Below are 57,671 nucleotides of genomic sequence, written 5' to 3'. Positions count from 1 at the left end.
ACGGTGCCCCAGGCGCCCTCGGTGATGAATTCCTGAAACGGCGCGTCGAAGGCGGTCATGCGGCCGGAGGCGCGGTCGACATGGGCGTCGCCGAGCACGGCCCGTCTCGTGGCCATGCCGGTGCGGTATCGTTCGCTGTGGTCGGGCACTGGCTTCTCCCTCGAAAGCAGTGTCTCGACCTCGCCGATGACGGCCGAGGGCGGCACCTTTTCGCCATCGCTATAAATGCGGCTGGAAGTTATGCCAATTGAGGATTTGTCATGCATATATGAGTTATAGGTTATGCGATGATCGATTCGCGCATCCGTCTCCGGCATCTGGCCGCTTTTCTGGAGGTGGTGCAGCTCGGCAGCGTCGCAGCCGCGGCGAACGTGCTGGCCGTGACCCAGCCAGCCGTCTCGAAGACGCTGCGGGAACTCGAGGAGGTGCTGGGCGTACGCCTCTTCGACCGCAGCGCGCGCAGCCTCGTGCTTTCGGCGGCGGGCGAGGTGTTCCTGCGGCATGCCGAGGCCAGCATGTCCGCCCTGCGCCGCGGGATCGCCAGCGTCCGCTTGGGCGAGAGCCGGCCGGTGCTGCGGATCGGCGTCCTGCCGACGGCCTCCGCCCGGACCATGCCCGAGGCGATGATGCTGTTGAAATCCCTGGAGTTCAAACCGGTCCTGCGCATCGTGACCGGAGACAACCACGTCCTGCTCGGCCAGCTGCGGGGCGGCGAACTCGATCTCGTCGTCGGCCGCTTCGCCGGGCCGGAGCCCATGATCGGGCTGTCCTTCGAGCAGCTCTATTCGGAGCCGCTGGCCTTCGTCGTGCGACCGGACCACCCCGCCATGGACGGAGCCTTCGACCCGCGGCGCTTGTCCGATTTCACGGTGCTGATGCCGCCGCCGCGCTCGGTGATCCGCCCGACCGTCGATGCCTTCCTCACCGCCAAGGGCGTCGCCGAGATACGCGACCAGATCGAGACGGTGTCGATGGCGTTCGGGCGCCGCTATGTGCGGATATCCGACGCGATCTGGATCATCTCGACAGGCGTCGTGGCCGAAGACCTTTCGCTCGGCCTCCTCAACCTCCTGGATGTCGACATGCGCGACACCCAGGGACCGGTCGGCATCACGACCCGGGCCGGTGAGATCGATGCCGATCCATCGCTTGCCGTCGTCGCGCAGGCGCTGCGGGCAGCGTCTGCGCCCTATCGGCCGGGCGGGGCGGGCTGAGCATGGTCCTGCGATGATCGCGGCGGTCGAGAAGCACCTTGTCCGCAGACAAGGCGTAGGCGAGAGTGGCGCGCGTCGCTGGGGCAGGCATTGCTGACCGTCGTATATCGATCACGGCATCTCCTGGTGAAGGTTGCGCATCGGGCGAGCGCCGCCTGCATCGTGACCTTCGATTCCTTTGCCGATACGCCCGATCTCGACCGCCTTGCGTTCGGCGAGACGTTCTTTGGCCAGCAGGGCATCGCCGCCGTCCATGTCGTGAACGGGCGCAACAGCTGGTTTCACGAGCCGGATTGGCGCGAGGCGGTCGTCGCGATTCGGCAAGCGGTCCAAGGCTATCGCCGTGTCGTCACCTATGGCTCGAGCATGGGGGGCTATGCGGCGCTGCGCTTCGCCGATCATGTCGGTGCTTCCGCTGCCCTGGCCTTGTCTCCCCAGTACAGCCGCGACCCGCGCAAGGTCCCTTTCGAACGGCGTTGGCCCCGGCATGCGCGCGAGAAATGGCTGCCGGAGCTTTCCGGCCCGCTTCCGGCGAGCGTGCCTGCCATCATCGCCTATGACCCCGCGATGCTCCCCGAACGACTGCATGCGGAGTCCATCGCCGGCGAAATGGAGGTGCAGCTGCTGAAGCTGCCTCACGCGGGACATGCCGTTGCGTCCTATCTGGCGGAATGCGGGCTTCTCTCGGAACTCGTGCTGGCCGTCGTGAACGACGCGAGCGACATCGCGAGCATCGCCGCTCGCTCGAGGGCGAGGCGCAAGCGTTCGCCGCATTACCTGATGTATCTTTCCCAGGCCGCACTTGCGTCGCAACGGAATGAACTCGCCCTCGCGCTTGCGCGCAAAGCCGCCGAGATCGCTCCCGACGGCGAGATCGGGTGGCACAATCTCGGTCATCTGCTTTCGAAGATGGGCAGGCATGACGAGGCGCTTGCGGCGCATCGCCGATCGGCGGAACTCGCCCCGGAGATCGGGGCGATCCAACTGCGCTTTGCCCAGGCGCAGCGAGCCGCCGGGGACTATGAAGGAGCTTTGCAGACGCTGCGCGCCTTGTCCGCCAAGCCCATGACGCGGGAGGCAAGGCGGCGCGTCGCGACGATGACGCTTCAGCTCGGCCTGTTGTGCGGCGCCGGGCGCCTGCGCTTGCTGTTTCGCCCCTCTGCCGCCTGAACGACAGGTCTTGCGGCCCGGGGCAATCGGCCGCCGGAGCGGTGTCGCTTCTCCTTGCGGATCGGCCGCGCATCGTGTCTTAACGTGAGGTCGCGTGCTTTCGAGCATCGGCTTCGTCACTGCCAGGCTTTCATGGTCGACCGCTTTTTCAGAACCGGCTCCCCCGATGAGCCTCAATCGGCAGGCGGCCCGAAACAGGCCGGGTTCCGGAACAGGATCGGCTCATGGCTTTACCGGCCGGCGCCGATCATCGAGCGTCGCGGCGCCGACGAGTTCGTTCCGTGCCATCCGGAGCCGTTGAAGCAGGACCCCAACATCCTTCAGATCGTGCTGGGCGCGCGCCACAATCTGATCGGCGGTTGGACGTCAAAGTACTACCGCGCGGGGATCGACAGTTTCCGCATCGCGCGCCGGCAGATCGTCTTCGTCAACACGCCCGAACACGTCAAATACGTCCTCGTCACCCGGCACGCCAATTTTGAGCGAAAGAGCCCCCAGATGCGGCGGGCGCTCGAGGCGCTGCTCGGCGACGGGCTGTTCATCAGCGACGGCGAGACCTGGAAGAGGCGCCGGCCGCTCGTGGCGGATATCGTCCATAAGCGCCGCCTGCCGGAATTCGGCCAGACGATGGAGGATGCCGCAGGCGCCCTCGCCGAGGAATGGGAGCGTCTGCCGGGCGGGGCCGAGGTCGAGCTGACCGAGGAGATGGGGCGCCTCACGGCTGCGATCATCTCCCGCGCGGTCTTCGGCAAGAGCATTGCGCGGGAGGCGGCACAACAGGTCATCGACGGCTTCAGCTCCTTTCAGCGCCATGCCGATTCCTTCAATCTCGGCTATTTCCTCGGGGCGGACGAGGGTTGGCGGGCCTTTGGGGGCAAGGGCAGGCGCCGGGCCATCGCGATGGTCCATGAGGTGGTTGAGAACGTCATCAACGCCCACCTTGCCGGCGAGGGCGATGCGGGCTCGATGGTCGACCTGCTGATCCGCCGCAACCAGCGCAGCGGCGGAGCCCCCTTGGACGTTACCGCGCTCCGCAACGAAGCGGCGACGATCTTCATGGCGGGGCACGAGACGACCGCGACGACGCTGAGCTGGGTCTGGTATCTCCTGGCCAATGCGCCCTGGGTGCAGCGGAAGGTTCATGACGAGCTCGCGGAGGTCTGCGGCGGGCGTGCGCCGACGCTGGCGGATCTGCCGCGGCTGCGCTGGTGCCGCGCCGTCATCCAAGAGACGCTACGTCTCTATCCGCCCGTGCCGCTGCTGCCGCGGCAAGCGCTGGAAGCCGACATGATTGGCAGCGTCAGGGTCGAGAAGGCGGCGCTGGTGATGATCGCGCCCTGGCTGCTGCATCGGGCGAGCGATCTCTGGGACCGGCCGAACCATTTCCTGCCCGAGCGCTTCCTCGACGGCAGCCGGATCGATCCCTTCGCCTTCATCCCCTTCACCGTCGGCCCACGGATCTGCCCGGGTATGAATTTCGGCCTCGACGAGGCCACGCTGTGCCTCGCGATACTGGCCCAGCGCTTCGATGTCGTTCCGCGTGCGGGCTACAGGGTCGAGCCTGTCTGCCGCCTGACGCTGCGGCCCGGCGGCGGCCTGCCGGCGCGCGTGCTGCGGCGCTCTTCCGGTCGTCAGAGCTAAGGCGGAAGCGGCAGGCATGGTCTCCTGGGAACGAATCCTACACCGGCTGATGCGCCGCCTGCCCGTCGGGCCGGCGTCGGCCCTCGGCGGGCAGCTCGCCAGGCTGAAGATCAGGTTCGTTACTCCCGATGTCGCCGAGAAGGCCCGCTCGAACCTCAGGCGGCACCTGCCGGCCGCTCCGGATGCGGAGCTGGAGCGGATGGTCTGGCGCTTCGCCGACAATATCGGCCGGCTGATGGCGGAGTTCGCGATCTCGCATCGCTTCGCGGAAACGGGCCGGATCGAGATGCTAGGCGTCGAGGAGGCGGGAGCGAGGGTCGGGCAGATGCCGACGATCGCGCTTTGCCTGCATGTCGGAAACTGGGAGGTGGTCGCATCGGCGCTGCAGGTGATCGGCGTCCCGATCGCCTCGATCTCCGAGGTGCCCGGCGACCCGCTGCATCGCGAGATCGCGGACAAGACACGGAAAGAATTCGGCGTGAAGGTGCTGGCGCCGGACCGCAATGGCGCGCGGCATGCGCTCTCTCTGCTCAGGAACAACGGCACCGTCGCGATTTTCCCCGACGAGGTGCGAGACGGCCGGATGATGGCGCCTCTCTTCGGGCGCCCGCCGCATCTCAAGGGCAATCTGGCCGTCGCTGCAAAGCTAGCCCGGCGCACGGGTGCCCAGATCGTGCTGGGATATTGCGAACGCGTCGGCGGCGCGCGGTTTCGCGTGCGCTTCCTGCCGCCCTACACCCTTCCGCCGGGAGACGGTGACCCGCTTGCCGATGTCGCCCTGCTGAACGACCTGATCGAGCCGATCGTCCTGAAGCATCTGGACCAGTGGTATTACCTGGACGATTCCCTTGCGCCGATCGATTGATCCAATGCCGGCGCTGCCGGTGTCGTTGCGCCCGGAGGAGCGCTGATGCCGAGCGCCGCAGCGGCGAAGGTCGCCGTCATATCGGGAGGTTCTAGCGGAATCGGCCTGGCCTGCGCCCGCTACCTGCTGGAGCGCGGCTATCGCGTGGTGCTGCTCGCCCGCGACATGACCCGGCTTCGCGCCGTCGAGGCCGAGCTCGCAGGCAGTGCTGCGGGCGCGGTCGACATCGCGTCCGTCGATGTCGACGATCCGATCGCCTGCCAAGCCGCCATCGACGAGGTCTTTCGCCGGCACGGCCGCATCGACTGGTTGATCACCTCGGCGGGGACCGCCGAGCCCGGCATGTTCCTCGATCTCGATCTCGCCATCCATCGTACGCAGATGACGACGAACTATTTCGGGACGCTCCATCTGGTGCGAGCGGCGGTTCCCGCGCTGCAGGAAGCCCGCGGGCGGATCACGCTGATTTCGTCGGCTGCGGCCTTTCTCGGCATCGTCGGCTATAGCGCCTATGCGCCGGGCAAGTTTGCGCTGCGGGCCCTGGCGGAGATCCTGCGGCTGGAGCTGGAGCCGCAGGGTATCGCGGTCGGCATCGCCTTCCCGCCCGATACCGAGACACCGCAGCTGGAGCGCGAGCGGCAGAACCGCCCCCTCGTCACGCGCCTGGTCTCGGAACAGGGGGGGAGCATGACGGCGGCCGAGGTGGCCCGGCGCATCCTTCGCCAGGCGGAGGCCGGCCGCTTCATCCTGGCACCCTCCATGCTGGTTTCACTGCTGGCCTGGTTCAACAGCCTCTACGGGCCGGTCTTCGCCTGGTGGCAGCGGCGGTTGCTCAGGCGCTTTACGACGCAAGGGTCCCGGGCCGGGCAAGCGTCGTCAGGGCCGGGCCCCCGCGATCGGCCGCGGGCAAGCCGCTGACCATCCTGGGAAACAGGCGATGATCTACATATCCTACGGGGTCACGAAGTCGGCCAGCACCTTTCTCTACCAGCTGACCGAGGAGACCTTCCGGACCGCGGGCCGGAAGGTCGCAAGACTCGGGCATCCTTTCCGGCCGATCGATTCGGTCGAGAACTATTTCAACTTCATCGAGACCGAGCTGCTCGACGAGATCGAGACAGCGATCGGCGGGCAGGATATCGTCCTCAAGACGCATGGGACGCCGCCGCGGGATCTCGCGCAGCTCGTGGCTTCGGGGCGCGTCATGGGCAGCGCCTCGATACGCGACCCCCGCGAAATCGCCCTGTCGATGCTGGATCACGGGACCCGTTCCAGACGGTGGCGCAGCAGTCGATTCTCCGAATTCGTAACCGTGGCGGACACGCTGCATGCGCTGGATCTCCAGATCGCCTGCTTCCTGAACTGGGCGGGCACGCCGGGCGTCGCGGTGTTCAACTACAACGACATCTGCTTCGACAGCGCCGCGGTCGTGCGCAGCATCGCGGCCCAGATCGGCGCCGAGGTCGATGCCGAGGCAGTGGTCGGAACCTTCGGCAGCAAGACGACGATCGGCCAGTTCAGCAAGGGCAAGGCATTGCGCTACACCGAGATGGACAATCGCGACCAGACGCTCTTCCTCGAGCGTTTCAAGGCGCTGTACAGCGCCTATGAATTCGAAACGGAAGCGGCTCTGAAAATTGCGCAGATGCAGGCGAATCGTTCCTTCCGGCCGTCGGGGGAACTGCGTCAGAGCATCAGCACGCTGCGAAGGCTTTTCCGCGTCTGATGTCGCGATCCTCCGGACAGCGATGCGAAGGCGCCATCGGCTCCGACGTGGGCGGGCATTCCGTCACCGAAGGGCTGGCGGCCCCGCGCCCGCGAGGCTAGCTTCCGTACAGGCAAGGCAGACTGCGGCAGAATCGGGATTCGACCGTGACGCTATTCACCGAGTTCCTCATTCTGTTCGTCATGGTCGTGGCCGCGGTGCTCGCGGTCATGTTGCTGACAGGCCTGTTCTTCGAGGTGATGAATGCGCGCCATCCCGAGCGGCGCATCCAGAAGCACCGCGTGAACAAGCGCAAATGGGCCGAACTCAAGCAGGCGCCGGTCTCGATCCTGACCCTGTCGGCCTGCTTCGCCTTCGGGCTCTTCGCCCAGGGCAATGGCTGGACGATCGCTCCGCTTGCATTGTCGTGGTGGTCGGGGCCGCTGATGCTCCTCGTCTCCGTGGTGCTCTACGATGCCTGGTTCTACTGGGTGCACCGGCTGCTGCACTGGAAACCGTTCTATCGTTTCCATGCCCTGCATCATAAGAGCGTCGCGCCGACCGTGTGGAGCAACCATCACGAGAGCTTCGTCGAGGCGCTCCTCAACCAGGCCTATTATGCCCTTATCGTCTTCGTGCTGCCGATCCCGTGGCAGATGCTGGTGGTGCAGAAGGTCTATGATCAGATCAGCGGCATGCTCGGCCATGCCGGTCACGAGCATTTCGCGTCACCTGCCGGGCGCACGCCCTGGCCGCTGGCGAGTACGGTGTTCCACGACCAGCACCACGGCCATTTCCGTTTCAACTACGGCCACAGCTTCTCGCTCTGGGATCGCTGGATGGGCACCCTGCATCCCCGATACGACGCGACCCTCGAAGGCTTCGAGCCGGGAGGAGAGGCGGTCGTGGAAGGCCGGCCAGGCCCGGAGCGGTCGTGACGGCGGCGGAAGCACGAGCCCGACGACGCGATGCTCCTGACGTCCGCGCCGTTAGGGCTCGCGACTGCCGCATCATGCCGCGGCACGAGGCGGGTTGCGGGCTGCCAAAATGGATTGCGCGATCCGGACGAAAGATGCAAGACGGGTTTGCTATGATGGCAGAAGGTGCTGAATCCGCGATGGAAATCCGTGCCATGGCGAGATTTCGATGCGCGATGTCCTGAGCCCCCGCCGGCTGCGCCGCCTGCTGCCCGGCAGCCGCCGGGAGGGAATGCCGCCGGCCCTGCGCTCGGCGCCTACCGCGCCGAGCAGCTTCGCCCCACTTACCGAGCTGCGCCGTTCGGCCGGCGGCCACGACGTCTACGACTCCGTGGGGCTGCGCCACCGGCGCTGGTTCGATCTCGACCGCTGGTTCGGGGCGCTGTTGCTGGTGGGCCTGCCGACATTGGTCGCGGTGATCTATTACGGCCTGATCGCGGCGGACCGGTTCGTGTCGCAAAGCGAGATCGTCCTGCGCAGCGTCGGGTCGGCCGACACATCCGGCGTTTCGGCGATGATCGCGTCGCAGGGTGGTGCCGCGGTTGCGGGCGGCCTTTCGGTCGGCGGCGACCGCGACGCCCAGGCGGTCGCGACCTTTATCGCCTCGCATGATGGCATGGCCGCCGTCGATCAGGCGCTGGATCTGCGCAAGCTTTTCGCCCGCCCCGAAACGGACCGCTTCTCCGGCTATCCGGGCGTGATCCGCGGCGACACCAATTACGCCCTCTACCGCTATTACGAGGACAAGGTTTCGGTGTCCTACGATGCGACCACCGGCGTCATCAAGCTGTCGGCCGAGGCCTTCCGGCCGGAGGATGCAAAGGCGCTTGGCGAAGCGCTGATTACCCATGCCGAGGCGCTGGTCAACCGCATGGACCTGCGTGCCCGGCAGGACGCGATTCGGACCGCGCAGGCGCAGGTCGATACCGCGCGCGTGCAAGTCGTCGAGGCGCAGGAGAAGCTCACGGCGTTCCGCCTGCGCGAGCGGATGGTCGATCCGGTCAAGATGAGCGGGGTCGTCATCGAGGCGATCGCGCAGCTCCTCGCCAAGAGCGTGGAGTTGAAGGCACAGCTCTCCAACCTGCTCAGGAACACTCCGGCGAACCAGCAGGCCTCGGTTCTGCGAAACCAGATCGCCTCGATCGAGGAGCAGATCGCCACGCAGCAGCGGAAGCTGACGGGGCCGGACGGATCGATCTCGCCGATCCTGGCCGAATACGCGCAACTCAGCCTGCAGAGTGGCTTCGCAGACCGGATCTATACCGCCTCCCTCGACCAGCTCGAATCGGCACGCGCCGCCGCGGCGCGTCAGCACGCCTTTATCGAGCGCATCTCGGGCCCGACACTGTCCGACTACAGCACCGAGCCGAGGCGCACGCTGATGGTGCTGGGCGTGCTCGGCCTGTCGTTCTGCGCCTGGTGCGTGCTGCGCTTCGTGATGCGCGACTCGCGGGCGCATCACGGCCGATGAGCGGCGTGCTCGCCCGCCGTTCGGCAATGGACCGCGTGCCGGCGGGGCTGCGGCGGATCGCCGAGCGTTGGCGTGGCCGTCCTCAGGAGGCGGGCGCGCCCGAGGATGACGCCCGGTCGCTGCGCATTGACGAGGCGATCATCGCCGATGAGATCGTGAAGGATTTCGATACGGAGATCGGGCCGCGGCGCGTGATCGATTCGATTTCTTTCGAGGTCCGTATGGGCGAGCGCCTCGCCATCCTGGGCCGCAACGGTGCCGGAAAATCGACGCTGATCAGCCTGCTCTGCGGCCTGGAGCTGCCGACGGCCGGTCATATCCATCGCGGGCTCAGCATGTCCTGGCCGATCGCGATCGACGGCGCGGTGCAGGGTGAGATGACGGGCTACGATTATGCCCGCTTCCTCATGCGCATCTATGGCGCGCCTTTCGAGGAGAAGTTCGACTACGTCCAGGCCTTCGCGGATATCGGGCGCCAGATCCACATGCCGATGCGCTTCTATTCGACCGGGATGCGCGCCCGCCTCGCTTTCGCGCTGTCCTTTGCGATCGATTTCGACTGCATCCTGATCGACGAGGTCCTCGCCGTCGGCGACCGGCGCTTCCAGCAGCGCTGCCAGGACGAGCTGTTCGTGCGCCGCAAGCATTGCGCGATGATCGTCGCCATTCACGACGAGGACTTCGTCCGCGAGCATTGCACGGCGGCCTTGGTGCTGAAGCAGGGGCGCGGGCGCGTCTTCCATGATGTCCGCTTCGCCACCGAGATCTACCAGTCGCTCTGACCGCGATGAGGGCCGGGTTGTGTCGCAAACCATAGTCGATGAATGGTGATGCCATGGCTCACATGATCTCCGCACAGACCGACCGCGCCGTGCTCGAGGCGTCCGACGTCCGCCTCGGCCATCTGCGGGCGCGCCGTCGCTCGTTCCTGAAGCGCTACGGCTGGTCGTGGCTGGTCGTGGCCCTGCCGACTTTGCTGGCGCTGGTCTATTACGGGCTGATCGCGACCGACCGCTATGTTTCCGAGGGGCAGATCGTGGTGCGCCGGGCCAGCGACCAGGGCTCGACAGGGGGCTTCGCCTCGTTCCTGAAATCGGCGGGTATCAGCGGCGGCCCCGACGACATCAATATCGTGCAGGCCTATGTGCTGTCGCGCGACTCGCTGCGCTCTTTGCAGCAGAGGCTGCCGATCAAGGCGATGTTCGGCCCGCCCGGGGCGGATTTCATCGCTCGCTGGCCCTCCCTGATCTACGGAGCGACCGAAGAGGAGCTCTATCGCTACTACCGGACGATGGTGACCGCCGCGCCCAACCCGGAAACGGGCGTACTGACGATAACCGTCCAGGCCTTCGACCCCGCTCATGCCAGGGCGATCGCCGGGGCCCTGCTCGATCTGGCGGAAGCGATGGTCAACCGCACCAACGAGCGCGTGCAATCGGAGGGGATCAAATCCGCCAATGAGGAGGTCAGCCGCAGCGAGGAGGCGTTGGTCGCGAGCCAGGTTGCCCTGACCCAGTTCAGGAATCGCGAGCTGATCCTGGACCCGCAGCAGAACGCGGTGCTGCTGTCGGAGCTGATCGGCAAGCTCAACACGGAACTCGCCGCGACCCTCGCGCAGATCGAGCAACTGCGCCAGAACGCGCCGAACAATCCGCAATTCGGGCCGCTGAATGCCCATGCGAGTTCGCTCGGGCAGCAGATCGAGGCCCAGCGGAACAGCATCTCCTCGGCCGGCAGCGGGCTTGCCGACAAGGTCTCGGAATATGAGCGGCTCAACCTGCAGCAGGATTTCGCCACGCGCCGGCTGACGGCCGCCGTCGCGTCCCTCACCCTCGCGACGGTCCAGGCCCGGCGGCAGCAGATCTTCCTGGAACGGATCGTCGAACCCAATCTGAGCGACAAGTCGACCCGCCCGAAGCGGCTCGTCAACATCGTCACCGTGCTCGGCTGGTCGCTGCTGCTGTATCTGATCTACTGGCTCGTCGGAGCCGGCATTCGCGAGCACGCCGCGACGCGCGAGAGCTGATCAGCCCGGCTTCTGATAACGGCGCGCGACATAGACGACGCCGCCGCTCGCGAGTTCGCTGTAGAGGATCGAGCCCTTCATGCCGGCGAATTCGCTCATGAAGCGGCGCAGCAGCCACGCCTTCTCGATGCGCTCGCGCTTGCGGCGGTCTGCGGCATCAAGGGCGGCGACGACGCCGGGGGAGAGGTCGCTCTCCCGGCGCAACAGCAGGCCGGAGGCTGCGAGCTGGCGGTTGAGCTCCGGGAGGGATTCCCGCCCGCGCATATCGGCGAAGGTGAACCAGCCGCCCGGCGCGAGCACGCGCGCAACCTCGGCTGCGAAGGCGGCGACATCGCCATAGCAATGCGAGGATTCGATGTTGACGACAACGTCGATCGAGCCATTTGCGAATGGCAGTCGCTCGGCATCGCCGGCCTCGAATGACAGCCCCGAAACGTCGCGGTTGAGCCGCCGCGCCAGGCGCACCGTTGCAGGCGAATAGTCGAGGCCGGTGATCGTAGCGGGAGCGTGGTAGAGCGCGATGTAGCGGGCGCCGCCGCCGCGCCCGGAGCCGACCTCGAGCAGGCGCGCTCCGGCCATGGGGAGGCCCGACACCGCCTGCTGGTAGAGGCCGATGAAGGCGCGGTCGCGCTCGTCCTCGGGTTTCAGCGGGAACGGCTCTCCGGCCGGCAGGAAGCCATAGTTCATGAACCGCCAGTCGTCGTCGCGCCAGAACCGCGCCAGCATGTCGTAGAGGCGGCGCCAGAGCCATTTCCGGCTGCGCGGAAAGGCGCCGCGATCCATGGCCTCCAGCATGCCGGAAAACAGGCGGCTCGCCATGGCGGTTCGCTCAGACGGCCGGCGGCGCGGGGCGCCCGGGCGGCATGTCGTTGGCGAGCCAATCCCGGCCCTTGCGCATCAGCTCGGCGTCGTCGCTGTTGCGCGGGTCGAAGCCCGGCAGGTAGTAGCGCAGCACGCTGGGCATGCAGCGCCGCCAATAGCCGGGCGCCACCATCGTCACCCAGAAGAAGCGCAGCCAGAAGCGCAGGCCCGTCTTAACGCCGTCCGCCTTGGCGTAGATCGGGACATTTCTCAGGAACAGGACGAGGAAGGGGAAAAGCGTGGCGTTCATGCCGAGGCAGCGCACCATGTAGCGCTGCCAGCGCGACATCTTGGGCGTGGCGGCCTTGAGCACGTCGAGCGCCACGGATTTGTGCTCCAGCTCTTCCAGCGCGTGCCACATCCAGAGCCTGCGATAGGCTGGAGCGCCATTTTCCAGCAATTCCGGATGGCGCAGGGTCAGCGTCGAGAGCGTCGCGGTCATGTGCTCGATCGCACAGGTGATCGAGAGCCGGTGCAGCGGGTCCTTGACGACCTCGAAGCCCATGCGAATCGGCTTCTCCATCTTCTCGACGTCATAGCCGAGCGTCGTCATCGCCCGGTTGTACTCCTCGTGCTCGCGGGTATGGAACGCTTCCTGGACGGCGTAGCCGTTGATCTCGGCGGCAAGCTCCTTGTCGGCGATCTTCGGGCCGTAGTGCTTGAGCGAGCGGATGAAGAAGCGTTCGCCCTCAGGCAGGAACACCGACAGGCCGTCGATCAGCACCGTCTTGACGATGTCGTCGTCGAGCCAGTGCCGCTGCGCGTTCTCGAGAATGCCGAAGCGGAGGTCGCGCGGGATGATGTCATCCGGGTTGCCCATATGCGCCGAGGCCTGCCCGCCATTTGCCGCCATGTCGTTCGTCCATTCATCCGTTCGATGCGCCGGCCCAGCCTTTCCGACCGGCCGGTGGTGCAGCTTCGTTTCGTTGTCCTTGCGGAGCGGCGCCAGCGTCGCCGCTGCCCGCTCGCGATCAGGCGCTGCCGAGGCGCTGGCCGAGATAGGCGGCGAACTCCGCCACGGTCGGATAGTCGTGGGTGACGCCCGGATAGAGCTCGAGGCCTGTCCGCTGCTCCGCCTCGAGCACGAAATGAACGGCCGTGGCCGAGTCGAGGCCCAGGCTGGCGAAGCTCGTCGAGGGCAGGATCGCGCCTTCGTCTATATCGAGCAGCGCAGCAAGGCTGGACCTGCAGAGCTGCTCCGTTTCCACTTCCGATGGCATGTCGATCCTGCAAGTGTGTGGTGGCGGGTGCGCGGTCCGGCCCGATCAGCCGGCGCGAAAGGTCAATACGAAACCGCCTCGCGGTCGGCGGATGCCGGGGCGGCGTTCCAGGGTTCGAGTGCCCCGTCCAGCCAGCGCTGCCGGGTGAGGCTGCGCTGGATCTTGCCGCTGGTGGTCTTCGGCAGGGTGCCGGGCCGGATCAGCACGATCTGGTGCAGGGCGACATCATGATTGTTCACCACCGCGGCCCGGATCGCCGAGATCACCTCGGCTTCCGCGAATGCGTGGCGCTGCGTGCGCTCGACCTCCTGGACGGCGACGATTCTGTCCATGCCCTCGGCATCGGGGACGGCGAAGGCCGCGCCATGGTCGCGCCGCAGCGACGGATGGCTGGCGGCGATCGTCGCCTCGATGTCCTGCGGGTGGTGATTGACGCCGCGAATGATCATCACGTCCTTGAGCCGGCCGACGATGTAGAGCTCGCCATCGGCGTCGAGATGGCCGAGATCGCCGGTGCGCAGCCAGACGGCGTCCGGCTCGGCGGCTTCTGCCCGCGCCGGCTCGATGCGTGCGCGGAAGACCGCCTCGCTCTCCGCCGGTCGCTGCCAGTAGCCGCCGGCGACGCAGGAGGCCTGGATCCAGATCTCGCCGATCTGTCCGGGAGGGGAGCGGCGGCGCGTTTCCGGATCGACGATCGCGAGCGACAGGCCGTCCATGGCCGAGCCGCAGCTTGCGAGCGGCAGGACATCGCCCGCGTCCTTGGGGACAGCTATGACCGCCGTCTTCAAGGCGTCGGCACTGACCTCCCGGATACGCGGACGCTCGCCCCGCTTCGCGGCAGCGACCAGCAGCGTCGCCTCCGCGAGGCCATAGGCGGGCCGCATGGAGCCTGCGTCGAAACCATAGGGCGCGAAGGTCGCGGCGAAGCGCTCGAGCGTCGCGGCGCGCACCGGCTCGGCGCCGTTGAGGGCGATCTTCCAGCCGCCAAGGTCGATGCCGTCCATCTGCTCGGGGCGGAAACGGTCGACGCAGAGGTCGTAGGCGAAGTTCGGAGCGGCCGCGACCTCGGCGCGGTGCTCGTGGATGGCGCGCAACCAGTTCAGCGGCCGGTGCATGAAGCCCGACGGTGTCATCAGGACGCAGGATGCGCCGAGATAGATCGGCTGCAGCAGGTTCATGATCAGACCGAGGTCGTGATAGAGCGGGATCCAGCTCACATGCGCCGAGTCCGCATGGTTGCCGAGCCGCGCTCGCATCATCGCGAGATTGTCCAGCAGGTTGCGATGGCTGACCATCACGCCCTTGGGCGCCGAGGTGGAGCCCGAGGTGTATTGCAGGAAGGCGAGTTCGTTCGCGCCACGCACGGGGCTCCGCGACGCTTCCGGTTCAGCCGTCAATTCGACCGGGACCTGGCGAATGCCATCCGCGGCCAGGCGTTCGCGCAGCGTGCCACGCAGGGCGACCTCGGTGGCGGGCGTCAGCGCGAGGCGCGGCCTGCAATCGGCCATGATGGCCGCGCTGGCATCGTGATTGGCATTGCGGCGCGGCGGCATCATCGGCACGGCCACAACGCCGGCCATGAGGCAGGCGAAATAGGCGACGACGAATTCCAGCGAAGACGGAAAGATCAGCAGCGCCCGGTCTCCCGGCACTGCCTCCTCGGCCAGCCGCCCGGCGAGACTGGCGGCCTGTGCGTGCAGGGCCTGGAAGCTGAGCGATGGCCGCTCGCCGGGACGGTCGGAATAGATCGTGACCGCGGCCACATCCGGCCGACGAGCTGCCTGGAGCTCCAGCACCTCGACCAGCGACGAGACGTGTCGCATGTCAGGCGGCCTCGGGCGAGGCGTCGGCGCGCGCGCCGATCCCGGTCGGTGAGCGCTTCACGATTTGGGGTGTGGCAGGCATGAGCGGGTCGGGTCTCAAAGGCTCGGTCGTCGATATGGATAAGCTGCAATCATCCGCTGCATGCAATCGCGACCGATGTTAGACGAGATCTTCGGCAGATCAAACCCGGCGGGCGGGCGATGAGCGGTGCGGGGGCAGCGGAATTGACGCAGGGTTTGCGGACGGCGTTCCTTCCGGCTTCGGGAAAGCAGCTCCTGCCGCTCATGGAGGTCCGCGAGCCGGCGCTACGTCGCGCGGACGGCTCGGTGTCCGTGCTCTTCCTCATCCCGGCGCAGGCCTTCGTCTATGGCCCCTTTTTGCGACTGCCGCAGGGGCGCTATCGCCTGTCCTTCCGGTGCCGGGTGCGGCTGCCGCTGCAGGGCGAGCATCCGGTGATGGGTGTCGAGGTCATCGCGCAGAACCGGGTTCTGCGCGCGTGGCGTGATTACACCGCTGCCGATCTGCGCCGTGGCGAGCAATCCGTGACCTTCGACGTGCCGCCGGAACTAAGCATCGAAGGCGGGGCGGATGCGCCCTTCGAGTTCCGCTTCACCCATTTCGGCAATGCCTTCCTGACCATGGTCGAGGTCGCGCTCCATGACGAGCCGCCCGCCCACGCTTCCGACGAAGACGTCACAGCGATCGCACCGTGGCGCATGCTCGGGCGGCTGCGGACCTTGCCGCGGCCGGGCGGGGTGAGCTTGTCGCCCTTCTCGCTCAGCCGGCTGAAGCTCGCCCGCAATGCGGCCCGGCTGCGGCTGCCGGTCGGCAGCTATCGTCTCGAACTCTCCTGCGCCCTCGAGGGCGCGCGGCGGCTCTCGGATCCGGCTCTCGAGATCGCGGTCGGGACGCGCGACGGCATGCCGCTCGGCCTCGGGCGGTTCAGCGCCGCGGAATTGGCGGGCGGCCACGCCTCTTTCACCTTCGACGTTCCGATGGATGTCAGCCTCGATAGCGGCGTGCCGCGCACGATCGATCTGCGGTTCAGGCATTTCCGCAATGGTACGCTGCAGCTGAATTCGCTTGATCTGCGGCGGGTATCCGATCGGGCTGCGGAGGGTTCACCCGCCGCGCCCGGCCGGGCGGCCGCGCCCCGGCCTGCGCGCGGCGACAGGAAGCAGATCGTCATCTTCGGCAACTGCCAGGGCAATCTGCTCGCGGAGGCGCTGCGCTATCATTCCGGCTTTTCGCGGCATTTCTCAGTGAAACACCATTACATGGAGCTTCCCGCGAACCTGCATGAGCAGGGCAAGCGGGATCTCGACGAATGCGACATGCTGCTGATCCAGGACATCCGCGAATGGGAGCAGTATCCGCTGCGCCAGCATGTGCCGGAGCATTTGCCGACCTTGCGCTACCCGTGCATCCGGCTCGCCTCGCCCTGGCCCTTCGATGCCTTCAACGGGCCGGACGACAGGCTGGCGCGCAATCGCGACCTTCCCAATTTCGAGTTCACCTATTTCGACGGGCTGCTGTCGCGCCTGCGCAAGGAGATCCCGGATCACGAAAGCCGCTTCAGGGTTTACCAATCGCTCGAGGTCGAGCGGCTGATCGACTTCAACCGCCTCCACGGCTTCGAAGAGCGGCGCCTCGCCGAGATGGACCGCAAATTCCCCGCCGGGATCGGCGCCTATATCCTTGAGAATTTCAGGAGCCGGCAAACTTTCTACACGACGGCGCATCCGAACGGTCGGATCATGAAGATGCTGGTGAAGCAGATCTCCCGGGAGCTCGGGCTTTCCCTGCAGTTCTGGCTGCCGGGCTCGCTCGATTCCCTGCGCCGCCTTCAGGTCCCGGTACACCCGAAGGTCGCCGCGGAGCTGGGTATCCGCTGGGCTGGCACGGAGCGGAAATATCTCGTGCGCGGCGAATGGGTCACCTGGGAAAGCTATTTTCGCAAATATATCTCCTATTACGGATAGAATCCGAGGCGCAGAAACCTGCCCATCGTGGCTCCTGCGAAGTGACCGGGAGCGAGGAGGCAGGTTCCGGACGGGAGGTTCGCCGGTATCGCGACCTGGCTGCTTGACAGTGCTTTGGGAGTGAGCGCACGCTCAGGGTCCGACGAAGGAACGATGCAGGCACATCCGCCGCCTGGTTTCGTCCGCAGGGGGAGCCGCGCATGGGTGAATGCGAGGCCAGCCGATGCCTGCACCGTTTTCGAGCCAGGGCGCGCCGCCTTGCGCGCGCCCTTCCGACACTCGCCCTCGTTGTGCTCGCCAGCTCCTCGTTGCCGGCGCACGCGCAATCGGCGCCTCAGCCGGCGGCCGAGACCAAGACCCTCGGTATTCTGCTCCTGCGCGAGACGCTCGATCGACCGCCCCCGCTGTCGCTGCTCGACATCCCGCCCAACGATGAAGGGCTCGCGGGGGCGCGGCTCGCCATCACCGACAACAACAACACAGGGCGTTTTCTCGGTCAGGAGTTCCGCCTCGATGTGATCGAGAGCGCGAGCGCCGATGCGTTGCTTGCCGGGGCTGAAAAGGGGCTCGCAACGGGGCAGCATTTTCTGGTGCTCGCGATGGGGCCGCAGACGCTGCTCAAGCTTGCCGATGCCCTGAAGGGCAAGGATGCGCTCCTGTTCAACGCCGGGGCGCCGGACGAGACACTGCGCGAGGAGGATTGCCGGGCCAACGTCCTGCATACCGGTCCGTCACGCGCGATGCTGGCCGATGCGCTGGCGCAATATCTTGTCTGGAAGCAGTGGCGACGCTGGTTCCTGATCCGCGGGCAGCGGTCGGAGGACGAGGCCTACGCCGAAGCCCTGCGGCGCGCGGCCAAGCGCTTCGGCGCGCGCATCGTCGAGGAGCGCGCCTTCGAAGCCGAAGGCGGCTCCCGCCGCAGCGATGGTGGCCATGAGCAGATCCAGCAGCAGATTCCGCTTTTCACGCAGAATGCGCCTGCCCATGACGTCGTGGTCGTGGCCGATGAATCCGAGCTGTTCGGCGAATATCTGCCCTATCGCACCTGGGAACCGCGGCCGGTGGCAGGCACCCAGGGGCTGACGCCGACGAGTTGGCACCCCGCGCTCGAACAATGGGGGGCGACGCAATTCCAGAACCGCTTCAGGCGCGCCGCCAACCGCACGATGCGGCCGCTCGACTATGATGTCTGGCTCGCCGTCCGCAGCATCGGCGAGGCTGCGACGCGGACAAAATCGACCGCTTATCCCGACATCGCGGCCTATCTGCGTTCACCAGAGTTCGAGATCGCGGGTTTCAAGGGACAGAAGCTGACCTTCAGGGCCTGGAACGGCCAGCTGCGCCAGCCGATCCTGCTCGCCACGCCGAAGCTGCCGGTCTCGGTTTCGCCGCAGCCCGGCTTCCTGCACCAGAGTTCGGTGCTCGATACGCTGGGCAACGACCAGCCCGAGACGAAATGCAAGCTCGAGGGAGCACGGTAGGCCGAAGCGATGCCGATGGCCGTCCTGAATTGTCGAAACGATCACCAGGAGCAGAGCAAGATGCGGCTTAAATATCTTCTCTCGACGGGGTTGCTTCTTCTATCGGTGGCTGGCGCCGATGCCTACACAGTGTTCGTCTCGAACGAAAAGGACAACACCGTCAGCGTCATCGACAGCGAGACGCTGACCGTCACCCAGACCATCAAGGTCGGCCAGCGCCCGCGCGGGATCGCGCTTGCCAGGAATGGCGCGTGGCTCCTGGTCTGCGCCAGCGACGACAACATCGTGCAGGTCTTCGATGCGAAGACGCTGGAATTCGTCAAGACGCTGCCTTCGGGCCCCGATCCGGAGCTGTTCGTGCTCCACCCGAAGGGCAACCCGCTCTACATCGCCAACGAGGACGACAACATCGTCACCGTGGTCGATATCGAGAAGGGCACGGTCGTGACCGAGATTCCGGTCGGCGTCGAGCCGGAGGGTATGGGCATCAGCCCGGACGGGAGCGTGTTGGTCAACACCTCCGAGACGACCAACATGGCGCATTTCATCGACACCGCCAGCAACAAGACGATCGACAACGTGTTGGTCGACGCCCGTCCGCGCTATGCCGAGTTCACGCCGGACGGGGCGCAGGTCTGGGTCAGCTCGGAGATCGGCGGCACGGTGAGCGTCATCGACGCCAAGACGCGAAAAGTCCTCGGCAAGGTCTCGTTCCAGATTCCCGGCGTCAACGCCGACGCGATCCAGCCCGTGGGCGTGCGGATCGCCAGGGACGGCAAGAAGGCCTTCGTCGCGCTCGGCCCCGCCAACCGCGTCGCTGTGGTCGATGTCGCGAGCCGGAAGGTGGAGCGCTATCTCTTGGTCGGGCAGCGCGTCTGGCAGCTCGATTTCACGCCGGACGGCAAGCAGCTGTTCACGACGAACGGTACCTCCAACGACGTCTCGATCATCGATGTCGAGAAGCTGCGCGTGACCAAGTCCGTGAAGGTCGGGCGCTATCCCTGGGGTGTCGTGGTCGCCCCGTTCTGATTCGTATTCCAAAAGGCGCAAAGCCAGCAGAAACCGGGAGGAGAGCATGAAGGTCCATATCGTCGCCACGTCGCTCGCGGCCGTCCTGATCGCCGGGGCCGCGCAGGCGGAAGGCTATCTCGCGCAGAAGGTCGAGAGGCTTCCCGTGCTGGAAATCGGCCTCGGCAATGCCGGCTACGGCGTGTCGCAGAAGGACTACAACCTGCAGACCGGCAAGGGCTATGTGCTGAAGCTCAAATCGACCGGTGCGAAGGAATGCGCCTGGTCGGCGCCGGAATTCGCCAACTTCATCTGGCTTCGCAAGATCGAGGTAAACAAGGTCGAGATCAAGGCGAGCCATGTCTACGAGGTCGAGATGGAGCGCGAAGGCGAGGCCGAGCTGTTCTTCGTGCCGATCCGCCCGGGCGAATACGCCTGGGCCTGCAACGGGATGGCGGACAAGGGCATGGCCGGGCGGTTCATCGTCAAGTGAGTCCGGATGCCGAAGAGCCCCTGGCGCTCTCTGTTGCCGGGGTCAGCCATGCCTTTGGCGAAAGGCGCGCGCTGGCCGATGTCTCGCTCGCGGTTCCCGCCGGCTCGTTCACGGTGCTGCTGGGGCTGAATGGCGCCGGCAAATCGACCCTGTTTGCGCTGATCACGCGCCTCTACGACAATGTCAGCGGCGAGATCAGGGTCTGCGGCCATGATGTGCGCCGCGCCCCTTCCGCGGCGCTGCGGCAGATCGGCGTGGTGTTCCAGAGCCGCGCACTCGATGCCGACCTGAGCCTGCTGCAGAACCTCGCCTATCATGCGGCGCTACATGGTTTTGGCCACGCCGCGGCCAAGGCGCGCGCAATGGCCCTGCTCGCAACGGTCGGGCTCGGCGACAAGGCGCATGACAAGGTGCGCGCGCTCTCGGGAGGGCAGGCGAGGCGCGTCGAGATCGCCCGCGCTCTGCTGCACGGGCCGCGCTGCCTCCTGCTCGACGAGGCGACAGTCGGCCTCGATATCGGCGCGCGCGAGGGCGTCATCGCCCTGGTGCGCGACCTCGTCGCCCGGCGACGGCTCGGCGTGCTGTGGGCGACGCATCTGATCGACGAGATCGCGCCGAGCGATCGCGTGGTCGTTCTGCACAAGGGCCGAGTACTGTTCGCAGGCGGCCATGGCGAGTTGCTGGCGGCGACGAATGCGAAGACTGTCCGCGATGCCTTCAGCGCGTTGACGGCGGCCGCGGATGCGAGCGTCGCGGGGGCCGCGGCATGAAGCCGGTTCCGATGGAAAGCCTCTCGCCCGGCCTGGGTGAAGCCCGCGCAGGCCGAGGCCTCCTCGGCTATCTCGCCTGTTTCAACGGCATCGTCTGGCGCGAGACGCTGCGCTTCGTGCATCAGCGCGAGCGCTTCCTCTCGGCGCTGGTGCGGCCACTGGTCTGGCTGTTCATCTTCGCGGCGGGGTTCCGGCAGGTGCTCGGCGTCTCGATCATCGCGCCCTACGAGACCTATGTCCTCTACGAGGTCTTCGTGACGCCCGGCCTGATCGGCATGATCCTGCTGTTCAACGCGATGCAGTCCTCGCTCTCGATGGTCTATGACCGCGAGACCGGTGCGATGCGGACGCTTCTCGTCAGCCCGTTCCCGCGCTGGTTCCTGCTGACCTCGAAACTCGTCGGCAGCGGGGCGGTGTCCCTGCTGCAAGCCTATGCCTTCCTGCTGATCGCCTATTTCTGGGAGATCGAGCCGCCGCCGCTTGGCTATCTGACGGTGCTGCCGGCGCTGTTCCTGTCCAGCCTCATGCTCGGGGCGCTAGCGCTGCTGATCTCCTCGCTGATCCGGCAGCTGGAGAATTTCGCCGGCGTGATGAACTTCGTGATCTTCCCGATGTTCTTCGCCTCCTCGGCGCTCTACCCGCTGTGGCGGATCAGGGAATCGAGCCCGCTGCTCTACGAGATCTGCCGGCTCAACCCCTTCACCTATGCCGTGGAGCTGATCCGCTTCGCGCTCTATGTGCAGCTCGATTTGACCTCGCTCGTGGTGGTCCTGGCGCTGACCGCGGCCTTTCTCGGTGCGGCGATTTTCGCCTATAATCCCTCCAAGGGCTTGCTGGGCCGGCGAGGTGCTACCGGAGGCGTGGCATGATTTTCGCGAGAGCCTCATCTGCGGGCCGGCGGCCGTTTCGCGCGGCGTTGTCTGTTTCTTGCGCCGCCATGGTGCTGGGCACACTGTCGGCGCGGGCCCAGGAAACCGAATGGCCCTGCATCCAGCGCAAGGTCGTGACGCTCACCGCCGCGCAGATGTGGGACGGTCCGGATGTCGATGCGCTGACCGGCTGGCAGGACGATGCCGAGATGGGCCGCCTGATCAAGCTCCTGGTCAGCCGGGCCTACCCGATGGAAAAGGCGAGCGAGAGCCTGGAGCGCTGGCTCAAGGCGCAGCCGGAGCCTGAGCGGGACGAGAGGCTGAAACTGCTCTTCGCCGGCGTCCTGAAGACGATCAATGACGAACGGGCCCTGATCATGGCGGGGATCGAGCGGTTCCAGCGCCGTCAGCGGGAACTCTCCGCCAGGATCCAGGAGCAGGGCGCAGCGCTCGGCGCATTGCGTGAGACATCCGCATCGGACGAGAAGGCGAGGGCCGCGCTCGGCGCGGCGGAGGACCGCTACAAATGGGATGCGCGGTTCTTCGCCGAACGGCAGGACGCGATCCCCTATGCCTGCGAGATTCCCGTCCAGATCGAACAGCGCGCCTTCGATCTGGCGCGCGCGATCCGGGGGCTGATGAAGGATTGAGCGCTCAGGGCTCGGGTGCGACGTCCGCGAGGGGAAGCAACGCATCGCTCCAGCCATCGGTGCCTTCGGGGAACCAGGCGACGTTCTGGTATCCCCAGGAGACGGCGCGCTTGGCCGCGTTCCAGGACATCCAGCACTGCCTCTGGCAGAAGAAGACCAGCAACCTTGTCCGGTCGCGGCCGGTCAGTGTCTCGAGCCGCGCCTGAAAGCCGCGCTGCAGGGGCTCCGGGACGATGCCGTAGCCGAGATTGGCGAGCCAGGCCGCGTCCGGAATGCTCCGATGCGGCGGCTCGCGCCAGACGATGTTGGCCGGCAGGTTCGCCGGCTTCATCGGGCGTGGCAAAACGTCGATGAAGATCGCCGAGCGCTCGCGCCAGAGCCTTTCCGCGATCTCGACGTCGATGACGCGAGCGCCTCGCAATGTCGCGGGGACCGGGCCGCGATAGAGGTCGGTGCGATATTCCGCCGGCTCCTCGGGCGTTTCCTGCGCAACGCCGCGGGCTGGAAGGCCGGTGGCGAGGCAGAGCATCAGCACGGCGAGGCCGCGCCGCATGCTCAGCGCCGCGGCGCGGTAATCGGCACGCCGTCCTCGTCCAGAAGCGGTACGCCGAAATCGAGCAGGATCGCGTCGATATCGCCTTGCCGCTTGGCGATGACGTCGTTCAGCCGATGCTTCCAGTCGTTTTCCTGGTTGCGGATGCCGAAGGTGATCCGATATGCCATGCGCGGGCCGGTCGTCTCCTTCAGCAGCGGCGTCACCGTGAGGGCTTCCCCGCCGCGACTGGCGAAGTAGCCGCCGATCGGACCCCAGAGGATGCCCGCATCGATCTCGCCGGAGCGGATATCGGCGATCATCTGCTCGGCCGGGGATTCGAAGCGTCGGTCCACCATCAGCCGGTAGGGTCTGGCCTGCTCCATCAGGCCGAGCCGCGCCACGATATCGGCCGGCGGCGTGCCAGCGACAATGCCGATGCGCTTCGGCTTCAGACGCTCGTCGGCGAGCGTGCCGACGCCATCGAGCCCCTGTCCCTTGCGATGCACGAGCACATAGGCCGAGCGGTAATAATGGTTGCTGTTCAGGACGAGCTCGTCGCCCTGCGCGTAGCCGATGATCAGGTCGCAGCGCTTGGCGAACAGCGTCTGCCGCACGAAGCCGGTCGCCTGCGGGAACCAGGTGTATTCGAGCGGGAGCTTCAGCTCTTCGGCGACGAGTTCGGCGATCCTGTTCTCAAAGCCCTGCTGCTGCTGGTTGGAGAAGGGCAGGTTGGCCGGGTCGCTGCAGACCCGCAGCACCTCGCGGTTGACGAGATCGGCGCGGCCGGATTCGGCGGCCTCGCCGGCGGTGGCCACGGTCATGAGGAAGCAGGCCAGCAGGGCGGCGGAGCAACGCCGACTCACCGGCTCCACCTTACGAACCCATGCAGGTCTTTTCATTGCGGATCGCCGTCTCGGGCTTCTCGCCGCTACGCTGCGGGCGCGAGCCGCGGGGCAGGGCGCCGTCGGCGCGTGCCTTGAGATAGACGTAGATGTCGTCGGCATAGCACATGACGTTCACGTTATCGCCGAGCGCCGGCATCACGCTGGTCTTGTCGGGGCGGTTGACTGTGCGTCCGCTCGCCACGACCTGCATGAACTCGGGATACTTCATGGTCTTGAGGGATTCGATGAGGCCCGGCGCATAGGTCGAGCCCTCGCCCTCCGGCCCGTGGCAGACATGGCATTCGGAGTGATAGCGGCGGAAACCGGAATAGGTGTACCAGTCGACCTTGCCGTCAGCCGCGATGTTGTAGGTGGGGAAACCCTCCGCATCGAGCCATTTGCCGTCTTCCTCGCTCTTGGCTGCGCTGTTCGTGGACGGCGCGTCCTTTGCCGGCTTGTCCTGGGAGGAGCCGCCCGTCGCTGAGAGGAGTGCTGCCGCCACCGTGAAGCCCGCGCATGCGAGGCCGATACCGAGGTGTCTCACTGTCTGCCTCTCCGGTCCTGGCGCCGCACGTCTCAGCAAGCCGCTCTCTCGGAATAGGTTGGGGGCCTGCCCAGCCTTGCGGCCGGACAGGCCCTCGCGGGGTCGTCACGGCAATGAGAACACCGTCATGACGCCACCAAGCGCCGTGTAGTCGCGCAGGCTGGCATAGCCTCCAACGGCACCGAGGCCGTCGGTCGGGTTGGTCAGGCCGGCCGCGAGGCCGATGCCGGCCCAGCCGCCGATGCCGGACAGCACCGCGACATACTGCTTGCCCTTATGGGTATATGTCATGACGTTGCCGATGATGCCGGACGGGGTCTTGAACCGGAACAACTCCTTGCCGTCCTTCTCGTCGACCGCCTTGATGTAGCCTTCCAGCGTGCCGTAGAAGACGACGCCGCCGGCGGTCGCGAGCGCACCCGACCAGACCGAGAACGGCTCCTGCAGCGACCAGACGATCTTGCCCTGGCCGGCATCCCAGGCGATGAAATTGCCCAGCCCGCCATGGCTGCCAGGCGCCGGGAACATCGACAGCGTCGCGCCGACATAGGGCTGGCCGGCGGTGTAGGAAACGCGGAACGGCTCGTAGTCCATGCAGACATGGTTTGTCGGCACGTAGAACAGGCCGGTGCGCGGCGAGAAGGCGGCCGGCTGTTGGTCCTTGGTGCCGAGGGCTGCCGGGCAGACCCCCTTGGTGTTCTTGTCCTCGCCGTTCTGGAAGGTCGACATCGCGGCCACGACCTGCGGACGGCCATATTGCGGGCTGTTCTTGTCCATCACGACGCCGGTCGTCCAGTTGACCTTCGGGTCGAATTTCTGGGCGACGAGCAGTTCCCCGGTGACGCGGTCGAGCGTGTAGCCGAGGCCGTTGCGGTCGAAATGCACCAGCGCCTTGCGGGTCTGGCCACCGACGGGGATGTCCGCGAGGATCATCTCGTTGACGCCGTCATAGTCCCACTCGTCGAAGGGCGTCATCTGGTAGGCCCATTTCGCCATGCCGGTGTCGGCATCGCGGGCGAAGATCGCCATGGTCCATTTCTGGTCGATCGGCTTGCCATCGGCGCCGGCGCGCTGGACCGGGTTCCAGGTCGAGGGGTTGGCGGTGCCGTAGAAGAACAGGTTGGTGTCCGGATCATAGGAATACCAGCCCCAGCTCGAGCCGCCGCCGATCTTCCACTGGTCGCCGGTCCAGGTCTTGAGCGAGGAATCCTTGCCGACCGGCTTGCCGAGCGAGGTCGTCTTCTCGGGGTCGATCAGCATCTCGGCGTCCGGCCCTGTCGAATAGGCGCGCCAGAGCTGCTTGCCGGTCTTGAGGTCATAGGCCGTGACATGGCCGCGAACGCCGAATTCGGCGCCGGAAATGCCTACGATCAGCTTGTCCTTCACCGGTAGGACGGTCGCGGTGTTGGTCTCGCCTTTCTTGGGATCGCCGTTGACCGCCTTCCAGATTTCCTTGCCGGTCTTGGCGTCCAGCGCGACGACGGTGGTGTCGGCCTGATGCAGGAAGATCATGTTCTCGGCATAGGCGACGCCGCGATTGACGGTGTCGCAGCACATCACCGGAATGACCGAGGGATCCTGCTTCGGCTCGTATTTCCAGATGATCTTGCCGTCCTGGTCGAGGTCGAGCGCATAGACGATGTTGGGGAACGGCGTGTGGACATACATCATGTTGCCGATCACCAGCGGCCCGCCTTCATGGCCGCGCAGCACGCCGGTCGAGAATGTCCAGGCGACCTTCAGATTCTTGACGTTGTCGCGGTTGATCTGATCGAGCTTCGAATAACGCGTATTTGCGTAATCGCCGGTCTGGATCGCCCATTGGTTAGGATCAGATGTCTGCTTTGTTACATCTGGATTTGCCAATGCTTGACCTGAGAAGGCGACACCTGTCAACAAAACTGCCGATTGGATGATCTTGCGCATGGCATTTCCTCCTGGCGATCTTTTGATTGTCGGCGGCTCCATCCTGCATCACGGCATAGCGAGTTAAGGCATCGTGGCGAGTCACGGCATCACGCGCCGAGACCTCGAGGCACCCGACGTTGGCCCAAACTACGACCTCACCAGCGTCCGATGACGCCGGCCGTAGTGACCATCTCGACTGAGAGTTAGCTTTAGGCTGTTTCCTTGCATCAGACAAGATGTTGGGAAATCATCGTCTCTCAAGTTTGCCGGAGGTGCCTCAGAATCCGGATCGAATAGGCGGTATCGGTAACGATTACTGACCAATGTGAGTGAAGTCGTAATCTGGTCTGGGACGGATATTTCACTCCGTCCGATTAATATCTCCGACTTGAGCAAGGCGACCGATGCGAATTGCTGCGATCAGTTTTCCGGCGACGCGAAGGGCGATGGTCGATCCCGGCCCGCAATTGCGTCCGGCGGTCGGCGCTAAGCTGCGCCGTCCTGTCGCGAGACTTGGGCGGCCGCCGCATTGGACCAGACGGCAGGCTTTGTCAGGCACGCTGCACTGGCTTGCACTGGCGGCCAGCGCCGGGTTCGCCGTGCGGGCCGGCGCACAGGACGGCCCGCCGGTCGTTCCGCTGGAGGTGACGGAGATCGCATCAGGCGTCTTCGTCCATCAGGGCGCCTATGCGCTGTTTGCACCGTCGAACCGGGGTGACGTCGCCAATCTCTCCTTTGTCGTCGGCCGGGATGCCGTGGCTGTGATCGACACCGGCGGCAGTTTCGCCGTCGGGCAGGCACTCCGCGCCGCGATCAGGGCCGTCACCGACAAGCCGATCCGTCATGTGATCAACACCCATATGCATCCCGACCATCTCTTCGGGAACGCAGCCTTCGCCGAGGACAGGCCGGACTTCATCGGCCATCACAAGCTCGCCCAGGCGCTGGCGGCGCGGGCCGATCGCTACCTTGCCGTCAATGCGCAGCTGCTCGGCTCAGAAGCCTTCGCCGGCACCCGCCTCATCGCACCGACCCGGGCGGTGCATGACCGAGCGGTGATCGATCTGGGCGGACGCGAGCTCATCCTCGAGGCGCAGCCGACGGCCCATACCGACAACGACCTCACCGTTCATGATACAGCGACGGGAACGCTCTTTCTGGGCGATTTGCTGTTCATGCGGCACATTCCAGCCCTCGATGGCTCCATTCGGGGCTGGCTCGCCCTGATCGATCGTCTCGAGCGAGTCGATGCAAAGCGCGTCGTGCCCGGCCATGGGCCGCCCATCGCCGCCTGGCCCGAACCAATGCAGCCCCAGAAGCGTTATCTCGAAACGATCTCCGCCGAAGTGCGGCGCATGATCAAGGAGGGGCGGTCGATTGCGGAGGCCGCCACCACCGTCGGATTGTCCGAGAAGGACGCCTGGCTCCTGTTCGACGCCTTCAACGCCCGCAATGTGACGGCCGCCTTCGCCGAGCTGGAATGGGAATGATCGCCGCGTCGGGCGGCGCGATCCGGAGGATCGTCATGACCGAACGCCTCTCACGCCGCAGCGTCCTCGGCTTTGTCGGCGCTGCTCTCAGCTCCCTCCCGATCACGCAGGCTCTCGCCGAGGACGATCCCTGGCTCGGCCTGCATCAGGACGTGTTCGGCAACCGCCCGATCGCCGAGGAGGACGGGCTGGTGACGCTGGAGGCGCCGGTCCGTGCCGAGGATGCGGCGCTGGTCCCGCTCACCGTCCGGGTCTCCGGCGGGGACGCGTCGAGGCCGCGATCCCTGACCCTGCTGATCGACCGGAATCCGGCTCCGGTCGTCGCCACCTTCAGCTTCGGCGAAGGGGCCGGCGAGGTCGTGCTGGCGACGCGCGTCCGGGTCGATGCCTACTCCAATGTGCGGGCGGTGGTCGAGACGCAGGCCGGCTCGCTCCACATGGCGACGAGATACGTCAAGGCGTCGGGCGGCTGCTCGGCCCCCGCGCTGAAGGACAGTGAGCTTGCCGAGGCCGAGCTCGGCAAGATGCGGCTGCGGCAGTTCGCGGCCGCGCCCGGCTCGACCTCGCGCGAGGCACAGTTGATGATCCGGCATCCGAACCATTCCGGGCTGCAGATGAACCAGCTGACCGGATATTACATCCCGGCGAAGTTCATCACCGATCTCGAAGTCAGGCGCGGCGCAGCGCTGGTGTTCCGGATGGAAGGCGGCATCTCGCTGAGTGCGGACCCCAATATCCGCTTCACCTTCCGGCCGGCGGGCGCGGACGAGGTTCTCACCGCGGTGGCGAAGGATACGGATGGCCGCGTCCTTCGCGGCAGCTGGCCCGTCAAGAGTGGAGACGACAGCTGAGCACGGCATCGCATATCCGCGCCAGGCGCTTCGGCAAGGCGACCGCCATCGTCGCCGCCGGGCTAATCTGGGCCTGCGCGCCGGGCTTCGCCGAAGCCAAGCTCAACGCCCGCGACATCGCGCGGCGACTTTTTCAGCTGGCGCCGGGCGCGCGCGTCGATCTCGGCGGTCAGGATCTACGGCAGCTCGACCTGAGCGGCCTCGATTTTCGGCGTGCGCGGATGGCGGGCAGCGATCTCTTCGGTACCGATCTCGGGCGCTCCGATCTCTCCGGGGCCGATCTGCATGGCGCCCGGCTCGACCGGGCGGTGATCATCGGTGCCGATTTCAGCGGGGCCGACCTCTCCGGCGCGACCCTGCTGCTGCCGACGGCGGTTTCCAGCCTGTCCTATGATACGAGCGAGGCGCCGCGATTCCGCAACGCCAACCTTACGCGCGCCAGGATCGTCGCGCATCTGAGCGGCGCCGATTTCAGCGGCGCAGACCTGACCGCGGCGGTCTTCAACCATGCGGATATGCGCGGAACGCTGATGACGGCGCTGCGCACCGAGCTCTTCGGCTGCGATCTGACCCGGGCCATCCTGCGCAGCACCGATCTGACCGGCATCGTGCTGCGCTTCGCGAAGATGCGCCAGGCCGATCTCACCGGCGCGGTGCTCGTCAATGTCGACCTGTCCAAGGCCGATCTCACCGGCGCCGACCTGACGGGAGCCGATATCGCCGGCGTCGATTTCGACGGGGCGATCCTGATCGGCACCAGGGGGCTGGAGACCGCCAAGGGGCTCGCTCTGGCGCGCAATCTCGACAAGGCGGTAAGATGAGCTCTCGAATGCATTGCGGGGCAAACGCCCGTGTTGTTGCTCGATCGCTCTGTGCGCCCCGTGGTGATTGCCGTCGCGGCGGCGCTGCTGATGCAGGCCGGCGCCCGAGGTGGCGGCGTCCAGCCGCTGCGCCGTGTCGATACCGCTCTCATCCTGGCGGTCGATGTCTCGAATTCCGTCGATGCACGCCGCTATCGGCTGCAGGTCGAGGGTATCGCCGGCGCGCTCGAGGACCCGTCCGTGCAGGCGGCGCTTCTCGGTGGGGCACATGGTTCGATCGCGATCAGCATCGTCCTCTGGGCTGACAGGCCGCATCTCTTGGTGCCTTGGGTCAGGATCGCCAGCGCCGCCGATGCGGTTGCGCTCGCAACCCGGCTGCGGGGCCTGGTGCGCCAGGGCGGGGAGTTCACCTGCGTTGCGCAGATGATGCGTTTCGTCGCCGACAAGATCACGCCGCAGATACCTGTTCAGGCCACGCGAGTCATCCTGGACGTCTCAGGCGACGGGCGGGACAACTGCAACCCCGTACCAGCCTCGCCGTCGACTCGCGACGAGCTCGTCGCGATCGGCCTGACGATCAACGGGCTGCCCATCCTTGAAGGCGACCAGGCGGCGACGCTGGCCGGCTGGTATCGCGAAAACGTCATCGGAGGGCCGGGCTCCTTCATCCTGCCGGCAGAGGGCTTCAAGGATTTCGGCCGTGCCTTCCGGCAGAAATTCATGACCGAAGTCAGCGTTTTTCCTCGTGCTCCGGGCGGTTCCGCCGTTGCAGGAGTACCCGGTTTTACGCGGTGACGCGGGCTGGCCAGCGAGGCTTCGTGGAACAGCAAGGCGTTCGGCGTCGTTTACATGGGGTGGCCTGCAGGTGTAGGCTCATAACGCTTCCGCCAGGAAACCTGGCCACGATCTGGAGATACCGATCATGCGCAAGTGGAAGAAACCCGCGATCATCGAAGTGGCGGTTGGCTGCGAGGTAACGTCGTACTCGCCTGCTCAGCTCTGAGGCTGCTGTCTGAAAGAACTGGTCACTGCTTGCGACGAGAATGAGTCCTCGTCGCGGGCGGTGATCTGATGCCGGTGCCATCGGTACGCCGCTGCGAACCAGTTTGAGCTCATCGATTTGCTGGCCGCAAGCGTGGCGACGCTTGGTTGTGGCCTGCAAGTGCGTGCTTGGCGGTGTCGGGCGATCGCCTCGAACCGTGCGGCTGTCGACCCCGCGCCATCGGCTCGATCAACTTCGCGAGAGGCCCGCTGCATGGATGTCGAGATAGGGAGCGCCGACGTCGCGGCTATTGTGCCAAGCTTGCCCCGCGGTGTCCGCCTGCGCTTCGACGAAAGCCGCGGGCAATGGTTCCTTCTTGGCCCGGAGCGCGTGTTCGAGCCCGACGAAATCGCCGTCGAGATCCTGCAGCGCATTGATGGCGCGCGCAGCATCGAGGCTATCGCGAAGGAACTGGCGGCGACGTTCGAGGCCGATGCAGGCGAGATCACCGCCGATGTCGCAGCCTTCCTGCGCGGGCTTGCCGATCAGAGGATGGTCGATCTGTGAGCGATGTCGAGACGCTGGTGCGAGGCATGCCGGAACAGGTCCAGCCTGCGCCGCCAATGGGCGTGCTCGCGGAGTTGACGCATCGCTGCCCGCTGCGCTGCCCCTATTGTTCCAACCCGCTCGAACTCGACAAGCGTTCGAGCGAACTGTCGACCGAGGAATGGAAGCGCCTGATCGACGAGGCAGCCGCACTCGGCGTGCTGCACATCTATTTCTCCGGCGGCGAGCCGATGCTGCGACACGACATCGCCGAGCTGGTCGCGCATGCGAACGGTGCCGGGCTTTACACCAATATGATCACCTCGGGCGTCGGCTTCCAGCCGACCATGCTGGAGGCGGTCGCTGAGGCCGGGCTCGACCATATCCAGCTCTCGCTGCAGGGCGTCGATGCGCAGACATGCGATCGCGTTGCGGGCTATGCGGGCGCGTCCGAGCGCAAGCACGCGATCGCAGCCGAGATCGCCCGGTTGGGATTGCGCCTCACCGTCAACGCGGTCGTGCACCGCGAGAACGTGCACCAGATTCCCGATTTCGTCCGCCTGGCCGAGACCTGGGGAGCGGCGCGCGTCGAGATCGCGCATGTCCAGTATTACGGCTGGGGCTTGGTCAATCGCGCCATGCTGATGCCGAGCCGCGCGCAGGTCGACGCCGCGATGGCCGATGTCGAGGAGGCGAGAGGCCGCACCGCGGGGCGCCTCGTCATCGACTGCGTGCTGCCCGACTATTACGCCCGCTATCCGAAAGCCTGCATGGGCGGCTGGGGCTCGCGCCTGATGAACGTGACGCCGTCGGGACGCGCCTTGCCCTGCCACGCGGCCGAGACGATTCCGGGGCTCGCATTCGACAATGTGCGCGAGGTGAGTCTGGCGGAGATCTGGTACCGTGGCGCCGCCTTCAACGCCTTCCGCGGCACGGACTGGATGCAGGAGCCGTGCCGGAGCTGCGCGCGCAAGGAACTCGATTTCGGCGGCTGCCGGTGCCAGGCCATGGCGCTTGCCGACGACGCCGCGGCCACCGACCCAGCCTGCTCTCTGTCGCCGCTGCACCGGCAGGTCGTTGCGCTGGCGGAAACCGACGCAGCCTCCGGCCGCAGCGAATTCATCTATCGGTCCTATCGGGGCGTGTGAGCGGTTGCCGCGGGGTACCCGCTGGTCAGATGTCCTTTTCGTCGGCCCGGCTGCAGCGCCAGCGGACGACCCGCCAGCCGGGATGCTCGCTGCTCCACCGCGCGACGTAGGGGACTGCGCTCATCGGGCATTGGCGCGGCGAGGCTTCGATCAACTGTGAAATGCGCTCGTCTCGGCAGGCCGAAGGGTCGCCGACGAGGCAGACGGAAATGACGATCGCGAGCATCCATGGTTCCTTCTTGATGGGCTTCGCAGGCATCGACGGTAAAGCATCGGCCCGAAAAGTGGCACGCGATTCTCGGAAAAAACCGATGCAAGATCAAAGCGTCGATCAGAAGCAACGCCGAGCCTGAGCTATGGTTCGGCAGTGTTGGAAAGCGCACGCAGACGGCGGTCACGACCCCGGCGATCGTTGTGGCGAGATCGGCGGAACGGCGCTGTCCTCGCCATCGGCTGTTGGTGTTGTCGTGGCACCGCCTTCGTCGAGGAGCGGGGCGAGGCCGAGCCTGGCATTCGCAAGGTCGCCCGGTCTTGGAATGGCGGAAGGCGGCATGCCGTAGCGCTTCTTGAAGAGATGCGTGAAATGCGACGAGCTGCTGAAGCCCCAGAAGAAGGCGATGTCGGTGAGGGTTCGTCCCGATCTCGGACGCGCTTCCAGCTCGTGCAGGCATTTCTCGAGCCGCTTCTGCCAGATATAGCCGCTGATCGTGGTGCCCTCTTCGGCAAAGGCCATGTGGAGATAGCGCTTGGTGCGGTCGAGCGCGACCGCGAGTTGCTCGACGCTGAGTTCAGGCTCGTTCAGATGCTCTGCGATATAGCTCTTGATCCGGCCTGCGAGCGCCGCGCGAGGCGAGCGCTGGAGATCGAATGGCGAGAGGAAGGGGAGCAGCACCAGGTCGAGCAAGGCCTCGGCCACCTGCATCTCGCAGCTGGGCGCCAGCGCCGGAGCCTGGTTGAAGACGGAGATGAAGACCTCATGGGCCAGGCGGCCGGCGCCGTCGCGGGCCGAAACCTGCTGCGCCCGGAACCGCTCCACCGACAGGCCGCGCTGTTCCAGCAGATGCTTCGGTATGATGACGACGTCATGTTTCGTCAGCGCAGAGCTCGAGATCACATGGGCTCGGGAAACGTCATAGGCCAGGCAATCGCCGGGCGCGATGACCAGGCGCCGGCCATCCTGCTCGAACAGGGAGGTGCCGCAGGTCTGGAAGAGCACCTTGATGATCGCTTGGCCGCAGGGTTCGCCCGGCGTGGCACGATGCGCGATCCGGTGCCGGCTGACCTCGATCTGGCAAAGTCGCAGCTGCCAGATCGTGGCGTAGTCGATATGGCCGTCGATGGTCGAGCCGCCGAAGGTATCCGCATGCAGCCGGCCGCACAGCGTACCCAGCGCCTGACCCCAGTAATGGGGTCGCAGCGGAGCCGGCGTCATCGCGGTGCTGAGGGACATGATCGACTTGGTCATGGTCGCGCACATGCAGGGCCTCGACGGCGGGGACTATACAGCGACACCCCGGCGCAAGGAACGTCTCGAAGGTATCATGCGGGAGGCTGTTTCCCGGACAGGCAAGCGGCCCTTCCCTGTGGAGCAAGCGTGGGCGGGAGAAAGGGGCAACACTGCACGCCGAGCCTGCGCCATCGGCGCATGCAGAGGGCACCGGATGCCCTGCGCAAGGTCCTGATCAGGTGGCGCGGGTGATCATGCCGGCCAAAGGGAGGGACGATCCATGTCGCAGACCGTAGCCATCCATCCGTCCATCGACCGCGGCATTCCGCCGGCTTCCGCCGGCTTCGCGGGGGGGACGCTCGTCTGCAAATGTACGGACCGCCCCGTGAAGGTGAGGGTCGCCTCCCAGACGGCGCATAATCACGCCTGCGGCTGCACGAAATGCTGGAAGCCGAATGGCGCGCTGTTCGCGATGGTGGCGGTGGCCCCCCGCGACAAGGTGACGGTCACCGAGAATGCGGACAAGTTGAAGATCGTCGACGAGTCCGCGACGATCCAGCGCCATGCCTGCACGGGCTGCGGTGTCCATATGTACGGGCGGATCGAGAAGACCGGCCATCCGTTTCACGGCCTCGATTTCGTCCATACCGAGCTGTCGCCGGAAACCGGCTGGTCACCGCCGGAGTTTGCCGCTTTCGTCTCCTCGATCATCGAATCGGGTGCAGATCCGAACAATCAGAGCAATGTCCGCGCGCGCCTGCGGGAGCTGCATCTCGAGCCTTATGACTGCTTGTCGCCGCCGCTGATGGACTACATCGCGACCCATATCGCCAAGGCGTCCGGCGTCCTGAAGTCTTGATCCCGACCGTCCGGAGGGACCGGCCATGAAAACCCGCGCCGCCGTCGCCTGGGAAGCCGGCAAGCCCCTCACCATCGAGACCGTCGAGATCGGCGGGCCGAAGGCCGGCGAGGTGCTGGTCGAGGTGATGGCGACCGGCATCTGCCACACCGACGCCTATACGCTCTCGGGGCTGGATTCCGAGGGCAAGTTCCCGGCGATCCTCGGCCATGAGGGCGCCGGCATCGTGCGCGAGGTCGGCGTCGGCGTGACGACGCTGAAGCCCGGCGACCACGTCATCCCTCTCTACACGCCGGAATGCCGCAACTGTAAGTCCTGCCTGTCGCGCCGGACCAATCTCTGCACTGCGATCCGCGCCACCCAGGGGCAAGGCCTCATGCCCGATGGGACAAGCCGCTTCTCCTGCGACGGCGGCGAGGTGTTCCACTACATGGGCTGCTCGACCTTCGCGAACTTCACGGTCCTGCCCGAGATCGCGCTGGCCAAGGTCCGCGAGGACGCGCCCTTCGACAAGATCTGCTATATCGGCTGCGGCGTCACCACCGGCATCGGCGCGGTGATCGCGCTGGCCAAGGTCCGCGAGGACGCGCCCTTCGACAAGATCTGCTATATCGGCTGCGGCGTCACCACCGGCATCGGCGCGGTGATCTACACGGCAAAGGTCTGGCCCGGCGCCAATGTCGTGGTGTTCGGGCTCGGCGGCATCGGCCTCAACGTCATCCAGGGCGCCCGCATGGTCGGGGCCGACAAGATCATCGGCGTCGACATCAATCCGGCCAAGGTCGCGATGGCCAAAAAATTCGGCATGACCGACTTCGTCAACCCGAAGGAGGTCGGCAACGACAAGGTCGTGCAGGCGATCGTCGACCTGACCGGCGGCGGCGCCGACTTCTCCTTCGACGCCACCGGCAACACCGATGTGATGCGCCAGGCGCTGGAGTGCTGCCATCGCGGCTGGGGCGAGTCGATCATCATCGGCGTGGCCGAGGCCGGCAAGGAGATCGCGACAAGGCCGTTCCAGCTTGTCACCGGCCGCGTCTGGAAGGGCACCGCCTTCGGCGGCGCGCGCGGGCGCACCGACGTGCCGAAGATCGTCGACTGGTACATGGAGGGCAAGATCAACATCGACGACCTGATCACCCACAAGCTCAGCCTCGACGAGATCAACACCGGCTTCGACCTCATGCATGAGGGCAAGTCGATCCGGAGCGTCGTGGTTTACTGAGTGCGCGTCATGCTCGGGCGCCGAGAAGCGGCGACCCGACAGTCTCATGACGAGAAGCGCCCAAGAAGCGGCGCTGGTTTCTGTCATGGTCGGGTCGAGCCCGAGCATGACGGGGCATCCGGGCTCGAGCCGGACTTCTCAGAATCAGAAGCAGCGCAGCTCGCCCTCGATCTGGGCCCGTTTCAGGCGAGCTACCTTTTCGCGCATCAAGGGCATGGAGAGGAACATCGAGGCGTTCTCGCCACCGCGCTGGCGCACGGACATGATCGTCTCCGCCTCCTCGTAATCCCTGTAGGGCAGGACGTTGGCGATCGCGTCGATCGAGCAGGAACAGCGCTCCAGAGCGAGGCGTGTCTGCCCGTTCGCGGCCATGCAGCCGAAAATATAGTCGGCGCGCGCGACGGTCGGATAGTCGTTGGTCGGCACTTCGACCGCGCCGGCGTGCTGGGCTCCGACCCAGCTCGCCAAAAGCATCCCGGCGCCGAGAAGGACCTTGAGCCTACAGGGTCGCCCATCTCCCATGAGAAGCTTCATCATGGCTTTGCGCCTGCCGATTTCAGGGCGATGCTTTCCTCGAGCTTCGGGGCGTCGGGCAGTGTGCTGACGAAGCTCGATTTCATCTCAAGCAGCATGCCGGGCGCGGCCTCGGCCACGAGGAATGCGAATTCCGAATCCTCATAGCCGAGCAGGCGCCCGGCTTCGGCGCCGTCGGCGAAGGGCCTGACGACGATGCGCGTTGCCTCCAGCGTCCTGCCTGCAAACTCCGCCGTGGCGGCCGTGCTCGTCGCCTGGTCGCGCAGGGCGGCGCGCAGGCGAGCCTTGAGGTAATGCGCCTTTCCGCCGGTGAGGCGCGCCAGATTGGCGACCGCCCGATCGAGGAAGATCACCAGAACGGGATTGCCGGTCAGGCCGGCGAGCCCATCGACCGCGCGCGCCCGTTCACCGGAAAAGATGCGCAGGCTGACGTCTCGGCTGCCGTCCGGCGCAGCGGTTCCGAGCGTCAGCGTAATGTCGTCGCTGAACGGCTCGCCGAGGCGGGCTGTGTCGGAGGACTTGCGGTCTAGGCGGTAGATCAGCTCGGCGCCTGCAGGCAGGCCGGCGAGATGAGGGCGCATGAACAGGATGTCGGCAGGTGCATCCTGCGCATGCGCGGACATCATCGTGACCGCGCAGAGCGCGAAGGCGAAAGCTGTTCGGCGCACGGCGCATCTCCCCGTCAGGATAGCAGGCAGAGCAGCAGCAGGACGAGACGATAGAACGCGCAGTCGATGGCGGCAACGGGCCGGCTGTCCCCTCACCTTGCCTTGCGGCAGGACGATTCACCCACCCGGCAGGAAGGCGCCCGGCGGCACATTGCCGGGCTCGACATAGGCGTGGTGGAGGGCGTCCAGCATGGCCCAGAGCACGTCGCATTTGAATTCGAGCGCGGCGAGGACCGCCTGCTGCTCGGCGGGCGTCCGGGCATGGGCGGTGACATAGGCGAGCGCGGTCTCGACATCGCGCCGTGCCTGCTCCGGGCGTGCGGTGAAATAGCTCAGGCTTTCGGTGCTGACGAAATCATAATGCGCCAGCATGCCTTCGACCCGATGCTGTATGATCTGCGGCGAGAACAGCTCGGTCAGGGATGACGCGACTGCCTCGAGCAAAGGGCGCTCTCGCACGAAATTGACATAGGCGTCGACGGCGAAGCGTGTCGCCGGCAGCACGCCGCGATGGGCCTGCACGTCAGCCCGCACCAGGCCCAGGCTCTCGCAGAGCCGCAGCCAGCGTTCGATTCCGCCCTCGCCATCCTCGTTGCCGTCATGGTCGACGAGGCGCTGGCGCCAGGCCCGCCGGAGCGCGGGATCGCCGGCCCGTGCGATCAGGAAGGCGTCCTTCACCGGGATATGGGCCTGATAGGTGAAGCGGTTGAGGGCCCAGGCCTGAACCTCTCCCTTGGTGCACCGGCCCGAATGCAGCCGGGCGTGAAAGGGGTGCTTGTCGTGATAGCGCTGCTCTCCGATCCGACGCAGGCGCTGCTCCAGTTCCTCCGGCGATAGCAAAGCAGTCAAGATCTCACCTCCCTGCCGTCATGGGCCACCGCGACGCCGGTAGCCTTCCAGCATGAAACGCTGTGGCCAAGCGTCGATCAGTGCCAACAGGGCTTACAACGCCGCGCATAGTTGTTTCGCAAGGCGGGCTGCCCGGCAAGCCCCGAGGCGGCGCAGCGGGATTCCTGTGCTCGGTGGCCGGCCCGCGGCGGTGTCGTCTACGGCTGTTCTGACGCCCGTGCGGGCGGTGCTTCGGCGCGGCTGAGCTTTCCGGCATAGATCGCCACCTGCCAGACGAAGGTCGCGAAATATCCGGCCGCAAGCAGGATCACCGTGACGTCGCACCAGGTCATCGCCAGGCCGCGGACAACGAACAGCGGCGCGCCGAAGATGAAGATCATCGTGTTCATCGTGATGATCAGCAGCCTCATCTCGGTCGGCCCCGACCCGGCCAGCGCGACATGGAATTCGCCGGACACGCAGGCGCGCACCAGTGAATAGACGGAGAGCGCGTGATAGCCCGCCAGCGCGAGCAGCGCGAAATCCATGCGGACATAGACCGACAGACCGATCCCGAGCGCGATCAGCAGATTGCCGATGACATCGACCGACTGGTCGAGGAAAAAGCCGTAGCGCGGCCGCTCGATCTGCCGGAAGCGCGCCAGACTGCCGTCCAGCGAATCGCCGAGCCAGTGGAAGACCAGCCCCAGCGAGGCCAGCCAGAGAAAGGCCGGCGACCAGGGCGTCAGCGCATAGCCGAGAAGGGTCAGCGCGGCGCCGAAGATTCCGAAAGCCGTCAAGGCGTCCGGAGTGACCCGTGCCGGCATCCGCCTGACGAGCCAGGCCAAGGCCTTGCGCTCGACACCGCCGATGAGACTGTTATGGATGCGTATCAATGACGGCTACTGCTTCGGCGCGAATGTCGACGACACATATCACCGAGAGCGTTCATGGTTTCAAGCGCGGCAGCTGCCTTGAACATCGCGAGGCGGGCCTGCCCGGCGTCTCCGTCGTCTGTACGATGACGCTCGTCCCGCCGGGCGTATCCATCCAACCCTAGGATAGCGCCGTGCCTATCGCCTATGATGCGACGCGATTGTTTCTCGGTCCGCTGTCGCTGACGCCTCGCGGCATCGACCGGGTCGATCTGGCCTATATGCGCCATTTCTTCCAGGATTCCGACGAGGATTGCTGCGCGCTGCTTCCGACAGCCTGGGGCATCAGGTCCTTTCCGAGGGAGCGGGTTCTGCGCGGGCTCGCGCGGTTGGAGGAACTCTGGGCCGAGAACAGGCGCCCTGACGAGGACGAGGTCTGGGTCCGGCTGAAGCAGCGCCTGCAGGGTGAGGCAGGCGTGATGCACCGGCGGCGCGGCAACGCCTTCGCGCTCGCTGCGCGGATGACCTCGCTGCTCAAGGCCACCGGAATCGGCTTCGGCGACGATGTGGTGACCTCGCTGAAGCCCGGCACCGTCTACATCAATGTCGGTCAGATCGGGTTGGCCTTCCCCATTCTCCTGCGCTGGCTCGACCGGCGTCGCGATGTGCGGCCGCTCTTCATGCTGCATGACGTGATTCCGCTGGAAACCCCCGAATATGTGGCGGCGAGCGCGGTGAAAGGGCATGCCGCCATGGTCGACCAGACGGCACGCCGCGCGGCCGGGCTGATCGTGACGACCGGGACCGCGCAGACAGCTATCGAAGCGGAACTGACGCGGCGGGGTGCGCCGGCTCTGCCGACCCTGACATTGCCGTTGCCGATTCCCGCGATCTTCCGCGAGCCGGCCGATCCCGACCCGGCGCTTGCCGGAGTTCCTTATTTCGTGGTCTGCGGCGCCATCGAGCCGCGCAAGAACCACCTGTTGCTCCTGGAGGTCTGGAAACGCCTTCACCGCAGGCTTGGAGCCGCGACGCCGCATCTGGTGATCGCGGGCGCGATGGGTTGGCAGGGGCGCCATATCGCTGACAGGCTGCGACGCTCGGGAGAGCTCGCGCCCTATCTCCACCTCGTCAACGGCCTCTCGACTCCGGCTCTGAAGCGGTTGATCAGCGGGGCCAGCGCCCTGCTGATGCCGTCCTTCATCGAAGGGTTCGGCCTGCCCGTCGTCGAAGCCGCCGCAGTCGGTACTCCGGTCGTCGCCTCCGACATCCCCGCCCATCGCGAAGTTGCCCATCCGGCGACGGTCTTCGTCGATCCGATCGACGGCCCAGGCTGGGAAGCGGCCGTCCTGCGTCTCGCCGACGGTAGCGGCGCCCCTGGCCGCCTGTCGGCAGATTTTGCCACCTTCACCTGGGGCGAGTATTTCGCCACGCTCTCGACGTTTTGCCGGACGATCGAGGCTGGCAGTTGCCGCTCCTGAATGCCGATATTCCTTAAGCGTTTGGGGATGGCGAGAGAAAGCGCGACTTACCCAATTGTCATCAGCGGTGATTTTGAGTATCGGTCGATTCTGAGTGTATATGCCGTAATGTTCGCCCGATGGCGGCCTGGCGGTCGCAGTCGAACGGATCGCCAGGACACCCGCCTAACGTTATGCCCGGTTCGTCAGATGCAACGCTAGGCGATGTCGCGCTGATCGGCGCCGGATGCTTGCTTCCGGGAGCGGGCTCGCCAGCAGAGCTCTGGCAGCTGTTGCTTGCCGAGCGCAACGCGGTCTCGCAGCGCCCCCACGGGCGCTGGAATGTCGAGCGCTTCCTGAGGCCGGGTGAGCCCGCACCGGGCTATTCCTACACCTTCGCCGGCGGTTACATCGACGGTGCCTTCGCCTTCGACCCTGCGCCTTTCGGCATCTCCCCGCGCGAAGCGCAGCAGATGGACCCGCAGCAGCGGCTTCTGCTCTGCGCCACCTGGCGAGCCCTCGAGGATGCGGGCCTGCCGCCCTCGTCTCTCGCCGGCCGGGACGTCGGCGTCTATGTCGGCGCATCGGCCGCCGATTACCAGGGTGTGGGGGCGTTTGATCCGGCGGTGATCGGCAGCCACTTCATGACCGGCAACGCCCTGTCGATCCTGTCCAACAGGATCTCCTATGCCTTCGACTTGAGGGGCCCCAGCTTCACCGTCGACTCGGCCTGTTCATCCTCCTTCGTTGCGCTAGCCCAAGGGATGGCGGCCCTGCGCTCCGGCCAGGTCGAGATGGCCATCGTCGCCGGCGTCAACATGCTGCTTTCGCCGATGCCGTTCATCGGCTTCTCGCAGGCGCGCATGCTGTCGCCGACCGGGCTTTGCCGGCCGTTCTCGAGCGAGGCGGACGGCTATGTCCGCTCGGAAGGTGCGGTTGTCCTCGTTCTGCAGCGGCTGTCGGATGCCTGCGTGCCGGGCCGGCGCGTGCGCAGCGTCATCGTCGCTGCGGCGACGAATTCGGACGGTCGCACCAATGGCATCTCGCTGCCCTCGCAGCGGTCGCAGCAGCAGGTCATCGAGAACCTCTATGCGGACGCGCAGGTCGACCCCCGACGGCTGGCCTTCGTCGAGGCGCATGGCACCGGCACGAAGATCGGCGATCCCATCGAGGCGGCGGCGATCGGCGAAAGTCTGGGCCGCCGACGCTGCGCGACGCTGCCCGTCGGCTCGGTCAAATCCAATATCGGGCATCTGGAGGCGGCCTCCGGTCTGGCCGGGCTCCTGAAGGCGAGCCTGGCGCTCGAGCACGGCCTGGTGCCGCGCTCGCTGTTCGCGGAGAGCCGCAACGACGCGATCGACTTCGCGGGGCTGAACCTTGCGCCGGTCACGCGGGCGTTGCCCATCACAGCCCAGGAAGGCGCGGTCTTCGCGGGGGTCTGCAATTACGGTTTCGGGGGCACCAATGGTCATGCGATCCTGCGCTCCGCCTTTGCGGCGAAGATCATCTCCGCCCGGCCGCAGGCGAAGCGGGATGCCGAGGTCCTTCTGGTTTCCGCGAGCACGCAGGATGCGCTGAAGGCGCGCGCGCAGCAGATCGCGGAAGCCCTCTCCAAAGCGGAAGCGGCACGGATCGCGGGCGCGCTCGCTCATCAGCGCGAAGTGCTGCCGCACCGATTGGCGGTCCCGCTGGCGACGTCGGCCGAGGCCAGCCGCGAGGCGGCCGCGACTCTTCGGGCCTTCGGTGCCGGCTCGCTGCAGCAGGGCCGGGCCAGCGGCGCGACGGCACATGGCGCGGCACGGCGCGGCATTTTCGTCTTCAGCGGCAATGGCGGGCAATATCCGCAGATGGGCCAACTGGCCTACGGGTCCAGCGCGGCCTTCCGCCGCGAGATCGATGCGATCGACGCCGTCTATCGCCCGCTGGCCGGCTGGTCGCTCGCCGAGCGGATCCGGGACGGCGTCTCGGTGGAACAGCTCGAGCGGACTTCCGTCGCGCAGCCCCTGATCTTCGCCGTCCAGTCGGCTCTCTCTGCCATCCTGACCGGATACGGCGTCAGCCCCGTGGGCGTCATCGGGCACAGCGTCGGGGAGATCGCGGCCGCCGAATGCGCGGGCTTGATTACCAGGGTCGATGCGCTTCGCATCCTCCATGTCAGGAGCGAGCATCAGGAGGCCGTGCGCGGCATGGGGCGCATGCTGGTGCTGGCGGCGGATCCGGCTTCCGTCCAGGCGCTGATCGACGAGACGGGCGCATCCGACGTCGACCTGGCCGCCTATAACAGCGCGACCTCGATCACGGTTTCCGGCCCTGCCGACCAGATCGCCGCCATCGCCGACCGGGCGCGCAAGCGCCGGGTGGCCAGCGTGCCGCTGGGCATCGACTATCCGTTCCATTCCAGGGCGCTCGACGGCGTGGAAGACAGGATCGTCGCCAATCTTTCGGGCGTCGCGTCCCAGGCGGCTCAGGTGCCGTTTTATTCGACCGTCACCGGCCGGCTCCATAAGGGGAAAGGGCTCGATGCACGGTATTGGTGGAACAACATCCGCCACCCCGTCCGTTTCCTCGCCGCGATCGACGCGGCGCTGGCCGCGCATCCCGACGCAGCCTTCATCGAGCTGGCTCCGCGGGCTATCCTCCTCGGCGCTATTGCCGAGACGGCGAGAGCGCGCGATGCGCAGCCCGTCATGCTGCCGACCTTGGCGGCGAACGACCGGGCCGGAACCGATCCGGTCCGCGCAATCGCCGCACGGCTTGTGGCGAACGGGGTCGAGCACGATGTCGCCGCGATCTTCGGCGCACCACCCCGCGAACTCGTGCCGCTGCCGCCCTATCCCTTCCAGCCGGAGGACTATCACTTCGAGGCGACGTCCGAGGCTCTCAATGCCCATGGCCGCCTGATCGCGAGCGCGCCGCTTCATCCGTTGCTCGGGGTCCGCGTGTTGGACGGGGCCCCGGAGTGGCGCAATCTGCTCGACCCTGTCCTGGTACCTTATCTGAGCGATCACCGGGTCGATGGCGGTGTCGTCCTGCCTGCGGCGGCGCTGATCGAGATGGCTCTGGCCGCCGGGGCCGAGCTGACGGGCGCTGCTGTTCTGGAGCTCGGCGAGTTCGATATCCTCAGGGCGATGGCCTTCGCCGAGGACGAGACCCGTGAGGTCTCGACGCGCTATTCCGACCATTCCGGCAGCATCGAGATCTGGAGCCGGCGGCGCTTTGCCGGTGACGACTGGCTGCTGCATGCCCGCGGCTTCCTGCGCGGGCTGCCCGCCTCGGCGCTGGCATTGCAGCCAGAGATTCCCAGGGTCGCCGAGCCGATCCTGAGCGAAGCTCCCGAAATCTATGGGGCGGCCGAGCGGGCGGGCCTGGATTACGGTCCGCTTTTCCGGCTCGTCACCTCCACAAGGCGCGACGAGACCGTGGGCGAGAGCCGCATGCTCGTCGCAAAGGGGGGCACCGGCGCTTTCGAAGACCGGCATGTGCTGCATCCGATTTCCCTGGATGCCAGCTTCCACGGCCTCTTCCTGGCGCGACCGCAGCGCGACGGCGAGCGCAAGGCTTATCTGCCGATCCGCTTCCGGCAGATCCGCGTCTGGCGGCAGGGCGCCCGGATCAGCCATTCGGTGACGAAGCTGCTGCGCGAATCCGACCGCTTCAAGACCTTGTCGGTGTCTCTGCTCGGAGAAGATGGCGGGCTGGTCGCTTCCATCGAAGCGGCAGTCTTCAGGTCGGTCCATCTGATCAAGCCGTTCGTGGCGGACCGCACCTTCCGGCAGGACAATGTCGGCGTCGATCCGCTGGCGCTGCCCATGCTCGAGCCCGGCGCGGAAGCGGCCTCGCCGGAGGCGGTTCGCCAGATCGGCCTGCTGTTCAAGGCCTTCGCCATCTCGCTCGCGCGGACGTTGTGCCGGGAGCTGCTGCCCGATGACGACGCCACCTTCGAGGGGCTCGCCGCGCAGGGCAAGATCATGCCTGACGCCGAGCCCCTGATCGGCCTCGCCCGCGAGGTCCTGGCGATGACGGGCGGCGTCGAGAGCAGGGCCGGCGGCACAGGGCTGGTGCGCTCGTTCTCGGTTCCCTCGCCTGAGGCGATCCTAGGGACCCTGCTCCAACGCTTCCCGCGTGCCAATCGCGAGATCGGGCTTGCCGCGCAGGCGCTTCACGGGGCGAAGGCCTCGCTGACGGGCGGCCGCATGTCCGGCTCGGTTCCCGATCAAGGCAACCTGTGCACGCTGTCGGCTCCGCTCGGTCAGGTCGTCGCAGCCTGTCTCGCTGCCTGGACCGCGTCGTCGTCACGCCGCCTGCGCCTCCTCGTCGTCGGCGACTGGAGCAGTGGCCTTGCGGACGCATTCGCGCCAGCGGTTCAGGCCGGCCTGATTTCGGTGACGCTGGCGGTCGAGAATGCTGCCAGGCTCGAGGAGCAGCGGCACCGGCCGGGCGTCGGCAGCCTTTTCGACCTCCTCGTTCTCGACGGCGTCGCGCAGAACGCCTCCGCCGGTTTCGAGGCCCTGATCGGCTTCACGCTGCCGCTGTCGCCGCTGCGCGCCGCGAACGAGGCGGCGCTTGGCCGCGCGCTGGCGCTTCTGGCCGAGGGAGCGCCGATCCTGCTGGCCGAGCCGTCCGAGGATGTGCATCTGGCGTTCCTGTTCGAGGCGGCGAGCCCGGGCATCCGCGCGGATGGCGATCACCTGTTCCATCGCGATCCGGATGCGCCGCGCAAGCGCCTCGAAGCGGCCGGCGCCAGCGAAATCTCGACATGGCAGAACGGCGATGGCGGGCTCGTTCTGACCGGCGCGCGCGCTAGCGGGCGCAGCGTGGCGGGCGTGGCGACCGTCGGGCTCGCGATCCTGGCCGAGGCCGGGAGCGGTGCTCTCGGGGAGCGCTTCGGGGTGACGGCGGCCAAAACCATCGATCGCGACGGAGTCGAACCATGGCTCGCGGCATTGCCCGCTGGGGCGCGGGCGACGATCATCGTGGCTCCGGCGGCAGAAGGCACGCTCCGCGCCGGGCTTGCCGCTCGCATCGAGGCGCTGGCGGCGCTGCTGAAGCTGCTCGGTGCAGCCGGCCGACCCTGCCGCGTCTTCGTCCTCACCGAAACGGCGCGGGCGAACGGAGCCGGTGAGGCCGGCGAGGAGGCCGGGCTCTGGGCCTTCGGCCGGGTCGCGATCAACGAGTTCCCCGAGATCGACCTGCGGCTGGCCGATCTCGCCTGCGCATCGGCGGACATGCGCCTGGGCGAGCTTCTCGCTCTCGACAATGGCGAGCGCGAGTGGCGGATCACCGCGGCCGGCCCGGAGGTGGTCCGCGTCCGGCGCGGCATGGTCGAGGATACGCCGCTCGCCCCGGAGGAGCGCTCGGTCCTGCACTTCGCCGACGGCGTCGGCCTGGACGGCTTCGAGTGGCACAAGCAGCAGCGCCGCGCGCCCGGCGAAGGCGAGATCGAGGTCGAGGTCGCTGCCGCCGGCCTGAACTATCGCGACGTGATGGTCGGCCTCGGCCTCCTCGACGACGATCTGCTCGGCGCCGGGTTGACGCGCGCCGCGCTCGGGTTCGAATGCTCGGGACGCGTCGTTCGGGTCGGGCCGGGCGTGACGCAGCACCGGCCGGGCGATGCGGTGATGGGTTTCGTCTCGGGCGCCTTCGCCTCCCATGTGGTCAGCCCGGATTGGCACTTCTTCCCGATCCCCGACAATCTTGATCTCGAGGCGGCGGCGACGATCCCCGTCGCCTTCGCGACCGCCTGGTACGCGCTGGTCGAGAGAGGCCATGTCCGCGCCGGTGACGACGTGCTCGTCCATGGCGCGGCCGGTGGCGTCGGGCTCGCGGCGATCCAGATCGCCAAGTCCCGGGGGGCGCGTGTCCTGGGTACGGCCAGCAACCCGGCCCGGCGCGCGATCGCCAGGGCGGCTGGCGCGGATGCCGCGTTCGATTCGCGCCAAGAGCGCTTTGCCGACGAGATCGGGGAGCGCTTCGACGGCGTCGACGTTGTCCTGAATTCGCTGGCCGGCCCGGCGATGCTGGCGAGCTTCAAGCTGCTGAAGCCCTTCGGCCGCTTCCTCGAACTCGGCAAGCGCGACTTCCTCGACAACACACAGCTCGCGTTGCGCCCGTTCCTGCGCAACATCGCCTATAGCGGCATTGACCTGGACGAATTGCTGGCGGCGGATCCGGCGCTGGTCCGGCGGATGATGGCCGAGCTGGCGGCCGCCTTCGGACGCGGCGAATTGCGGCCCCTGACCTATCGCAGTTATGAGGGTTACGAGGTCGGCGCGGCGTTCCGGACGATGCAGGCCTCCGAGCATATCGGCAAGATCGTCATCCGCCCGCCGCGTGCCGCGCGGATCGACGTCGCCCCGCTGTCCTATGCGGCGCGGCCCGGGCTCTATCTCGTGGTCGGCGGCACGACGGGGCTCGGCTTCGCGACGGCTCACTGGCTTTCGCGGAAGGGCGCATCGCATATCGCGCTCCTGTCCCGGCGCGGCCAGGTCGACGAGGCGCTGGCGCCGCTGCTTGCCGAGATGCGCGCGGCCGGCACGCAGGTCCTCATTGAGACCTTCGATGTCGGCGATGCGGAGGCGGTTCGCGCCGCTGTGTCGCGCCTGTCCGAAGCGCATGGCCCGGTGCGCGGCGTCGTGCATGCGGCGGTGCATCTCGATGACGGGCTGATCGCCAATCTCTCGCCCGAGCGCCTGCAGGCGGTGCTGCGGACGAAGGCGGAGGGGCTGGTCAATCTCGACGCGGCGACCCGCGGCGAGCCGCTCGATTTCTTCGTTGCCTATTCCTCCGCCACGACGCTGATCGGCAGTCCGGGGCAGGGCGCCTATGTCGCGGCAAACGGCTTCCTCGAAGGTTTCATGCGCGCCCGCCGCAGCCAGGGCAGGCCGGCCCTTGCGATCGGCTGGGGCGCAATCTCGGATGTCGGCATCATCGCGCGCGACAAGCAGCTCGGGCAGCGCCTGCGCCGGACGACCGGGGTGGTGCCGATGCGTTCCTTCGAGGCTCTGGCGCATCTCGGCCGGCTGCTGAGCCTCGGCGATGCGGCCGATCCAGTGCAGTTCCTGACGAGCATCGCCCCTGGCGGCGGCGGCGAGAAGCTCGCTTTGCTGAAAAGCCCTGCCTTCTGCGACCTAGGCCTGCTGCGCGGCGAAACGCGGCGCGGGCAGGCGGAGGAGCTGACAGCCGATCTGCGCGGCAAGAGCCGCGAGGAGGCGGTTGCGATCGTGACGGATATCCTGCGGCGCGAGGTCGCCGGCATCCTGCGCATGCCGGAGAGCAAGGTCGATCTCGCCCGGCCTCTCGCCGAGCTCGGCCTCGACTCCCTGATGGCGCTCGAGCTCCATATGGCGCTGGAGGCCGCGATCGGCGTGCAGGTTGCCGTTGTCGGAGCGGGCGACCGCAATCTCGCCGAGATGGCCGGTGCCATTGTCGGGCAGCTCAATCAGGCTGCCGAAACGACGGCCGACCGGGTCGAGAGCGAAATGCAATCGACCGTCGTCAAGCTCGTCGGCATACATTCGAACATGGATTTGTCTCACGAGGAGACGGGCCGCATCGAGCGGATGATCCAGACCTCCAGCGGCAGCTCCGCCTGATGGCCGAAACCGCCGACGATCCGCTTTCCGATGATGCGCTGACGGCCCTGCTCGCCCGAATGAGTTCGGCGCAGAAGGTCGTGCGGCTGGATGCTGCGCCCGCATCGCGAGTGGAGAAGCGCTACAGCGTCGCCTTCGAGGACCACCCGCTCTACCAGCAGATGAAGTTCCAGCGCGGCTTCGCCGCCTTCGCCGGGATCACGAGCCCGTATTACCGGCAGCACGATGCCAGGGCCGGCGCGGTCTCGGTCGTCGAGGGCAAGCCGGTCGTCAACTTCGCCTCCTACGACTATCTCGGCCTGAACGGCCATCCCGAGATCAACCGGGCCGTGGCGGCGGCGGTCGATGCGTTCGGCAGCTCCGTGTCGGCGAGCCGGATCACCGCGGGAGAGCGGGCGGTCCATCGCGAGCTGGAACTGGCGCTGGCTCGCAATTACGAGGCGCAGGACTGCATCGCCTTCGTTTCGGGCCATGCGGGAGCGGTCTCGACCATCGCCACCCTCCTCGGGCCGAAGGATCTGCTGGTCCACGATGCCCTGATCCATAATTGCGTCGTCGTCGGTGCGCAGCTTGCCGGCTGCGCGCGGCGGCTGTTTCCGCATAACGACCTCGATGCGCTGGAGACGATGCTGGCGGCGGACCGGCATCGCTTCGAGCGAGTCCTGATCGTCAGCGAGGGGCTGTTCTCGATGGATGGCGACGGGCCGGACCTGGCGCGGCTGATCGCCATCAAGCAGCGGTTCTCCGCCTGGCTGATGATCGACGACGCCCATGGGCTGGGCGTGCTGGGTGCGCGGGGCCGCGGCATCTTCGAGCAGCAGGCGGTTGCACCCGGCGGAGTCGATCTCTGGCTCGGCACGTTGTCGAAGTCGCTCGTCAGCTGCGGCGGCTATGTCGTGGGCTGCGAGGTGGTGGTTGATCTGCTGAAGCATCAGGCGCCCGGCTTCGTCTACAGCGTCGGCATGCCGGCGACGGCCGCGGCCGCCTCCGCGGCTGCGCTGGCACTGATGGAGCGTGAGCCGGAGCGTGTCGCGCAGTTGCAGCGCCAGTCTCAGCGCTTCCATGAGCGGGCGCTCGCAGCGGGCTTGAATGTCGGCGAGAGCTGGGGCTACGGGGTGATACCCGTCATCGTCGGGGAAACCGTCGCGACGCTGATGCTCGCCGAGCGGCTGCTGCGCAATGGCATCAACGCCTTCCCGATCGTGCCGCCCGGGGTTCCGGAGAAGGCTGCGCGGCTGCGCTTCTTCATCAATGCAGGCCATAGCGACCAGCAGATCGACGACACGGTCGACAGTGTCGCTCGCGAGCTCGCCGGGCTCGGCGACGCCTCGCTGAAGCAGATCCTGGCGCGCTGAGGCCAGCCGCGCCGCGAGTGCGCGGCCGCCGCAGGCTCGCGAGGGCCTATCGGGTCACGTTGTAGATGCCCACGCCGCTCAGGGCCGGGCCGGCGACCGTGTAGAAGAGCGACAGCGCCTTCTGCATATCGCTCAGCGGCGCGTTGGAGACATAGAGCAGATCCTTGGCGTGGATCTGGAAGCGCTGGGCCATGAACAGGTTGTCGGCGTCACGCAGGTTGAAGCGGTAGACGACCGGAACCGGGCCGCCGGCCTGGAGCAGCGGGCTGTCCGGCACGAGCTGGCGCGCGATGGCATGGGGCTCGTAGCGCAGGACGAAGACACCAGCCGGGTCGGAGCGCGAATCGATCAGGCCGCCGGCCTTCGCCAGCGCCTGCGCCAGCGTGACCGTGTCGGACTCGAAGGGGATCTCGGCGTTGCGGCCGGTCGCACCGTAGGCGATGTAGGTCTGCGGCTGCCGGACCACGGTGACCACGTCGTCCGGCCGCATGTAGATGTTCTCGCGCGGGTCCGCCACGACCCGCGACAGCGCGACCCGGACCGTGCGCGAGCCGCGCGAAAGCTGCACCGCCGCCTCGTTGACGGGGATGCGGACGCCCCCCGCCGTGGCGATCACGTCCATCAGACGGTCGCCCTTGACCGAGAGCGGCACACGGGCGCCCGCAGCAACCTCGCCGGTCACCGTCACCGAGCTGCTGACCGGACGGGTGATGGAGATGATCGCCTGCGGCTGGATCGCCTTGCCGGCAATGCTGGTCTCGACGCGTTGCTGCGCGGCGTCGACCGTGAGCCCGGCGACGCTGACCCGGCCGCCATAAGGGACGGTGATCGAACCGTCGCGCCCGACCGCTTGTTCGGGAATCGTCGCGCTCTTCGATCCGCTCGAGAAGCGGTCGGTGACCAGCGGCGCCGAGAAGAGGCCGCCGGCGGAAGCCTCCCAGATCGTCACGGCGACGATGTCGCCGATGCCGATCCGAGACGCCACAGGGGGGCGATGGTCGCCGAAATTGGCCAGCATATTCTCGGGCGGACGCCGCTGCAGTACCGCGTTGACCGCGGGAGTGATGTCCAGAACGGCGTAGCGCTGAAACTCTTCGGCCGAAGCCTGCGAAGTCACTTCGTCGGCGGTGGGGCCCGCGGATGGAAGAGCGCTGCACCCCGTCAGAAAGGCCAGGCCAGCCGCGGCCATCGAAAACTTCAGCATATAGGTATCCATCACGCTCCGCCGCTTCTAGCACGCAAACTCTAGGTCAGCCACCTCGGCTCTGAGCCTTGTTCAGGGTTGTGGTTGGAAAGCAACACCGTCGCGATGCGCATATATCGCAGAGGCCAATGCAGTCGGATTGTGATTGCGAAACGGAGCGCATAAGAGTGCCGGCATGGATTTCGTCGCTATTGGCTATCCCAGCCCTCTTACAACATGGGCCTTTCAAATTCTTGAAGCCTCGTTGCGTCGGCTCCTGCCCGAATTGTCGGTATTGCATGCCGACCGTAACGACAGCGTGGCGGATCTGGGAACGCGGCAAGCGCCAAGGCTCATCCTCTCCCAGTTCCCGAATCCCGATTTCGCCCGGAGTTGCGAGAAGCGGAACATCCGCACGCTGGTCTTCGCCGACGACATCGTGGAAGCGGTGCGCCATGTCCGGCAGGCCCATCGCATATCGACCTCCCAGGCGCTCCGCCCGGTCTGCGCCGGCCTGGTGCTGGCCCGGCCCTTCGCTGCGGCGGCGCAAGGTCTCGTCATCCGTCGAGACATGGCCGGTACCGCGCCCGAGATCCTGGCGGTGTTGCTGGGACATTTCGGGCTGAACCTATCCCGCGAACAGGCCCGGGAGATCTGTCGGCAGATCGGGGCGGATCATCCAAGCCTGAGGGAGGCGCTGCATCGGCTCGTCCCTGCGGAGAGCGTGCTGGATGAGGGAGATGCGGCCCTGGTCGCCCAGGTTCTCGGGGGATTGCAGGATCTGCAGCATGGGTCGCCGGGCGCGGTCAGCTGGCCACGCCAGTGCTTCCTGATGGGAGACCGGCCCGACACCATGCCCCCGGTCGCGCTCGCCGTGACCGGGCGGGCGCGGATCATCTATTACGGCCCCTATTACCATCTGCCGCGCGGAAGCTGGGCGGCGCGCATGTCGGTCGGCTTCTCGCAGGATATCCGCGGCATGCCTTTCTCGATCGAGGTGCACAGCACCGAGCTTCTCGGAAAGGCGCGGATCCTGGCCGAGCGCGGCGGCATCTTCTCGCTCGAATTCGACATCGTGGTGGCAGTGCCCCACGAGCCGATCGAGGTCAGGGTCATGAACGAGCAGGGCGCGATCGAGGGGCATATGGGCCTTGTCGGGATCGATTTCACACAATGGCGTCCGCATCCTGCCGATGCGGCGCAAGCCTAGCCGAATGGAGCCAACCTGCGGTGTCAAAGAGCATTCTTTTCGAGGCGAATGCCATCACCCTCCCGCAGGGCACGGGCATCGCGACCTATGCCCGCAACCTGGCGCGCACTGCGGATGCCGCAGGCTATGACACCGAACTGCTGATCGGCACGGATCGTGCCGTCAATCGGAAGGACCCGCTGCTGGCGGAGATCAGCCTTCATGATGCCAACAAGCCGGCGGGGTTCGATCCCGTCAGGGATATCGGCCGCGCCATCGATTGGGCGGTTGGCGTGCCAGGCGGCGCCACGGCGTCGCGGCTGGCGGCCCAGCGCATCGTGCTCGACCCCGCCTCCGGCGCGACAGCCGCCGGGCGCCATCCGACCCACGCTGCCCTGCGCCTCGAGGAACGGGCCTTCCTGCACTTCAACCGCCATGGCCGGCGCCTGACGGTTCGGCCGGACCGCCAGCACGACATCTTCCACGCGACGCGGCCGATCGCGCTGCGCGCCAGGAACGCGGCGAATATCTATACCATCCACGATATCGTGCCGCTGCGGCTGCCTTACGCGACGCTGGACAACAAGCGCTATTTCTACAAGCTGATCAAGAACATCGCCCGCGAGGCGGACCATATCGTCACGGTCTCGGAATTCACGCGCCGCGACGTGATCGAATTCTTCGACGTGCCCGAAGACAAGATCACCAATACCTGGCAGTCGGTCTCGATCGACAGCGCGCTGCTGTCGGTCGAGGATGACGTGATCGCGCGCGAGATCGAGCATCGCTACGGGCTCGGCTTCAAGGAGTATTTCCTCTTCCTGGGAGCGATCGAGCCCAAGAAGAACGTTTCGCGCATGGTCGAGGCCTTCGCCGCGTCGGGAACGAGCCGCCCGCTCGTGCTCGTCGGGGGGCTCGGCTGGCAATATGACCGTGATGTCGAGTTGCTCAACGACGAGCGCTTCCGGAGCTGGCGCTTCGATGGCGAGCGGATCACCGCCGACCGCCGCGTCCAGCGGCTCTCCTATGTTCCGCGGACGTCGCTCATGTCGCTGATCCGCGGGGCGCGGGGCGTCCTGTTCCCGTCGCTGTACGAGGGCTTCGGCCTGCCGATCCTGGAGGCGATGCTGCTCGGCACCCCGACCATCACCTCGAAGACGAGCTCGATGCCGGAGGTCGCCGGCGATGCTGCCCTGCTCGTCGATCCCTACCGGATCGACGAGATCCGTGATGCCATCAGCGCCATCGATGCCGACGCCGACCTGCGTGCGGACCTGTCCAGGCGCGGGCGGGAACGGGCGGACTTCTTCTCGCCCGATCGCTACACCGAGAGGGTGAAGGCGGTCTATGGCCGCGTGCTGGGCTAGATCATCGGACAGAAAAGCGGCATGCGGTTCTCGGGGTACTTGCCGGTGATTTGGACACGAGTGCGCTTCGCTCCACCCGAGAAGGACGAGGACCGCTATCGGCGCGGCTGGCAGCTCTCGCAATAGAAGGTCGAGCGGCCCGACTGCACGAGACGCTGCACCAGAGCGCCGCAGCCGGGTGTGACGCAAGCCTCGCCTTCGCGATCATAGACCTTGAAGCGGTGCTGGAAATAGCCGAGCGAGCCGTCGGCATGGGCGAAGTCGCGCAAGGTCGAACCGCCGGCGGCCACCGCCTCTTCCAGCACCTCGCGGATGATGCGGGCGAGGTCATGCGCGACCGGTCGGGCGCGGCCTGTCGCAGTCGCGATCGTTCCGGCCGCAGCCTCCGGATGAAGCCCGGCACGGAACAGCGCCTCGCAGACATAGATATTGCCGAGACCGGCCACGAGGCGCTGGTCGAGCAGGGCCGCCTTCAGTGGCGCGAACTTGCCGGCGAACAGCCTCGCCAGCGTCTCGCCGGACAATTCGTTGCCGAGCGGTTCGATGCCCATGGCGGCGAAATGCCTGGAGGTGGCGAGGTCGGCGCGCGGCACGAGGTCCATGAAGCCGAAGCGGCGGACGTCGTTATAGGTGATGCGCGCGCCGGACCCCATCTCGAACACGACATGGTCATGGGCAAGGTGCCGGCCGATCTCATTATAATAGGCGCCGGGTTCCGTCGGCGGCGTGCCCGGCGACTCGACGACGAAGCGGCCGCTCATGCCGAGATGCATGACCAGCGCCTGGCCGTCGTCGAGATCGGCGACCAGGTATTTCGCCCGGCGCGACAGCGCCTCGACGCGTCGGCCGGTCAGGCGTTCGGAAAAACGCTCCGGCAGGGGAAAGCGCAGGTCGAGCCGGCGCTGCTCGACCCGTGCGAAGGTCTCGCCCAGCATGGCGGGCTCCAGCCCGCGCCGGACGGTTTCGACCTCGGGAAGCTCGGGCATCGGTGGGACCTTCGGTAAGCCTGCGTCGAGAGGGCCCGCGACAAGCCCGTCGCCTTTGGCTATTCATCCCCTCACGCGGAAACAAGACAGATTTGCACGAGAGCGGCCCGAAACGTGACAGCAGCCTCAGACACCACCCATTTCGGCTTCGAGACCGTGCCGCTCGCTGAGAAGCAGGCGAAGGTCGACGATGTCTTCCACAAGGTCGCGGGCCGCTACGACCTGATGAACGACCTGATGTCGGCGGGGCTGCACCGGGCCTGGAAGAGCGCGCTACTGACCGCGATCAACCCGGCAAAGGATCGCCCGTTCCATCATCTCGACGTGGCCGGCGGCACCGGCGACGTCGCCTTCTCGGTGCTGGAGGCCGGCGGATCGCAGACCGACGTCACCGTGCTCGACATCAATGCCGAGATGCTGTCGGTCGGCCGTGACCGCGCGCAGAAGCGCTTTCCCGGCGACGACCGCATCCGCTTCGTCCAGGGCAATGCCGAGGAGCTCGGCCTGCCGGACAACCGGTTCGACTGCTACACGATCGCCTTCGGCATCCGGAACGTGCCACGCATCGACAAGGCCCTGGCCGAGGCCCATCGCGTGCTGAAGCGCGGTGGACGCTTCCTATGTCTCGAATTCAGCCATGTCGACGTGCCGCTGCTCGACAAGGTCTACGAGGCCTACTCCTTCAACGTGATCCCGCCGATGGGTCGCATGGTGACGGGCGAGGCCGAGCCTTACCAGTATCTGGTCGAGTCGATCCGCAAGTTTCCGCGTCCACAGGCCTTCGCCGGCATGATCGAGGACGCCGGTTTCCGCCGGGCGAAGTTCACGCCGATGACGGGCGGGGTCGTCGCGCTGCATTCGGGCTGGAAGCTGTGAATATCGACCCCGCGTCATGCTCGGGTTTGACCCGAGCATCTCTCGAAGGAAGCCCTCTCCAACATGAGATGGTCGGGTCAAGCCCAACCATGACGGCGTCCGTATGATCTCCTCCCTCTTCCACTTGGCCCGCTCCGCCCGCACAGGCTTCGTGCTGGCGCGCGAGGGTGCGCTCGCGCTGGTCGATCCGTCCGTGCTGCCGCCACTGGCGCGCGGGATGATCCGGCTCGGCCGGCTGATCGAACGGCGCGGCGCCGGAACCTCGGCGACGCGGCTCGCCGCGGCGCTGACGCGGCTCGGGCCCTCCTATGTGAAATTCGGGCAGTTCCTCGCGACCCGGCCCGATGTCGTCGGCATGAAGATCGCCTCCGACCTCTCGGCCCTGCAGGATCGCATGCCGCCCTTCCCGATGGCGCAGGCGCGCGCCGCGATCGAGGCCGCGCATGGCCAGCCGCTGGAGGCGCTGTTCTCGAGCTTCGGCGAGCCGGTTGCCGCGGCCTCGATCGCGCAGGTGCATCGCGCCCGGCTGAAGGACGGCCGCGAAGTCGCGGTGAAGATCCTGCGGCCGGGCATTCGAGACCGCTTCCATCGCGACCTCGGCGCGATGCGCTTCGGCGCGGAGCTGGCAGAACGCCGCTCGGCCGAGGCGCGCCGCCTGCGCTTCACCGGCGTCGTTGAGACGCTGGCGCGCTCGGTGACGATGGAGATGGATCTGCGGCTCGAAGCCGCCGCGCTCTCCGAATTCGCGGAAAACACCAAGGACGATCCCGATTTCCGGGTGCCCGCGCCTGACTGGCAGCTCACCGCGCGCGAGATGCTGGTCGACGAATGGATCGACGGTGTTCGCCTTGCCGACATCGAGGGCCTGCGCGCAGCCGGCCATGACCTGCCGGCGCTCGGGCGCAACGTCATCCAGTCCTTCCTGAAACATGCGATCCGGGACGGCTTCTTCCATGCCGACATGCATCCCGGAAACCTGTTCGTCGATGCGCAGGGCCGGCTTGTCGCGGTCGACGGCGGCATCATGGGCCGGCTGGGCCTGAAGGAGCGACGCTTCCTCGCCGAGATCCTGCTCGGCTTCATCACGCGCGACTATCGCCGCGTCGCCGAGGTGCATTTCGAGGCGGGGTATGTGCCCGGCCACCATGCGGTCGAGGATTTCGCCCAGGCGATCCGGGCGGTTGGCGAGCCGATCCACGACAAGAGCGCCGACCAGATCTCGATGGCTAAGGTGCTGACCCTGCTTTTCGAGATTACCGGCATGTTCGACATGGCGACTCGGACCGAGCTGGTCATGCTGCAGAAGACCATGGTGGTGGTCGAGGGCGTCGCGCGCACGCTCGATCCGCATCTCGACATGTGGAGCACGGCCGAGCCGGTGGTGCGCGAATGGATCACCCACAATCTCGGGCCGCTCGGGCGGATCGAGGAGGCAGGACGCGGCGCCGGCGCGCTGTTTTCGAGCCTCGCCCGCCTGCCGGAAACCATCCAGCGGGCGGAGCGCGTGCTGGGCCAGTTGGAGGACGCCTCGCGCCAGGGTTTTGCGTTGAACGAACGCAGCGTCGAGGCGATCGGCCGCGCCGAAGGGCGCGGCAACCGTTGGGTTACCGGGGCGCTCTGGCTGATCGCGGCGCTGATCGCCTGGGAGGTGCTGGGGTAACGACAGCGCCTGCCGTCATGCTCGGGCTCGACCCACTGCCGTCCGGTTTTGAATTCCAGACGTTGTGCATGGCGTTTATTCTACTGGTTTCCAAGCATTTGCTGGTAATTTGGATATGAGGCGGGATAGACGCCATGTGGCATCAGGCTGTCGACACTGGTGTACGGGCCCGCTTCTCGCAGGGCGTCAGTCCAACTCGGCTATTACGACCCTGAGGGTTCGGCTTTCGCCTCAACATATGAAACGCGAACCGGGCAGCAGTGGCATTCCCCAGAGCACCGGACCGGCTATGAGTTTCGGTCCGGTTATCTCGCAAGCTCCGGCGGATCACGGCTCATCCGCATCGATCGGGAACACCGGCCGGCGCAGCCTCGTATAGGGCAGCGAGGCGATCTCGCTGGTGCAGGGGCCGGCGGTCGCGACGGTGTAGCTGCCCTTGGCGATCCTGTCATAGGCGCGCCGATGCGCCACGGCTGCCTTGACGCCGATGACCTTGAGCGCCCCGGGATGGATGCCCTGCGAGCGGAACTGGCCGAGGTCGAAGGGCGGCGTCTTGCGGCTGGTGAGCAGCACGGTGATGCCGCGCCCGACGGTTACCACAGCGCTCGGGCCCATGCTGAAATGGGAGCCTTGCGAGGCGGCGAGATGGCTATTCAGGTCCTCGAGCGCAAAGCGCCCGTCGCTCGCGCTGACGAAGCGAACGTCGAGCTCCAGCGGTCCTTCGGCGATGGCGCTGCCCTTGCCACCGATGGAGAGCCTGCGCAGATCGCCCGGGCTGGCGCCGGCCAGCGCTGCGACTGCCGCAGGATCGGCGATGGCGACGGCGCCGCTCTCGACCTCGTGGCGCAGGAAGGCGCGCAGCACCGATGTCCCGTCCCCCGGCGCGCCGCCACCGATATTGTCGGCCGGCTCGACGATGAGCCAGGGCCCGTCGGGCGCGCGCAGGATCGCCGCCAGCGCCTCGTCGATGTCCCATTCCCGCGGCAGGCCGAGTTCGCGCAACGCCACCGCCGTCTCGGCCAGGCGTGCGAGGGCTTTTTCCGCCTCGGCCTCCTCCCCGGTGGTAACCAGCGCGAAGGCGACGCCGGCCTCGGGCACGTCCGAGAACGAGTAGCCTCCGATCACATTGACCGCCCAGATCTCCGGATGGTCCCGCTCGATCGACCGCGCCAGCGCCTCCAGGTCACGCATCGGCCGGTCGGCGGTGCCCGTACCGGTCGGCGGCCAGACGACCGGGGCATTGCGCGAGGCCATGCGCGGCCGGCGTTTCTCGGCCAGGCTGCGCGCGAGCAGCCTGGCCGAGTGCATGGCTGCATCCCGCGCATCGCTGTGCGGGTTCTCGCGATAGGCGACGAGGCCGTCGGCATGGGCCGCCATGGCGGCGGTGAAATTCGCGTGCAGGTCGAAGACACCGAAGACCGGCACGGTCTCGCAACCCGGCAAGGTGCGGATCCGGGCGAGCAGTGTTCCCTCCGGATCGGGGCACTCAGTCGTGACCATGGCGCCGTGCAGGGCAAGCCAGATGCCATCGAGGCGGCCGCGCGCCGAGGCGGCGAGCACGCCGTCCTCGAATTCGAGCAGGAACCGGCGCAGCACGTCGTGATCGACCATGCCGGACGGCAGTGCGGTGT

The 57,671-nt window shown here is 66.8% G+C and carries 50 protein-coding genes (2 of these 50 only partly in view); 32 read left to right on the top strand and 18 right to left on the bottom strand.

Going from position 1 to position 57,671, the window contains the following annotated elements:
- Positions 1-149, bottom strand: partial view of a 4-carboxymuconolactone decarboxylase gene (gene pcaC / locus ASE63_RS06910; protein ID WP_280137437.1) — the beginning only. It extends 262 nt beyond the left edge of the window; only the first 149 of its 411 coding nucleotides appear in the window; it begins with the start codon at positions 147-149; its stop codon lies off the left edge, out of view.
- 138 nt (positions 150-287) lie between these two features.
- Between pcaC and pcaQ the strand changes: the two genes are divergently transcribed.
- The 10 genes from pcaQ (at position 288) to ASE63_RS06860 (ending at position 11,069) form a co-directional block, all read left to right on the top strand.
- Positions 288-1,214: a pca operon transcription factor PcaQ gene (gene pcaQ / locus ASE63_RS06905; RefSeq protein WP_056798537.1), complete on the top strand. Its 927-nt coding sequence runs from the start codon at positions 288-290 to the stop codon at positions 1,212-1,214.
- A 126-nt stretch (positions 1,215-1,340) separates the two neighbouring features.
- Positions 1,341-2,384, top strand: coding sequence for a tetratricopeptide repeat protein (locus tag ASE63_RS06900; RefSeq protein WP_056798534.1), 1,044 nt, complete (start codon positions 1,341-1,343; stop codon positions 2,382-2,384).
- A 297-nt stretch (positions 2,385-2,681) separates the two neighbouring features.
- On the top strand, positions 2,682-4,025 hold the full coding sequence (locus ASE63_RS06895; RefSeq protein ID WP_244491314.1) for a cytochrome P450: 1,344 nt from the start codon (positions 2,682-2,684) through the stop codon (positions 4,023-4,025).
- Between the two features lie 16 nt (positions 4,026-4,041).
- Positions 4,042-4,890 carry a hypothetical protein gene (locus tag ASE63_RS06890; RefSeq protein ID WP_082609719.1) on the top strand — a complete coding sequence of 283 codons (849 nt, stop codon included), beginning with the start codon at positions 4,042-4,044 and terminating at the stop codon, positions 4,888-4,890.
- Positions 4,891-4,935: 45 nt separating this feature from the next.
- Positions 4,936-5,808, top strand: coding sequence for an SDR family oxidoreductase (locus ASE63_RS06885; protein ID WP_056798528.1), 873 nt, complete (start codon positions 4,936-4,938; stop codon positions 5,806-5,808).
- A gap of 19 nt (positions 5,809-5,827) precedes the next feature.
- Positions 5,828-6,616 (top strand): hypothetical protein, encoded by a 789-nt coding sequence (locus ASE63_RS06880; RefSeq protein ID WP_056798525.1) that lies wholly within the window; start codon positions 5,828-5,830, stop codon positions 6,614-6,616.
- A gap of 146 nt (positions 6,617-6,762) precedes the next feature.
- Positions 6,763-7,533, top strand: a complete 771-nt coding sequence (locus ASE63_RS06875) for a sterol desaturase family protein (RefSeq protein ID WP_056798522.1) — start codon at positions 6,763-6,765, stop codon at positions 7,531-7,533.
- 208 nt (positions 7,534-7,741) lie between these two features.
- Positions 7,742-9,043 carry a hypothetical protein gene (locus ASE63_RS06870; RefSeq protein ID WP_056798519.1) on the top strand — a complete coding sequence of 434 codons (1,302 nt, stop codon included), beginning with the start codon at positions 7,742-7,744 and terminating at the stop codon, positions 9,041-9,043.
- The gene (locus tag ASE63_RS06865) at positions 9,040-9,825 is read left to right on the top strand and encodes an ABC transporter ATP-binding protein (protein ID WP_244491313.1); all 786 of its coding nucleotides are present in this window, start codon (positions 9,040-9,042) and stop codon (positions 9,823-9,825) included. The genes ASE63_RS06870 and ASE63_RS06865 overlap by 4 nt, the downstream gene beginning before the upstream one ends.
- 53 nt (positions 9,826-9,878) lie before the next feature.
- The gene (locus ASE63_RS06860; protein WP_162261730.1) at positions 9,879-11,069 is read left to right on the top strand and encodes a hypothetical protein; all 1,191 of its coding nucleotides are present in this window, start codon (positions 9,879-9,881) and stop codon (positions 11,067-11,069) included.
- On the opposite strand, the gene ASE63_RS06855 is transcribed toward ASE63_RS06860, so the two are convergent.
- From ASE63_RS06855 to ASE63_RS06840, 4 genes are all read right to left on the bottom strand, one after another.
- A complete protein-coding gene (locus tag ASE63_RS06855; RefSeq protein WP_082609717.1) occupies positions 11,070-11,888 on the bottom strand; it encodes a class I SAM-dependent methyltransferase in 819 nt (272 codons plus the stop codon). It lies immediately after the preceding gene.
- A gap of 10 nt (positions 11,889-11,898) precedes the next feature.
- The gene (locus ASE63_RS06850; RefSeq protein ID WP_056798509.1) at positions 11,899-12,783 is read right to left on the bottom strand and encodes a metal-dependent hydrolase; all 885 of its coding nucleotides are present in this window, start codon (positions 12,781-12,783) and stop codon (positions 11,899-11,901) included.
- Between the two features lie 118 nt (positions 12,784-12,901).
- Entirely contained in the window at positions 12,902-13,150 is a 249-nt protein-coding gene (locus tag ASE63_RS06845; protein WP_082609716.1) for an acyl carrier protein, read from the bottom strand.
- A gap of 62 nt (positions 13,151-13,212) precedes the next feature.
- The gene (locus tag ASE63_RS06840) at positions 13,213-14,973 is read right to left on the bottom strand and encodes a fatty acyl-AMP ligase (protein ID WP_056798502.1); all 1,761 of its coding nucleotides are present in this window, start codon (positions 14,971-14,973) and stop codon (positions 13,213-13,215) included.
- A 327-nt stretch (positions 14,974-15,300) separates the two neighbouring features.
- Here ASE63_RS06840 and ASE63_RS06835 point away from each other — a divergent pair, with 327 nt between their 5' ends.
- The 7 genes from ASE63_RS06835 to ASE63_RS06805 all read left to right on the top strand — a co-directional run bounded on the left by ASE63_RS06835 (position 15,301) and on the right by ASE63_RS06805 (position 22,227).
- Positions 15,301-16,956: a WcbI family polysaccharide biosynthesis putative acetyltransferase gene (locus ASE63_RS06835; RefSeq protein WP_156410228.1), complete on the top strand. Its 1,656-nt coding sequence runs from the start codon at positions 15,301-15,303 to the stop codon at positions 16,954-16,956.
- A gap of 200 nt (positions 16,957-17,156) precedes the next feature.
- Positions 17,157-18,437: an ABC transporter substrate-binding protein gene (locus ASE63_RS06830; RefSeq protein ID WP_082609715.1), complete on the top strand. Its 1,281-nt coding sequence runs from the start codon at positions 17,157-17,159 to the stop codon at positions 18,435-18,437.
- A 60-nt stretch (positions 18,438-18,497) separates the two neighbouring features.
- A complete protein-coding gene (locus tag ASE63_RS06825; protein ID WP_056798919.1) occupies positions 18,498-19,466 on the top strand; it encodes a YVTN family beta-propeller repeat protein in 969 nt (322 codons plus the stop codon).
- 46 nt (positions 19,467-19,512) lie between these two features.
- Entirely contained in the window at positions 19,513-19,938 is a 426-nt protein-coding gene (locus ASE63_RS28275) for a hypothetical protein (protein WP_056798494.1), read from the top strand.
- Positions 19,935-20,708, top strand: coding sequence for an ABC transporter ATP-binding protein (locus tag ASE63_RS06815; RefSeq protein ID WP_056798491.1), 774 nt, complete (start codon positions 19,935-19,937; stop codon positions 20,706-20,708). The genes ASE63_RS28275 and ASE63_RS06815 overlap by 4 nt, the downstream gene beginning before the upstream one ends.
- Positions 20,709-20,719: 11 nt before the next feature.
- On the top strand, positions 20,720-21,577 hold the full coding sequence (locus tag ASE63_RS06810) for an ABC transporter permease (RefSeq protein WP_056798915.1): 858 nt from the start codon (positions 20,720-20,722) through the stop codon (positions 21,575-21,577).
- Positions 21,578-21,645: 68 nt separating this feature from the next.
- Entirely contained in the window at positions 21,646-22,227 is a 582-nt protein-coding gene (locus ASE63_RS06805; protein WP_056798489.1) for a hypothetical protein, read from the top strand.
- Between the two features lie 4 nt (positions 22,228-22,231).
- Here the strand turns inward: ASE63_RS06805 and ASE63_RS06800 are convergent, their stop codons facing one another.
- The 4 genes from ASE63_RS06800 to ASE63_RS06785 all read right to left on the bottom strand — a co-directional run bounded on the left by ASE63_RS06800 (position 22,232) and on the right by ASE63_RS06785 (position 26,116).
- Positions 22,232-22,780, bottom strand: a complete 549-nt coding sequence (locus ASE63_RS06800; RefSeq protein WP_056798486.1) for a PQQ-dependent catabolism-associated CXXCW motif protein — start codon at positions 22,778-22,780, stop codon at positions 22,232-22,234.
- A gap of 2 nt (positions 22,781-22,782) precedes the next feature.
- Positions 22,783-23,625, bottom strand: coding sequence for a substrate-binding domain-containing protein (locus tag ASE63_RS06795; protein ID WP_348271344.1), 843 nt, complete (start codon positions 23,623-23,625; stop codon positions 22,783-22,785).
- A 10-nt stretch (positions 23,626-23,635) separates the two neighbouring features.
- Positions 23,636-24,190, bottom strand: coding sequence for a c-type cytochrome, methanol metabolism-related (locus ASE63_RS06790; protein WP_280137436.1), 555 nt, complete (start codon positions 24,188-24,190; stop codon positions 23,636-23,638).
- A gap of 105 nt (positions 24,191-24,295) precedes the next feature.
- Entirely contained in the window at positions 24,296-26,116 is a 1,821-nt protein-coding gene (locus ASE63_RS06785) for a methanol/ethanol family PQQ-dependent dehydrogenase (RefSeq protein ID WP_056798479.1), read from the bottom strand.
- 530 nt (positions 26,117-26,646) lie between these two features.
- Here ASE63_RS06785 and ASE63_RS06780 point away from each other — a divergent pair.
- The 6 genes from ASE63_RS06780 to pqqE all read left to right on the top strand — a co-directional run bounded on the left by ASE63_RS06780 (position 26,647) and on the right by pqqE (position 31,936).
- Positions 26,647-27,588, top strand: a complete 942-nt coding sequence (locus ASE63_RS06780) for a quinoprotein relay system zinc metallohydrolase 2 (protein ID WP_056798475.1) — start codon at positions 26,647-26,649, stop codon at positions 27,586-27,588.
- A 35-nt stretch (positions 27,589-27,623) separates the two neighbouring features.
- Positions 27,624-28,439 (top strand): quinoprotein dehydrogenase-associated SoxYZ-like carrier, encoded by an 816-nt coding sequence (locus ASE63_RS06775; RefSeq protein ID WP_056798908.1) that lies wholly within the window; start codon positions 27,624-27,626, stop codon positions 28,437-28,439.
- Positions 28,409-29,260 (top strand): pentapeptide repeat-containing protein, encoded by an 852-nt coding sequence (locus ASE63_RS06770; protein ID WP_348271346.1) that lies wholly within the window; start codon positions 28,409-28,411, stop codon positions 29,258-29,260. The genes ASE63_RS06775 and ASE63_RS06770 overlap by 31 nt, the downstream gene beginning before the upstream one ends.
- A 30-nt stretch (positions 29,261-29,290) precedes the next feature.
- A complete protein-coding gene (locus ASE63_RS06765) occupies positions 29,291-30,055 on the top strand; it encodes a DUF1194 domain-containing protein (RefSeq protein WP_244491312.1) in 765 nt (254 codons plus the stop codon).
- Positions 30,056-30,515: 460 nt separating this feature from the next.
- Positions 30,516-30,809, top strand: coding sequence for a pyrroloquinoline quinone biosynthesis peptide chaperone PqqD (pqqD, locus tag ASE63_RS06760; protein WP_056798466.1), 294 nt, complete (start codon positions 30,516-30,518; stop codon positions 30,807-30,809).
- A 26-nt stretch (positions 30,810-30,835) separates the two neighbouring features.
- Entirely contained in the window at positions 30,836-31,936 is a 1,101-nt protein-coding gene (gene pqqE / locus ASE63_RS06755) for a pyrroloquinoline quinone biosynthesis protein PqqE (RefSeq protein WP_056798902.1), read from the top strand.
- Between the two features lie 25 nt (positions 31,937-31,961).
- On the opposite strand, the gene ASE63_RS06750 is transcribed toward pqqE, so the two are convergent.
- A complete protein-coding gene (locus ASE63_RS06750) occupies positions 31,962-32,162 on the bottom strand; it encodes a hypothetical protein (protein WP_156410225.1) in 201 nt (66 codons plus the stop codon).
- Positions 32,163-32,330: 168 nt separating this feature from the next.
- Positions 32,331-33,401, bottom strand: a complete 1,071-nt coding sequence (locus ASE63_RS06745; protein ID WP_056798460.1) for a helix-turn-helix domain-containing protein — start codon at positions 33,399-33,401, stop codon at positions 32,331-32,333.
- A gap of 262 nt (positions 33,402-33,663) precedes the next feature.
- On the opposite strand from ASE63_RS06745, the gene gfa reads away from it, so the two are divergent.
- Both gfa and ASE63_RS06735 read left to right on the top strand, forming a co-directional pair.
- The gene (gene gfa, locus ASE63_RS06740; RefSeq protein ID WP_056798458.1) at positions 33,664-34,242 is read left to right on the top strand and encodes an S-(hydroxymethyl)glutathione synthase; all 579 of its coding nucleotides are present in this window, start codon (positions 33,664-33,666) and stop codon (positions 34,240-34,242) included.
- Positions 34,243-34,267: 25 nt separating this feature from the next.
- Positions 34,268-35,467 (top strand): S-(hydroxymethyl)glutathione dehydrogenase/class III alcohol dehydrogenase, encoded by a 1,200-nt coding sequence (locus tag ASE63_RS06735; RefSeq protein WP_056798456.1) that lies wholly within the window; start codon positions 34,268-34,270, stop codon positions 35,465-35,467.
- Between the two features lie 144 nt (positions 35,468-35,611).
- On the opposite strand, the gene ASE63_RS06730 is transcribed toward ASE63_RS06735, so the two are convergent.
- The 4 genes from ASE63_RS06730 to ASE63_RS06715 form a co-directional block, all read right to left on the bottom strand.
- Positions 35,612-35,941, bottom strand: coding sequence for a hypothetical protein (locus ASE63_RS06730; protein ID WP_200962538.1), 330 nt, complete (start codon positions 35,939-35,941; stop codon positions 35,612-35,614).
- A 59-nt stretch (positions 35,942-36,000) separates the two neighbouring features.
- Positions 36,001-36,669, bottom strand: coding sequence for a hypothetical protein (locus ASE63_RS06725; protein ID WP_056798450.1), 669 nt, complete (start codon positions 36,667-36,669; stop codon positions 36,001-36,003).
- A gap of 117 nt (positions 36,670-36,786) precedes the next feature.
- Positions 36,787-37,518 (bottom strand): pyrroloquinoline-quinone synthase PqqC, encoded by a 732-nt coding sequence (gene pqqC, locus ASE63_RS06720; protein ID WP_056798447.1) that lies wholly within the window; start codon positions 37,516-37,518, stop codon positions 36,787-36,789.
- Between the two features lie 197 nt (positions 37,519-37,715).
- Complete coding sequence (locus ASE63_RS06715) at positions 37,716-38,393, bottom strand: CDP-alcohol phosphatidyltransferase family protein (protein ID WP_056798443.1); 678 nt, start codon at positions 38,391-38,393, stop codon at positions 37,716-37,718.
- Positions 38,394-38,566: 173 nt separating this feature from the next.
- On the opposite strand from ASE63_RS06715, the gene ASE63_RS06710 reads away from it, so the two are divergent.
- From ASE63_RS06710 to ASE63_RS06700, 3 genes are all read left to right on the top strand, one after another.
- On the top strand, positions 38,567-39,853 hold the full coding sequence (locus tag ASE63_RS06710; protein ID WP_156410224.1) for a glycosyltransferase family 1 protein: 1,287 nt from the start codon (positions 38,567-38,569) through the stop codon (positions 39,851-39,853).
- A 173-nt stretch (positions 39,854-40,026) separates the two neighbouring features.
- Positions 40,027-47,424, top strand: a complete 7,398-nt coding sequence (locus ASE63_RS06705) for a type I polyketide synthase (protein WP_056798437.1) — start codon at positions 40,027-40,029, stop codon at positions 47,422-47,424.
- Positions 47,424-48,779 carry an aminotransferase class I/II-fold pyridoxal phosphate-dependent enzyme gene (locus tag ASE63_RS06700; RefSeq protein WP_056798433.1) on the top strand — a complete coding sequence of 452 codons (1,356 nt, stop codon included), beginning with the start codon at positions 47,424-47,426 and terminating at the stop codon, positions 48,777-48,779. The genes ASE63_RS06705 and ASE63_RS06700 overlap by 1 nt, the downstream gene beginning before the upstream one ends.
- Before the next feature lie 46 nt (positions 48,780-48,825).
- Here the strand turns inward: ASE63_RS06700 and ASE63_RS06695 are convergent, their stop codons facing one another.
- Complete coding sequence (locus ASE63_RS06695; RefSeq protein ID WP_244491311.1) at positions 48,826-49,983, bottom strand: polysaccharide biosynthesis/export family protein; 1,158 nt, start codon at positions 49,981-49,983, stop codon at positions 48,826-48,828.
- Between the two features lie 244 nt (positions 49,984-50,227).
- On the opposite strand from ASE63_RS06695, the gene ASE63_RS06690 reads away from it, so the two are divergent.
- Both ASE63_RS06690 and ASE63_RS06685 read left to right on the top strand, forming a co-directional pair.
- Positions 50,228-51,172 carry a hypothetical protein gene (locus ASE63_RS06690; RefSeq protein WP_156410223.1) on the top strand — a complete coding sequence of 315 codons (945 nt, stop codon included), beginning with the start codon at positions 50,228-50,230 and terminating at the stop codon, positions 51,170-51,172.
- Between the two features lie 20 nt (positions 51,173-51,192).
- Complete coding sequence (locus ASE63_RS06685; RefSeq protein ID WP_162261728.1) at positions 51,193-52,518, top strand: glycosyltransferase family 1 protein; 1,326 nt, start codon at positions 51,193-51,195, stop codon at positions 52,516-52,518.
- A gap of 95 nt (positions 52,519-52,613) precedes the next feature.
- On the opposite strand, the gene mutM is transcribed toward ASE63_RS06685, so the two are convergent.
- The gene (gene mutM, locus ASE63_RS06680) at positions 52,614-53,504 is read right to left on the bottom strand and encodes a bifunctional DNA-formamidopyrimidine glycosylase/DNA-(apurinic or apyrimidinic site) lyase (protein WP_056798427.1); all 891 of its coding nucleotides are present in this window, start codon (positions 53,502-53,504) and stop codon (positions 52,614-52,616) included.
- A gap of 114 nt (positions 53,505-53,618) precedes the next feature.
- On the opposite strand from mutM, the gene ubiE reads away from it, so the two are divergent.
- Positions 53,619-54,380 (top strand): bifunctional demethylmenaquinone methyltransferase/2-methoxy-6-polyprenyl-1,4-benzoquinol methylase UbiE, encoded by a 762-nt coding sequence (gene ubiE / locus ASE63_RS06675; RefSeq protein WP_056798423.1) that lies wholly within the window; start codon positions 53,619-53,621, stop codon positions 54,378-54,380.
- A 103-nt stretch (positions 54,381-54,483) separates the two neighbouring features.
- Positions 54,484-56,040, top strand: a complete 1,557-nt coding sequence (gene ubiB / locus ASE63_RS06670) for a 2-polyprenylphenol 6-hydroxylase (RefSeq protein ID WP_056798417.1) — start codon at positions 54,484-54,486, stop codon at positions 56,038-56,040.
- Positions 56,041-56,367: 327 nt separating this feature from the next.
- On the opposite strand, the gene ASE63_RS06665 is transcribed toward ubiB, so the two are convergent.
- A protein-coding gene (locus ASE63_RS06665) for a M81 family metallopeptidase (RefSeq protein ID WP_056798415.1) crosses the window boundary here: on the bottom strand, positions 56,368-57,671 show its 3' portion. The gene runs 199 nt beyond the window's last position; 1,304 of the gene's 1,503 nt are visible here — the last part of the coding sequence; the start codon falls outside the window, past its right edge — the gene reads right to left on this strand; it ends in the stop codon at positions 56,368-56,370.

It is taken from the genome of Allobosea sp. Root381 (assembly GCF_001429395.1).
Classification (GTDB): Bacteria; Pseudomonadota; Alphaproteobacteria; order Rhizobiales; family Beijerinckiaceae; genus Allobosea.
The sequence above is the reverse complement of the archived record's forward strand: the minus strand, read 5'-3'. Positions and strand labels throughout refer to the sequence as shown.

Excerpts from the sequence above, each read along its gene's own strand:
- ASE63_RS06695 (WP_244491311.1), bottom strand. The coding sequence starts at position 49,983 with ATGCTGAAGTTTTCGATGGCCGCGGCTGGCCTGGCCTTTCTGACGGGG.
- ASE63_RS06845 (WP_082609716.1), bottom strand. The coding sequence starts at position 13,150 with ATGCCATCGGAAGTGGAAACGGAGCAGCTCTGCAGGTCCAGCCTTGCT.
- pqqD (WP_056798466.1), top strand. The coding sequence starts at position 30,516 with ATGGATGTCGAGATAGGGAGCGCCGACGTCGCGGCTATTGTGCCAAGC.
- ASE63_RS06810 (WP_056798915.1), top strand. The coding sequence starts at position 20,720 with ATGGAAAGCCTCTCGCCCGGCCTGGGTGAAGCCCGCGCAGGCCGAGGC.
- ASE63_RS06885 (WP_056798528.1), top strand. The coding sequence starts at position 4,936 with ATGCCGAGCGCCGCAGCGGCGAAGGTCGCCGTCATATCGGGAGGTTCT.
- ASE63_RS06890 (WP_082609719.1), top strand. The coding sequence starts at position 4,042 with ATGGTCTCCTGGGAACGAATCCTACACCGGCTGATGCGCCGCCTGCCC.
- ubiB (WP_056798417.1), top strand. The coding sequence starts at position 54,484 with ATGATCTCCTCCCTCTTCCACTTGGCCCGCTCCGCCCGCACAGGCTTC.
- ASE63_RS06805 (WP_056798489.1), top strand. The coding sequence starts at position 21,646 with ATGGTGCTGGGCACACTGTCGGCGCGGGCCCAGGAAACCGAATGGCCC.
- ASE63_RS06870 (WP_056798519.1), top strand. The coding sequence starts at position 7,742 with ATGCGCGATGTCCTGAGCCCCCGCCGGCTGCGCCGCCTGCTGCCCGGC.
- ASE63_RS06860 (WP_162261730.1), top strand. The coding sequence starts at position 9,879 with ATGGCTCACATGATCTCCGCACAGACCGACCGCGCCGTGCTCGAGGCG.
- ASE63_RS06750 (WP_156410225.1), bottom strand. The coding sequence starts at position 32,162 with ATGCTCGCGATCGTCATTTCCGTCTGCCTCGTCGGCGACCCTTCGGCC.
- ASE63_RS06700 (WP_056798433.1), top strand. The coding sequence starts at position 47,424 with ATGGCCGAAACCGCCGACGATCCGCTTTCCGATGATGCGCTGACGGCC.
- pcaQ (WP_056798537.1), top strand. The coding sequence starts at position 288 with ATGATCGATTCGCGCATCCGTCTCCGGCATCTGGCCGCTTTTCTGGAG.
- ASE63_RS06735 (WP_056798456.1), top strand. The coding sequence starts at position 34,268 with ATGAAAACCCGCGCCGCCGTCGCCTGGGAAGCCGGCAAGCCCCTCACC.
- ASE63_RS06855 (WP_082609717.1), bottom strand. The coding sequence starts at position 11,888 with ATGGCGAGCCGCCTGTTTTCCGGCATGCTGGAGGCCATGGATCGCGGC.
- ASE63_RS06745 (WP_056798460.1), bottom strand. The coding sequence starts at position 33,401 with ATGACCAAGTCGATCATGTCCCTCAGCACCGCGATGACGCCGGCTCCG.
- ASE63_RS06800 (WP_056798486.1), bottom strand. The coding sequence starts at position 22,780 with ATGCGGCGCGGCCTCGCCGTGCTGATGCTCTGCCTCGCCACCGGCCTT.
- ASE63_RS06865 (WP_244491313.1), top strand. The coding sequence starts at position 9,040 with ATGAGCGGCGTGCTCGCCCGCCGTTCGGCAATGGACCGCGTGCCGGCG.
- ASE63_RS06775 (WP_056798908.1), top strand. The coding sequence starts at position 27,624 with ATGACCGAACGCCTCTCACGCCGCAGCGTCCTCGGCTTTGTCGGCGCT.
- ASE63_RS06850 (WP_056798509.1), bottom strand. The coding sequence starts at position 12,783 with ATGGCGGCAAATGGCGGGCAGGCCTCGGCGCATATGGGCAACCCGGAT.
- gfa (WP_056798458.1), top strand. The coding sequence starts at position 33,664 with ATGTCGCAGACCGTAGCCATCCATCCGTCCATCGACCGCGGCATTCCG.
- pqqE (WP_056798902.1), top strand. The coding sequence starts at position 30,836 with ATGCCGGAACAGGTCCAGCCTGCGCCGCCAATGGGCGTGCTCGCGGAG.
- ASE63_RS28275 (WP_056798494.1), top strand. The coding sequence starts at position 19,513 with ATGAAGGTCCATATCGTCGCCACGTCGCTCGCGGCCGTCCTGATCGCC.
- ASE63_RS06785 (WP_056798479.1), bottom strand. The coding sequence starts at position 26,116 with ATGCGCAAGATCATCCAATCGGCAGTTTTGTTGACAGGTGTCGCCTTC.
- ASE63_RS06830 (WP_082609715.1), top strand. The coding sequence starts at position 17,157 with ATGGGTGAATGCGAGGCCAGCCGATGCCTGCACCGTTTTCGAGCCAGG.
- ASE63_RS06705 (WP_056798437.1), top strand. The coding sequence starts at position 40,027 with ATGCCCGGTTCGTCAGATGCAACGCTAGGCGATGTCGCGCTGATCGGC.
- ASE63_RS06825 (WP_056798919.1), top strand. The coding sequence starts at position 18,498 with ATGCGGCTTAAATATCTTCTCTCGACGGGGTTGCTTCTTCTATCGGTG.
- ASE63_RS06730 (WP_200962538.1), bottom strand. The coding sequence starts at position 35,941 with ATGCTTTTGGCGAGCTGGGTCGGAGCCCAGCACGCCGGCGCGGTCGAA.
- ASE63_RS06880 (WP_056798525.1), top strand. The coding sequence starts at position 5,828 with ATGATCTACATATCCTACGGGGTCACGAAGTCGGCCAGCACCTTTCTC.
- mutM (WP_056798427.1), bottom strand. The coding sequence starts at position 53,504 with ATGCCCGAGCTTCCCGAGGTCGAAACCGTCCGGCGCGGGCTGGAGCCC.
- ASE63_RS06840 (WP_056798502.1), bottom strand. The coding sequence starts at position 14,973 with ATGCGACACGTCTCGTCGCTGGTCGAGGTGCTGGAGCTCCAGGCAGCT.